Annotated in this window: 67 protein-coding genes, 1 pseudogene and 1 riboswitch (2 of these 69 running past the window's edge); of the genes and pseudogenes, 22 read left to right on the forward strand and 46 right to left on the reverse strand. The window is 40.4% G+C overall.

The window, feature by feature from the left end; translation table 11 throughout:
• The 3 genes in view from LC036_RS06085 to LC036_RS06095 are tightly spaced (at most 23 nt apart) and all read right to left on the reverse strand, a layout consistent with a single transcriptional unit that may run on beyond the window.
• Positions 1-157, reverse strand: the 5' portion of a protein-coding gene (locus LC036_RS06085) for a MetQ/NlpA family ABC transporter substrate-binding protein (RefSeq protein ID WP_226579600.1). Its footprint begins 677 nt before the window's first position; the window shows 157 of its 834 coding nt (coding positions 1-157); its start codon is at positions 155-157; its stop codon lies beyond the left edge, outside the window.
• Between the two features lie 23 nt (positions 158-180).
• Positions 181-843, reverse strand: a complete 663-nt coding sequence (locus LC036_RS06090) for a methionine ABC transporter permease (RefSeq protein ID WP_226579603.1) — start codon at positions 841-843, stop codon at positions 181-183.
• A complete protein-coding gene (locus LC036_RS06095) occupies positions 803-1,846 on the reverse strand; it encodes a methionine ABC transporter ATP-binding protein (RefSeq protein WP_226579606.1) in 1,044 nt (347 codons plus the stop codon). Before LC036_RS06095 ends, LC036_RS06090 begins: the two co-directional genes overlap by 41 nt.
• A 183-nt stretch (positions 1,847-2,029) precedes the next feature.
• A riboswitch (SAM riboswitch) is annotated at positions 2,030-2,133 on the reverse strand.
• A 175-nt stretch (positions 2,134-2,308) separates the two neighbouring features.
• Here LC036_RS06095 and LC036_RS06100 point away from each other — a divergent pair.
• Positions 2,309-2,656: a carboxymuconolactone decarboxylase family protein gene (locus LC036_RS06100; RefSeq protein WP_226579609.1), complete on the forward strand. Its 348-nt coding sequence runs from the start codon at positions 2,309-2,311 to the stop codon at positions 2,654-2,656.
• 344 nt (positions 2,657-3,000) lie between these two features.
• Here the strand turns inward: LC036_RS06100 and LC036_RS06105 are convergent, their stop codons facing one another.
• A complete protein-coding gene (locus LC036_RS06105) occupies positions 3,001-4,374 on the reverse strand; it encodes an NAD(FAD)-utilizing dehydrogenase (protein WP_226579612.1) in 1,374 nt (457 codons plus the stop codon).
• Between the two features lie 14 nt (positions 4,375-4,388).
• A complete protein-coding gene (locus LC036_RS06110; protein WP_226580040.1) occupies positions 4,389-4,952 on the reverse strand; it encodes a GNAT family N-acetyltransferase in 564 nt (187 codons plus the stop codon).
• A 495-nt stretch (positions 4,953-5,447) separates the two neighbouring features.
• Between LC036_RS06110 and LC036_RS06115 the strand changes: the two genes are divergently transcribed.
• Entirely contained in the window at positions 5,448-5,759 is a 312-nt protein-coding gene (locus tag LC036_RS06115) for a hypothetical protein (protein ID WP_226579615.1), read from the forward strand.
• 375 nt (positions 5,760-6,134) lie between these two features.
• Here the strand turns inward: LC036_RS06115 and LC036_RS06120 are convergent, their stop codons facing one another.
• From LC036_RS06120 to LC036_RS06145, 6 genes are all read right to left on the reverse strand, one after another.
• Entirely contained in the window at positions 6,135-6,584 is a 450-nt protein-coding gene (locus LC036_RS06120) for a hypothetical protein (protein ID WP_226579618.1), read from the reverse strand.
• Between the two features lie 279 nt (positions 6,585-6,863).
• On the reverse strand, positions 6,864-7,250 hold the full coding sequence (locus LC036_RS06125; RefSeq protein ID WP_226579621.1) for an ectoine synthase: 387 nt from the start codon (positions 7,248-7,250) through the stop codon (positions 6,864-6,866).
• Between the two features lie 289 nt (positions 7,251-7,539).
• On the reverse strand, positions 7,540-8,364 hold the full coding sequence (locus LC036_RS06130) for a GGDEF domain-containing protein (RefSeq protein ID WP_226579624.1): 825 nt from the start codon (positions 8,362-8,364) through the stop codon (positions 7,540-7,542).
• Between the two features lie 304 nt (positions 8,365-8,668).
• Positions 8,669-8,893, reverse strand: coding sequence for a GNAT family N-acetyltransferase (locus LC036_RS06135; protein WP_226579628.1), 225 nt, complete (start codon positions 8,891-8,893; stop codon positions 8,669-8,671).
• Positions 8,866-9,150, reverse strand: coding sequence for a hypothetical protein (locus LC036_RS06140; protein WP_226579631.1), 285 nt, complete (start codon positions 9,148-9,150; stop codon positions 8,866-8,868). Before LC036_RS06140 ends, LC036_RS06135 begins: the two co-directional genes overlap by 28 nt.
• Before the next feature lie 149 nt (positions 9,151-9,299).
• Entirely contained in the window at positions 9,300-10,514 is a 1,215-nt protein-coding gene (locus LC036_RS06145) for an EAL domain-containing protein (protein ID WP_226579634.1), read from the reverse strand.
• 192 nt (positions 10,515-10,706) lie between these two features.
• Between LC036_RS06145 and LC036_RS06150 the strand changes: the two genes are divergently transcribed.
• On the forward strand, positions 10,707-12,341 hold the full coding sequence (locus tag LC036_RS06150; protein WP_226579636.1) for an N-acetylmuramoyl-L-alanine amidase: 1,635 nt from the start codon (positions 10,707-10,709) through the stop codon (positions 12,339-12,341).
• A 160-nt stretch (positions 12,342-12,501) separates the two neighbouring features.
• On the opposite strand, the gene LC036_RS06155 is transcribed toward LC036_RS06150, so the two are convergent.
• Positions 12,502-12,825, reverse strand: a complete 324-nt coding sequence (locus tag LC036_RS06155; RefSeq protein WP_226579638.1) for a nucleoside triphosphate pyrophosphohydrolase — start codon at positions 12,823-12,825, stop codon at positions 12,502-12,504.
• A 271-nt stretch (positions 12,826-13,096) separates the two neighbouring features.
• Here LC036_RS06155 and LC036_RS06160 point away from each other — a divergent pair, with 271 nt between their 5' ends.
• Complete coding sequence (locus tag LC036_RS06160) at positions 13,097-13,399, forward strand: hypothetical protein (protein ID WP_226579640.1); 303 nt, start codon at positions 13,097-13,099, stop codon at positions 13,397-13,399.
• A gap of 8 nt (positions 13,400-13,407) precedes the next feature.
• Here LC036_RS06160 and LC036_RS06165 read toward each other — a convergent pair whose 3' ends face one another.
• Positions 13,408-13,887: an RDD family protein gene (locus tag LC036_RS06165; RefSeq protein WP_226579642.1), complete on the reverse strand. Its 480-nt coding sequence runs from the start codon at positions 13,885-13,887 to the stop codon at positions 13,408-13,410.
• A gap of 330 nt (positions 13,888-14,217) precedes the next feature.
• Between LC036_RS06165 and LC036_RS06170 the strand changes: the two genes are divergently transcribed.
• Together LC036_RS06170 and LC036_RS06175 are read left to right on the forward strand one after the other, a co-directional pair.
• Positions 14,218-14,742: a DUF420 domain-containing protein gene (locus tag LC036_RS06170; protein ID WP_226579644.1), complete on the forward strand. Its 525-nt coding sequence runs from the start codon at positions 14,218-14,220 to the stop codon at positions 14,740-14,742.
• Positions 14,743-14,978: 236 nt separating this feature from the next.
• Complete coding sequence (locus tag LC036_RS06175; RefSeq protein ID WP_226579645.1) at positions 14,979-15,209, forward strand: hypothetical protein; 231 nt, start codon at positions 14,979-14,981, stop codon at positions 15,207-15,209.
• 311 nt (positions 15,210-15,520) lie between these two features.
• Here LC036_RS06175 and LC036_RS06180 read toward each other — a convergent pair whose 3' ends face one another.
• The 6 genes and pseudogenes from LC036_RS06180 to LC036_RS18620 form a co-directional block, all read right to left on the reverse strand.
• Positions 15,521-15,979: a hypothetical protein gene (locus LC036_RS06180; RefSeq protein ID WP_226579648.1), complete on the reverse strand. Its 459-nt coding sequence runs from the start codon at positions 15,977-15,979 to the stop codon at positions 15,521-15,523.
• Between the two features lie 229 nt (positions 15,980-16,208).
• Positions 16,209-17,144 (reverse strand): hypothetical protein, encoded by a 936-nt coding sequence (locus tag LC036_RS06185; RefSeq protein ID WP_226579651.1) that lies wholly within the window; start codon positions 17,142-17,144, stop codon positions 16,209-16,211.
• A gap of 248 nt (positions 17,145-17,392) precedes the next feature.
• A complete protein-coding gene (locus tag LC036_RS06190; RefSeq protein WP_226579655.1) occupies positions 17,393-17,653 on the reverse strand; it encodes a hypothetical protein in 261 nt (86 codons plus the stop codon).
• 94 nt (positions 17,654-17,747) lie between these two features.
• Complete coding sequence (locus tag LC036_RS06195) at positions 17,748-18,119, reverse strand: hypothetical protein (RefSeq protein ID WP_226579658.1); 372 nt, start codon at positions 18,117-18,119, stop codon at positions 17,748-17,750.
• Positions 18,120-18,289: 170 nt separating this feature from the next.
• Positions 18,290-18,532, reverse strand: coding sequence for a YrhK family protein (locus LC036_RS06200; protein ID WP_226580043.1), 243 nt, complete (start codon positions 18,530-18,532; stop codon positions 18,290-18,292).
• 141 nt (positions 18,533-18,673) lie between these two features.
• Positions 18,674-19,131: pseudogene (locus tag LC036_RS18620) on the reverse strand (cytidine deaminase).
• A 176-nt stretch (positions 19,132-19,307) separates the two neighbouring features.
• Between LC036_RS18620 and LC036_RS06210 the strand changes: the two are divergent.
• The 4 genes from LC036_RS06210 to LC036_RS06225 all read left to right on the forward strand — a co-directional run bounded on the left by LC036_RS06210 (position 19,308) and on the right by LC036_RS06225 (position 22,518).
• Entirely contained in the window at positions 19,308-19,808 is a 501-nt protein-coding gene (locus LC036_RS06210) for a peroxiredoxin family protein (protein ID WP_226579659.1), read from the forward strand.
• Positions 19,809-19,939: 131 nt separating this feature from the next.
• Positions 19,940-21,403 (forward strand): SulP family inorganic anion transporter, encoded by a 1,464-nt coding sequence (locus tag LC036_RS06215; protein ID WP_226579662.1) that lies wholly within the window; start codon positions 19,940-19,942, stop codon positions 21,401-21,403.
• Between the two features lie 20 nt (positions 21,404-21,423).
• Entirely contained in the window at positions 21,424-21,846 is a 423-nt protein-coding gene (locus LC036_RS06220; protein ID WP_226579664.1) for a universal stress protein, read from the forward strand.
• Between the two features lie 60 nt (positions 21,847-21,906).
• On the forward strand, positions 21,907-22,518 hold the full coding sequence (locus LC036_RS06225; RefSeq protein WP_226579666.1) for a class I SAM-dependent methyltransferase: 612 nt from the start codon (positions 21,907-21,909) through the stop codon (positions 22,516-22,518).
• 366 nt (positions 22,519-22,884) lie between these two features.
• On the opposite strand, the gene LC036_RS06230 is transcribed toward LC036_RS06225, so the two are convergent.
• The 5 genes from LC036_RS06230 to LC036_RS06250 form a co-directional block, all read right to left on the reverse strand.
• Positions 22,885-23,118 carry a hypothetical protein gene (locus LC036_RS06230; RefSeq protein ID WP_226579668.1) on the reverse strand — a complete coding sequence of 78 codons (234 nt, stop codon included), beginning with the start codon at positions 23,116-23,118 and terminating at the stop codon, positions 22,885-22,887.
• A 21-nt stretch (positions 23,119-23,139) separates the two neighbouring features.
• Positions 23,140-23,382: a hypothetical protein gene (locus LC036_RS06235; RefSeq protein ID WP_226579670.1), complete on the reverse strand. Its 243-nt coding sequence runs from the start codon at positions 23,380-23,382 to the stop codon at positions 23,140-23,142.
• Positions 23,383-23,748 carry a hypothetical protein gene (locus tag LC036_RS06240; RefSeq protein ID WP_226579671.1) on the reverse strand — a complete coding sequence of 122 codons (366 nt, stop codon included), beginning with the start codon at positions 23,746-23,748 and terminating at the stop codon, positions 23,383-23,385.
• A 260-nt stretch (positions 23,749-24,008) separates the two neighbouring features.
• Positions 24,009-24,569, reverse strand: a complete 561-nt coding sequence (locus LC036_RS06245) for a GNAT family N-acetyltransferase (protein WP_226579674.1) — start codon at positions 24,567-24,569, stop codon at positions 24,009-24,011.
• 15 nt (positions 24,570-24,584) lie between these two features.
• Positions 24,585-25,211 carry a pyridoxamine 5'-phosphate oxidase family protein gene (locus tag LC036_RS06250; protein ID WP_226579677.1) on the reverse strand — a complete coding sequence of 209 codons (627 nt, stop codon included), beginning with the start codon at positions 25,209-25,211 and terminating at the stop codon, positions 24,585-24,587.
• A 258-nt stretch (positions 25,212-25,469) separates the two neighbouring features.
• Here LC036_RS06250 and LC036_RS06255 point away from each other — a divergent pair, with 258 nt between their 5' ends.
• On the forward strand, positions 25,470-26,087 hold the full coding sequence (locus LC036_RS06255; protein WP_226579680.1) for an acetate uptake transporter: 618 nt from the start codon (positions 25,470-25,472) through the stop codon (positions 26,085-26,087).
• Positions 26,088-26,204: 117 nt separating this feature from the next.
• Here the strand turns inward: LC036_RS06255 and LC036_RS06260 are convergent, their stop codons facing one another.
• Positions 26,205-26,474, reverse strand: coding sequence for a hypothetical protein (locus LC036_RS06260; RefSeq protein ID WP_226579683.1), 270 nt, complete (start codon positions 26,472-26,474; stop codon positions 26,205-26,207).
• Between the two features lie 418 nt (positions 26,475-26,892).
• Here LC036_RS06260 and LC036_RS06265 point away from each other — a divergent pair, with 418 nt between their 5' ends.
• The gene (locus LC036_RS06265) at positions 26,893-27,261 is read left to right on the forward strand and encodes a sporulation protein (protein WP_226579686.1); all 369 of its coding nucleotides are present in this window, start codon (positions 26,893-26,895) and stop codon (positions 27,259-27,261) included.
• Positions 27,262-27,285: 24 nt separating this feature from the next.
• Positions 27,286-28,074: a TerC family protein gene (locus tag LC036_RS06270; RefSeq protein WP_226579689.1), complete on the forward strand. Its 789-nt coding sequence runs from the start codon at positions 27,286-27,288 to the stop codon at positions 28,072-28,074.
• Between the two features lie 285 nt (positions 28,075-28,359).
• Here LC036_RS06270 and LC036_RS06275 read toward each other — a convergent pair whose 3' ends face one another.
• Positions 28,360-29,499: an FtsW/RodA/SpoVE family cell cycle protein gene (locus tag LC036_RS06275; RefSeq protein ID WP_226579692.1), complete on the reverse strand. Its 1,140-nt coding sequence runs from the start codon at positions 29,497-29,499 to the stop codon at positions 28,360-28,362.
• A gap of 127 nt (positions 29,500-29,626) precedes the next feature.
• Here LC036_RS06275 and LC036_RS06280 point away from each other — a divergent pair, with 127 nt between their 5' ends.
• Together LC036_RS06280 and crcB are read left to right on the forward strand one after the other, a co-directional pair.
• The gene (locus LC036_RS06280; RefSeq protein WP_226579694.1) at positions 29,627-30,004 is read left to right on the forward strand and encodes a fluoride efflux transporter FluC; all 378 of its coding nucleotides are present in this window, start codon (positions 29,627-29,629) and stop codon (positions 30,002-30,004) included.
• A 2-nt stretch (positions 30,005-30,006) separates the two neighbouring features.
• A complete protein-coding gene (gene crcB / locus LC036_RS06285) occupies positions 30,007-30,372 on the forward strand; it encodes a fluoride efflux transporter CrcB (RefSeq protein ID WP_226580047.1) in 366 nt (121 codons plus the stop codon).
• Between the two features lie 97 nt (positions 30,373-30,469).
• Here crcB and ablB read toward each other — a convergent pair whose 3' ends face one another.
• From ablB to LC036_RS06320, 7 genes are all read right to left on the reverse strand, one after another.
• Entirely contained in the window at positions 30,470-31,309 is an 840-nt protein-coding gene (gene ablB / locus LC036_RS06290) for a putative beta-lysine N-acetyltransferase (protein WP_226579696.1), read from the reverse strand.
• Positions 31,310-31,409: 100 nt separating this feature from the next.
• Positions 31,410-32,300 carry a TIGR01777 family oxidoreductase gene (locus tag LC036_RS06295; protein WP_226579698.1) on the reverse strand — a complete coding sequence of 297 codons (891 nt, stop codon included), beginning with the start codon at positions 32,298-32,300 and terminating at the stop codon, positions 31,410-31,412.
• A gap of 232 nt (positions 32,301-32,532) precedes the next feature.
• The gene (locus LC036_RS06300; RefSeq protein WP_226579700.1) at positions 32,533-32,823 is read right to left on the reverse strand and encodes a hypothetical protein; all 291 of its coding nucleotides are present in this window, start codon (positions 32,821-32,823) and stop codon (positions 32,533-32,535) included.
• A 316-nt stretch (positions 32,824-33,139) separates the two neighbouring features.
• Positions 33,140-34,297: a saccharopine dehydrogenase family protein gene (locus LC036_RS06305; RefSeq protein ID WP_319004435.1), complete on the reverse strand. Its 1,158-nt coding sequence runs from the start codon at positions 34,295-34,297 to the stop codon at positions 33,140-33,142.
• Positions 34,298-34,320: 23 nt separating this feature from the next.
• Positions 34,321-35,817 carry an aldehyde dehydrogenase family protein gene (locus LC036_RS06310; protein ID WP_226579704.1) on the reverse strand — a complete coding sequence of 499 codons (1,497 nt, stop codon included), beginning with the start codon at positions 35,815-35,817 and terminating at the stop codon, positions 34,321-34,323.
• A gap of 17 nt (positions 35,818-35,834) precedes the next feature.
• The gene (locus LC036_RS06315) at positions 35,835-37,478 is read right to left on the reverse strand and encodes a thiamine pyrophosphate-dependent enzyme (RefSeq protein ID WP_226579706.1); all 1,644 of its coding nucleotides are present in this window, start codon (positions 37,476-37,478) and stop codon (positions 35,835-35,837) included.
• On the reverse strand, positions 37,478-38,653 hold the full coding sequence (locus LC036_RS06320) for an aminotransferase class I/II-fold pyridoxal phosphate-dependent enzyme (protein ID WP_226579708.1): 1,176 nt from the start codon (positions 38,651-38,653) through the stop codon (positions 37,478-37,480). The genes LC036_RS06315 and LC036_RS06320 overlap by 1 nt, the downstream gene beginning before the upstream one ends.
• A gap of 267 nt (positions 38,654-38,920) precedes the next feature.
• Between LC036_RS06320 and LC036_RS06325 the strand changes: the two genes are divergently transcribed.
• Both LC036_RS06325 and LC036_RS06330 read left to right on the forward strand, forming a co-directional pair.
• Positions 38,921-40,108 (forward strand): CaiB/BaiF CoA transferase family protein, encoded by a 1,188-nt coding sequence (locus LC036_RS06325; RefSeq protein ID WP_226580050.1) that lies wholly within the window; start codon positions 38,921-38,923, stop codon positions 40,106-40,108.
• Between the two features lie 11 nt (positions 40,109-40,119).
• On the forward strand, positions 40,120-41,307 hold the full coding sequence (locus tag LC036_RS06330) for an acyl-CoA dehydrogenase family protein (protein ID WP_226579710.1): 1,188 nt from the start codon (positions 40,120-40,122) through the stop codon (positions 41,305-41,307).
• A gap of 27 nt (positions 41,308-41,334) precedes the next feature.
• Here LC036_RS06330 and uvsE read toward each other — a convergent pair whose 3' ends face one another.
• Entirely contained in the window at positions 41,335-42,303 is a 969-nt protein-coding gene (gene uvsE, locus LC036_RS06335) for a UV DNA damage repair endonuclease UvsE (RefSeq protein ID WP_226579712.1), read from the reverse strand.
• Between the two features lie 122 nt (positions 42,304-42,425).
• On the opposite strand from uvsE, the gene LC036_RS06340 reads away from it, so the two are divergent.
• Together LC036_RS06340 and LC036_RS06345 are read left to right on the forward strand one after the other, a co-directional pair.
• The gene (locus LC036_RS06340) at positions 42,426-42,518 is read left to right on the forward strand and encodes a DUF3243 family protein (protein ID WP_226579714.1); all 93 of its coding nucleotides are present in this window, start codon (positions 42,426-42,428) and stop codon (positions 42,516-42,518) included.
• Positions 42,519-42,672: 154 nt separating this feature from the next.
• Entirely contained in the window at positions 42,673-44,457 is a 1,785-nt protein-coding gene (locus LC036_RS06345) for a sulfatase-like hydrolase/transferase (protein ID WP_226579716.1), read from the forward strand.
• 232 nt (positions 44,458-44,689) lie between these two features.
• On the opposite strand, the gene LC036_RS06350 is transcribed toward LC036_RS06345, so the two are convergent.
• The 9 genes from LC036_RS06350 to LC036_RS18555 form a co-directional block, all read right to left on the reverse strand.
• Positions 44,690-45,217 (reverse strand): hypothetical protein, encoded by a 528-nt coding sequence (locus LC036_RS06350; protein WP_226579718.1) that lies wholly within the window; start codon positions 45,215-45,217, stop codon positions 44,690-44,692.
• Between the two features lie 86 nt (positions 45,218-45,303).
• Positions 45,304-45,954: a class D sortase gene (locus LC036_RS06355; protein ID WP_226579721.1), complete on the reverse strand. Its 651-nt coding sequence runs from the start codon at positions 45,952-45,954 to the stop codon at positions 45,304-45,306.
• A gap of 188 nt (positions 45,955-46,142) precedes the next feature.
• Positions 46,143-47,048: a DUF6612 family protein gene (locus LC036_RS06360; RefSeq protein WP_226579724.1), complete on the reverse strand. Its 906-nt coding sequence runs from the start codon at positions 47,046-47,048 to the stop codon at positions 46,143-46,145.
• Positions 47,049-47,302: 254 nt separating this feature from the next.
• Entirely contained in the window at positions 47,303-47,980 is a 678-nt protein-coding gene (locus LC036_RS06365) for a YetF domain-containing protein (RefSeq protein WP_226579726.1), read from the reverse strand.
• A 245-nt stretch (positions 47,981-48,225) separates the two neighbouring features.
• Positions 48,226-48,495: a hypothetical protein gene (locus tag LC036_RS06370; RefSeq protein ID WP_226579729.1), complete on the reverse strand. Its 270-nt coding sequence runs from the start codon at positions 48,493-48,495 to the stop codon at positions 48,226-48,228.
• Positions 48,496-48,551: 56 nt separating this feature from the next.
• A complete protein-coding gene (locus LC036_RS06375; RefSeq protein WP_226579732.1) occupies positions 48,552-48,956 on the reverse strand; it encodes a hypothetical protein in 405 nt (134 codons plus the stop codon).
• A 24-nt stretch (positions 48,957-48,980) separates the two neighbouring features.
• Positions 48,981-49,271: a hypothetical protein gene (locus LC036_RS06380; RefSeq protein ID WP_226579735.1), complete on the reverse strand. Its 291-nt coding sequence runs from the start codon at positions 49,269-49,271 to the stop codon at positions 48,981-48,983.
• A 63-nt stretch (positions 49,272-49,334) separates the two neighbouring features.
• Positions 49,335-49,892 (reverse strand): alpha/beta hydrolase, encoded by a 558-nt coding sequence (locus LC036_RS06385; protein WP_319004436.1) that lies wholly within the window; start codon positions 49,890-49,892, stop codon positions 49,335-49,337.
• Positions 49,893-49,906: 14 nt separating this feature from the next.
• Positions 49,907-50,170 carry a hypothetical protein gene (locus LC036_RS18555; RefSeq protein WP_319004437.1) on the reverse strand — a complete coding sequence of 88 codons (264 nt, stop codon included), beginning with the start codon at positions 50,168-50,170 and terminating at the stop codon, positions 49,907-49,909.
• Between the two features lie 268 nt (positions 50,171-50,438).
• On the opposite strand from LC036_RS18555, the gene LC036_RS06390 reads away from it, so the two are divergent.
• Complete coding sequence (locus LC036_RS06390) at positions 50,439-51,077, forward strand: FusB/FusC family EF-G-binding protein (RefSeq protein WP_226579738.1); 639 nt, start codon at positions 50,439-50,441, stop codon at positions 51,075-51,077.
• A 53-nt stretch (positions 51,078-51,130) separates the two neighbouring features.
• On the opposite strand, the gene LC036_RS06395 is transcribed toward LC036_RS06390, so the two are convergent.
• Both LC036_RS06395 and LC036_RS06400 read right to left on the reverse strand, forming a co-directional pair.
• Complete coding sequence (locus LC036_RS06395) at positions 51,131-52,570, reverse strand: MDR family MFS transporter (protein WP_226579741.1); 1,440 nt, start codon at positions 52,568-52,570, stop codon at positions 51,131-51,133.
• 166 nt (positions 52,571-52,736) lie between these two features.
• Positions 52,737-52,919 (reverse strand): hypothetical protein, encoded by a 183-nt coding sequence (locus tag LC036_RS06400; protein WP_226579744.1) that lies wholly within the window; start codon positions 52,917-52,919, stop codon positions 52,737-52,739.
• Between the two features lie 316 nt (positions 52,920-53,235).
• Between LC036_RS06400 and guaC the strand changes: the two genes are divergently transcribed.
• Complete coding sequence (gene guaC, locus LC036_RS06405; RefSeq protein WP_226579747.1) at positions 53,236-54,219, forward strand: GMP reductase; 984 nt, start codon at positions 53,236-53,238, stop codon at positions 54,217-54,219.
• 227 nt (positions 54,220-54,446) lie between these two features.
• A complete protein-coding gene (locus tag LC036_RS06410) occupies positions 54,447-55,613 on the forward strand; it encodes an iron-containing alcohol dehydrogenase (protein WP_226579750.1) in 1,167 nt (388 codons plus the stop codon).
• A gap of 70 nt (positions 55,614-55,683) precedes the next feature.
• Here the strand turns inward: LC036_RS06410 and LC036_RS06415 are convergent, their stop codons facing one another.
• Positions 55,684-56,688, reverse strand: partial view of a diguanylate cyclase gene (locus LC036_RS06415; protein WP_226579753.1) — the 3' portion only. It continues 72 nt past the right edge of the window; 1,005 of the gene's 1,077 nt are visible here — the last part of the coding sequence; its start codon lies off the right edge, out of view; its stop codon occupies positions 55,684-55,686.

The following is a 56,688-nucleotide window of genomic DNA, read 5'->3' on the forward strand; positions in this document are numbered from 1 at the left end:
CTTTATTGACCATATCACTGTATGGACCAGAAGTAGCTCCAAAGCGGATTTTTTCTTTTCCTGATGCATCCGCATTTTCATCACCACTGCCACAGGCAGCTAAAAAGGTTAAAGTTAAGGTTAAGATTGCTATAGCAAGTGTAAATCGTTTCTTCATATGTATTTCCTCCTCTAATATAGTTAACCCTTTTTCACAGATTTGGCTGCTAAGTCACCAATATACTGGACGACCTGAACCATTACAATCAAAAGGATGACTGTTGTGAACATTACAAAATTATCATAGCGGTAATATCCATATCTTATTGCTAAATCACCAATACCTCCGCCCCCGATTGCCCCAGCCATTGCTGAGTAGCCGATCAGGCTGATTGCTGTAATTGTCAAACCGCTGATTAAGCCTGATTTAATTTCAGGAAAGATAATATCTTTGATAATTAACCACGGAGAAGCACCACATGCGATGGCAGCTTCAATCACCCCACGGTCAATGTCTCTTGCTGAAGACTCAACAATTCTTGCATAAAAAGGGATGGCAGCAACAGATAAAGATACCGAAGCGGCTACAGGGCCAGTTGTCGTTCCCAGTAAAAGGTTGGTAAAAGGAAATAAGAAGACCAATAAAATGATGAAGGGTACGGACCGGACTAAATTAACAATGACACCTGTCACACTCTTAATCCATTTATTCTCTAAGAATAAATCCTTCTCTGTAACAAAAAGCAGCAAACCAAGTGGTAATCCTGCAATTAAGGCAACTACTAGTCCAATGCTTACCATAATTAGTGTTTCAATAAAAGATTTATTCAGCTCTGGCCATAGATTGATCAATTGATCGAGCATTTTTTAGCACCTCCACATCTCCCAGAGTACTTCTTAGACTATTTAGTGCACCTCTTACTTCTTTCGCTTCTCCAGTTAGTTCCATAACAAACGTTCCCAGTGCCTGATTCTGTATGTAGTCAACTTTCCCATGGAGTATATTTCCACGCACTTTGTGATGCTGCAGTAAATCTGACACAATCGCTTCCCCGGCTGTTTCCCCGGTGAATTTAAGATGGACGATCGTCCCCTCACTTTTATCGAAGAGAACTTCAGGAATCGTAAAGTCAATAACTGTTTGAATAAAGCGCTTTGTTAAATCATTTTTCGGTGCAGCAAAGATATCGTAAGTATTTCCTTCCTCAACCACTCTGCCTTCTTCCATAACGGCACAACGATCACAAATTTCCTTCACGACTTCCATCTCATGAGTAATTAAGACGATTGTCAAACCCAGTTCACTATTAATTTTTTTCAGAAGTTTAAGGATTGACTGCGTTGTATGAGGATCCAATGCAGATGTGGCTTCATCACACAATAAAACTTTCGGATTATTGGCAAGTGCCCTTGCGATGCTCACCCGTTGTTTTTGTCCTCCGCTCAGCTGAGCAGGAAACTGATTTGCTTTATCTGATAATCCTACAAGATCCAGCAGTTTTTCTGCTCGCTTCTTTCGTTCCACCCGACCGACGCCTGCGGCTTTTAAAGCAAAGCTGACATTTTCCACGACAGTCTTAGACATAGCAAGGTGAAAACCTTGGAAAATCATACCAATTGACTGTCTTGCCTTTCGAAGTTCTTTAGATGACAATGACATGAGATCGATTCCATCCATCATCACCTTTCCACTTGTCGGCCGTTCAAGGATATTCATACAGCGAATGAGCGTACTTTTCCCTGCTCCACTATAGCCCACGACACCAAAAATTTCCCCCTGCTTAATGTCTAAAGAAACATCGTTTACACCAATAACCGTTCCTTCTTTAGAAGTATAGATTTTACTGAGCTTTTCAATTGAAATCATTTCCCTGCCTCCTTTTCCAGTGCTGACTTAATTCTGCTTACTTTGACACCCTCATCATGCCACTTACTACTTCAAGTTGTAGGAAAGCATTGAATAGTAATTTCTCCTCACTCCTAAATTAGACCAAAAGAAAAACCCTTTCCATTTTGGAAGAGAGTCTCGCAATCATCAGGACCTGCAAAACTCTTATCTTCCAGAATGTTTTCCATTCTGTTGGAATTAGCACCACTCCACGGAAGGTTGCTGTGACATCAAAGGGCCTATCCCTCAGTCACTCTCGATAAGAATTATCATCGGGTAATTCAGTTATGATTTAACACTTTAACGCAGATTATTAGATTTGTAAACAATATTCGGAACTTTTCCACATTAAGAGATTGAATATGTTGGAAAACACGTCCATTTGTTTAATGGATAGGAAAGATAAGGAATAAAAAAGTAAATTTGAAAGGAGATTGATGGATGAATAAAAATGCTGTACAAGTACTAGAGGACTATCGTCAAGGAATTGAAGAGTTAACCAATTATCTGCCTGAAGCAACAAAAGATTATAACCGCTTCACTGGGGCATTTTTTGAGAGTGGTGAAATTGATAAATCTATAAAACATTTAATGGCCCTTGCTATCAGTTTAAAAGATGGAGATCAAGCAAGCATGACTTATCACCTGGATCAATGTGTAGAGCTTGGCTGCAGTGATCAGCAAATTTATGAAACGATGGGTGTTGGAGCAGCTTACGGCGGGGGTTCCGCAATGAGTCAGGCGGTCACTTCGGGAATGAACATCTTAAAAGAACTTCGTGAACGCTGAAACACCTGATTTTAACCAGGCTTTCAGCTTGTAGAGAAACCGTATTTTTCTACAAGTTTTTTGCTGTCAGAACAGGAGACCGTTCCCTTTTCACGGACGACACCCTTGTTCAAGCACAGTATGTCTGGACCAGGACCTGCTCTCCTTTTGTTGTGATGAAAAACAAAAAAGCTTCCCCTTCACTTAGACACCAGGACCAAGTGAAGGGAAAGCTTTTTCAAATATTATAAGGCTGCCGACATCAAAGTCTGTCAACGGACTATTCTTTTCCACGTTTCATCCAATTCTCTATATTTTTCGTTCACTATTAAATGTGGTCGGATCTTTCAAAATTGGAATGAAAATCAAATCATGTCAGCGCTTTGATAATTGACGGCCTGCGACGATACCATATGCTGACCCAAGTATAAACCGCTGGCGGCTGCTTGAGCCAGAGAATGGGTGACCCCAGAACAGTCCCCTACTAAGTAAAGCCCTGAAAGTGACGTCTGAAAATATGGATCTGTAAAAATATGGGCCTCATAAAACTTAGCGTCTAAACCATATAAGAGCGTATCAGAATCAATAGATTCACCTAGTAACCCTTCTAATCTTGTAAAAAATTCCAAGAGAGATTCTATATAAAGATCAGGGACCTCTTCACGCAGATCTCCAGCTTCAGCTTGCAGAGATGGGCAGATACTCCCCTCGCAGCTTCCCTTTGATCGTTTACCCGCTCTTAAATCTTCATATCGCTGGACAACGATCCGGTTCGACCCTCTATTTATTCCACCGATAACACGCTCAGCAGCACTCATAGCTTCTTTGTGGTTGTCGTAGTAACGGGGCACAAATAAAGAAAAGTTTAAGTTAGACCCGGGCGTCTTTTTTTCACGTTTATTCTGCCCATCCGGCATTACGAGGCCATGTTGATACTTCCGAATAATTCTCCCGTTTGGATTCATGCAGTACGTTGTAGCTGAAAAGGTGTCTGTTTTAATATTCAATTTCGTTTCAAATGTATCCTGCAGAATTGAATCAAGCTGGTTACCGCGCATTTCTACCCGAATCCCAAGGTCAAGCCTTGTTTTTTGTGGTTTCAACCCTAGTTTATCAGCCATTGAATGCAGCCACTCACTCCCACTGTTCCCTGTTGCCAGTACAACCTTTGAACTAAAAAAATCACCACTATTTGTTTGGATTCGAAAACCCTTCCTAATCCTTTCAAGTTTCTGAACAGACGTACAAAATGTGAAGGAAACTTGTTGGATCAGTTGATCATACATTTTCTGAAAGATTGATTGTGCAAGTCCAGTCCCTAAATGACGAACATCGGTTGAGAACACGTTTAGTGCGTATCGAGCCGATCTTTGTGATAAATGCTCGTTTTTTGTACTGTACTTTTCAACAGCATCTCCGCCGAAGGAACAAAGGATTTGATCCACCTTCCTCATGTATCTTAAACTTTCAGTTTCACCGATCTTCTGTGCAAGCTCTCCGCCAAAGTCATTAGTATAGTTGAATTTTCCTTCCGACTTACCAAGACCCGCAAATCCTATGTATTTTTCGCACCCATCTTCACACGTACAAGCTCTTCCTTCATCAAGACCACAAGAACGTTCCGCCAATGGTTTTCCTTTGTCGATGACATGAATACGGCAGTCCGGACTTTTTTCTATCAGTGAAAGGGCAAGAAATATGCTGCTTACACCTGCTCCAATAATCGTAACATCATGCATGAGACCCCTCCCTTTCATACCCGTATTTTCGCATAAATACATGTATCCGTAAGCCTTTTTTTATCAACAGAGCGATCTTCATTCCGAAGAATTCCCTCAAGATTGTAGTCAAGAGCTTCAGGAATGGCCCGGCTTTTTATATTTTCAGCTTCACAGCGAATTTCCACTCTAGATCCTCCTAAATCCTCTAAAGCAAATGATGTTAAGGCTCCGACTGCCTCTCTCATATATCCTCTGCCACTGTGCTTTGTATGCATCCAGTAACCAATTTCAAACTTAGGTACATCCCAGTCAATATTGTGAAAACCTGTAGACCCCAGAAATGTTCCATCTTCTTTCAGATAAATTAAGTATCGTAATTTTTCTCTTGTTAGAAAATGCGCATGAGCTTCTCTGGCATTAATCTCTGTATCCTCAACACTTGGAGTAGTTTGAACAAAACCAAGCCACGGCTTTAACTCGTTTATAGAATCCTGGATGGCTTTATTTACAGCCGGTCCATCTCCTGGCATTGGCATTCTTAATTGTAATCGCTCTGTTTCAATGGTTGTTTTTACATCAATCATTATGGGGTTCAACGTTTCATCCACTCCTTATAAAGGTTACTCAGCATTTTTTGATGTCTTTGCTGAAATCTCTTAGAAAATATGGATCTATTAACCATAGCGTAGATCACGCTCCACTTATCCTGAACGTGTAAAAGAACGAAGAGGTGTTCATTCCTATGACCGGCATCCATTTTTTCTGAGCCACCCTTCTTATTTAATGAAACAACGAATAATGGAGCTGAATTCATTTGAAAATTCTTACTATCTATCAAAACCCAATTCTCATATCTTTGCAATAGCTCTACAAATATCTTTTATATATGTCTATAGGAAATGGTACGAAGGGCAGCCATTATGTGATCCAGGTGACATTTCATGCATAAAGACCTTGTTCCATTGAATAGCTTATTAAGGTCAACGCTTTCTGTAGACATTTATAATGGAAAGGATGGTCATTTTTTGTAGGGAAGGAGTCTACGATGAGTCTTCGTTATTTACTCTCAAATTGAGTAAGGGAGGAGTCTTATGTCAGCAGCACGTATCCTCATGTGGGTAACGGGAGGTCTTGAGGCATTTTTAGGGATTCCAGTTTTCGGCGGGACGTTTATCCTGTCTTTATTATGGACGCCGCTTGCAGTAATGTTGATTCTTCACATCCTGACCCTTGTACTTGCACAGAAACAAGGCAGAGAAACACGTGGGAGTGTCCTTGGTATCCTTACATCCTGTATTGCCTGGATTCCATTTTTAGGTATGGTTATGCATATTTTAACGGCCATTTTCCTCCTCATTGATGCAGCTGAAAAGGATCCGGAACGAGAGAAACAAATGGCTTAAAGAGTAAATAAGTGACCTCCTAAGGGATCACTTTTGTATGTTATACCGAAGCTGATATTAAATAGAACCATAACTATTTCATAAAAGGGTTGTATGAACGACCGAGCCATTCTGCTTTCCTTTTAAGATACCTTCTAGTATTGAGTTTTACATGCCAACTACTGCTGTTAGTGGAGAGACTGTGATCCGCTCTAATAAAAGGGAGACTAATCGCAGACTTTCCATTTTAAGACTGGCATCCAACACAAAACCTCTGACCTATGTACAAGGGCTTCTCTGTGGCTTACACGTGTATCCGGTTTATATAAGGGTATTCTTATCAGGTTATACTTCCACTGCTAAACATCCTCAGTTTTTTATCATATACACAGTCTATTATCCAGTTAACTCTATGTATTCCTTATAATAATATTCTTTGGCCTTCCATTTATTTTGACCATTCCGGAAACCTGTAAAGAGCGCTAGGGCAGTAAATATTCCTGATATTACCCATGAAAAATCCGCACTTAAAATGGCTGGAATGATGACATTTATACTTTCAATAAAAGATGACTGCACATTGAAAAGAACACGATGGTCCCTCCAGCGGTCCTCCCATATCTTCCACAATTCCTGATTTGTTTTCCGACTCATATAGGTTTGATACAAAAACAGGCTGTAAAATAGAAGAGCCCCTAAATAGAAATAACCGGTCACTTCTTTTAAAAACAGCTGACCCAATCCGATGCATGCGACCATAATTAAAAACATATGCCACATTGAACGTCGTGCTTTATTATGAATGATTCTCTGATTGATACTTTCTTTTTCCAGTGCTTCTTCCATCCTAACCCCCTTCTCTTTCTATTTAATAAAAATAAAGGTGGATCTTTTTCTTAAAGCCGATAAAAATACCTTAGAAATCAATCACGTTAAAGAAATGTGTTCATTACCACTGTCCCCTTGTAACATTTATCCATTTTTATGTTTTAAATGGATAATTCTCAATAATAGTGTAACAGATTTTTCTGATAGTGCGAATTTTCCTACGATAGATTTATGATTCAGCTGTGAAGGGGTAAGCACTTTTTCATTCAAAAAAAAGTCTCTCCTAAACAGGAAAGACTACTCTTCATCAAGAGGATAAACACCCTCTTCATTATGAACCTCATGACCATTGATGGGTGGATTAAAAACACAAATCATTCTCATATCTGTTTTTGCACATAATATATGTTCATCATGCTGATCTAGTGCGTAAAGTACATTTTTTCTAATCGGCCATACCTTTTGATCCTTTAATGTATGGACCTCCCCTTCGCCTTCAATACAATAGACAGATTCCAGATGGTGCTTGTACCAGATATGGGTTTCTGTTCCTGCTTTAATATGAGTATCATGAATGGAGTACCCCATCTGATCATCTTTCACTAGTAACCGTCGGCTGACCCAGTTTCCTCCATCCACTTCCTGATTTGATCCAATAATTTCTTCCAGTGAAATGACTTTCATCCTCACTCCTCCTTTTTTCACTCTATTCCCCACATTTAAATGTAGAACACCTTCTTGTATACTGAAATATAATTATGTAAACTACATGAAGGCTAATTAATATAATTAATACAATGTATAGATAGATGGAAATGGAAAGAAGGTATGAATGGAGAAATTACTTTTTATCAGTCCTCCTACTCTTTAAAAGATAAACATAAAAAGCTGCATGTTATCATTCGTGTTTATTTATATATTAGTTCAAAATAGCAGGATGTTATTCTAAGATTCAATAAAAAGAACGCTTTTATCAAAGCGTCCTTTGACGGATGTCATGGCCGCCAGCCCTTTTAACCTTATACATCGCTTGATCGGCTTGATCCAGAATTGCAACGAAATCTTTCTCTCCAAAACAAAACTCGCATATCCCGATGCTTACAGTAATTTTTATGGTATGTCCTTCAATAAGAAAGGAGTCGCGAAATTGCTGGTGGATAAGAGAACATAGCTTTTCGGTTTTATACTGCTCAGTTGAATGAACAATTACAAACTCATCACCGCTCAGACGGTACACTTTATCTTCTAATCCTACCGACTTGGTTAGAACTAAAGCAATGAATCTTAAAACTTCATCTCCTATAACATGACCATAAGTATCATTGATCTGCTTAAATTCATTTACATCAAGAAAGAGAAGTGCATAATCCTTTCCCTGATTCTGCTTATCTAAAAAAAACTGCTGCAGAGCCTGACGATTAGGCAGATCTGTCAAATCATCATGTAGAATGCAGTTCTGCGTCTCCTCAAGAGCGGCTACGGTTTTATTAATATTCGTATTTAACTCCCCGACAACTCCGCCGACATTAAGTGTAGAGCGTGCAGACAAATCCCCGTTCCTGACAGACTGCAGTACACTGCTGAAATGATGGGTAAACTTCTTTGTGAATAGGTAAAAGACAAGGTGATTTACGACGCCAAGTAACAAACCTGCTATGATAGAAGCAAATAGAAACAGCGTAACAAGTTCTTTTGGGATAACGATAAATTGGGATAGGACAGTCGAAAAACATAGGCCGATGACAATACCCAATCCGACATAAACGGCAAGCATCCAAAGTAAGTAATGATTCTTCATCTTAAACGACCTTTCTATATACGAGAACCTCCGGATGGTGTGGAATGGTTATATTGTCTAAAGCTTATCCGTTCTCTATGTAATACTCCGCGCTTTCTATCAGCCATATCCCCAGTGCTAAAGGAATTAATGATTAAGAAGTATTTGTTCCTTCATTACCCTTTTCAAAAGCACCATACACCTCGAAAGACCTATTAATTCCTGGATCTTATTATACGTATTGAGGTACTCAAACAGCAACTGATTAGTTTTTATGGAATAGAACAAAGAAACAGAGGATGTCTAAAGGCTCACGTTTCAACCATTACTTTTTAATCATCGTCATAAATTGATGAGTATCCGTGTAAAAAAACTCATCCTGTACAAAACCTAAACTCCTATAAAGACGGATGGCTCTCCTATTAAAGGTGGCCACTGAAAGGCGGATAGGAATACCCGGATCTTTCTCTTCAATAAAGTCCAGAACAGCGCCGCAAAACACCTTTCCTTTTCCTTTACCAGTTAAAGCGGGGGCAAGACCCAGCCCCATGTCGATGCTGTCCTCTTTATAAACACCTGCTTCTTCTCCAGCCGGTACTCTTGATGGCTGCCGGTACAAAAGAAACCAATATAGATATTGTTTTCAAACACAGCTTGGAAGTTCCCATCAAGTCTTTCCTTTAAACTCTCTTCGTCCGCTTTTACATCATAAAAGTCATAAGGCGCTTCATAGCGCCATAATAATGACTCCCATGCTAGTTCTTTTGTCATTTCTCTAATAGAAACTTCGATAAATTCTTCCCCCATTCAAAATAAAGTCTGTCAGATACCTGCTCTATTTTTCATGATTTTCTAACTAAAAAATCAACACGGAGGTATAAAAGAGACTAAAACTCAGTAACCCCCTTCCTTGTAGTGCATAACCACATCTTCACCTATTTCCATAGACGTTAAGCTCAAGCCAACAAACACTCGTGATCATAGAGGTAGGCGTAGCGTAAATCAATAAAAAGGAAGTGTTGATCCGTTAGTGGGAAGCTGAATGTACGTACCATTTCTTTCGTTTCAATATCTGAATATAAACCAGATAGAAGCCCTGTGTTCAAGGCTTTCATCTGCATTACATTTTCAAGGAAATAGGGTCGAAATGCCCAGTTAGAGCCGCGTTTATGTGGCTCCAGTTCCCACGTGTCCGTTTTTTTTCTAAAGTTTGAGGAAACCTGTTGACCGTCAATATGACAAACAAACATTCGAAAGCTCTCCTCATGAAATTGCTCTGTTATTGATTGGATAAAGATATCCGCTTTTTTTGGTCCCTCCCATTTAGAAAGAACAGACCTTACTTTCTGCTCCCACTTCTTCACAAAATTATGGCGCTGCTCTAATAAATTTTTCTCTCTTTGAATATATCCACTGATTTTCTCACTAATTTTCATAGAGAGAGAGGTATGATCGACCGGTTGGAAAGAAGGATGGGCAAGGTAGAATCCTTGGTAGTATCTACTTCCGTGTTTCCAGGCAAAATAAAGTTGAAAATCATCTTCGATATTCTCAAATAGAAGGGCTGCTCCAATTCGATGGGCAAGCATGGATAAAGAGTACATAATATCCTGAAAAACATCACCATTTTGTGTGCGGATAATACTAGTATCAATTTTCAAGATATGGGGTTCAAGTTGGCGTATTCGGTCAATATTAGAACTTTTCGCCCCTACATGATCCACAGCAATCTGAATCCCGAAGGTTTTATAATACAAAAGCAGATGACTCAAAGATTCAAAGTCCTCATCAAAATCATGCTCTGTTACTTCTATAACAATACGATTCAAATGAAAGCCCTTTTCTTCATATTGAAGAAGTAACTGCATAAGATCTTCCCCATTATTAACCATTAACTGTTTAGCATTACGGTTAATGAACAGCATACCATCACTATTATTTGCAAGCATTTCTTCTATGGCAAGCTGCAGGACCTGCTGATCAACTTCTACTTTAAATTCTTCTGGTACGTCGGGATCATGAAAGAAAGAACCCAGGCTGAGCCATGTATCATCTTGTTTATAGCGTGCTAATACCTCATGACCTATAACCCCATGATTAATAGCACTCAATATAGGTTGAAAAACCGGCTTTATCTTATGTAAATTCCCTACAATATCTAACGGATCCATGTGTTCCCTCCTCTACAGGTTACATGACCTATTATACAATAAGAAGAAGAATTCTCTAAACCTTCAAAATAAGAGTTCAAAAGAAAGATAAGAAAAATAGGCCACACGCAAACCAACCTCCATATATAACCATACACCCGGTCTATTCCACTCATATAATAGAGGGATATTTAGAAAGGAGATCTAACGATTATGAAAATTGTTGTCATTGACGCCGGCCATGGAGGAACGGACCCTGGTGCCATCTATCAAGGGAATCAGGAAAAGACGTTCAACTTAGCCATAGCCTTGAATGTAGAGCGGATCCTTTCACAAAATTATGAAGTAGAAACAATTATGACAAGAACAAGAGATGTGACATTAAGTTTGGACAGCCGTACCTCGCTTGCCAACCGTCTAAACGCCGATTTCTTTTTATCCATTCATAACAATGCTGCGGGCGGAAGGGGGTTTGAAAGCTACGTTTTCAACGGCCCCCTCTCACCGAATACTCAGCAGTATCAAAGAACTATTCATAATACAACATACAAAGCAATGAGTTCTTACGGTGTCAGAGATCGCGGTCAAAAACGCGCCAATTATTATGTGCTCCGTGAAACAAACATGAGCGCTTTACTATTAGAAGTGTTATTTGTGGATAACCCTCAAGATCTTGCTTTATTAAAAAACTCCGCTTTTATTAATGATATAAGCAGAGCGATCGCAAATGGAGTGGCGGATGCTTTGAATCTTCCAGCAAAAGAACCAACTGCACCAACCCCTCCTTCCGATACATTATTCCGAGTTATTGCAGGCTCATTCAGCAGCAGGGAGAACGCTGAAGAAAGAATCGAGTACCTTGCCAGCAATGGTTTTGCAGGATTTGTTGTTCCAACGACAATTTCCGGTAAAACCTATTATCGAGTACAGACGGGAGCGTTCTCTAACGAAGAAAATGCGAGAGAACAGGTCGATCAGCTGAAAAGTGTTGGTATTAATGACGCGTTTATAGTTAAAGGTGAGGATTCATCAGAACCAGAAAATCCAGACTCAGAACTCTATCTAGTGATAGCCGGTTCATTCAGAGAACGCGGTAATGCACAAAAACGTGTGAACGCACTTAAAGAGAACGGAATTGATTCGCTCATTACTACAACCTCTATCTCGGGAATCACATATTATCGAGTACAGGCCGGGGCTTTCTCTAGTGAAGAAAATGCCTTGGCACAAATAAATCGTTTGAAGAGTGTTGGAATTACAGATGCATTTATTTTAAAAGCTCCCGCTCAACCTCCAGCTCCTATAGAAGGGTACACAATTTCTGGTGAGATGTATTTAAATGCCTGTCAACTTACGGAATATGCACGGACTGTCAATTCCGAGGCACCGGAGCTGGGAGCATACTACCTCAAATATGGTGAAATCTATGGTATTAGAGGCGATGTTGCCTACGCACAAGCCATTAATGAAACAGACTTTTTTCGTTTTACTGGTTTGGTTAGTAAGGAGCAGAACAACTATGCAGGAATTGGTGCTACCGGTCCCGGAAATCCAGGTGCATCTTTTTCTACACCCGAAGAGGGTGTGCATGCTCACATTCAACACCTGTTTGCCTATGCATCTACTAACCCCATTCCGACTGGATTGAAAAAAGTCGACCCACGTTTTGATCTTGTAACAAGAGGAAGTGCAGTGACATGGAATGGGCTCAACGGAAAATGGGCAGTTCCAGGCACTACTTACGGTCAAAACATTCTGTCAATTTATGAACGAAGTATCAATGCTGCACTCAAAAAAATGAATCAACAAATGGAAACTTTAGATCGTGTATTAGAAGATTTAAAATAACCAAAATCCGGACCCTGTTTAGACAGGGTCCGGATTTTTTCTCTAGGAAAAGTCTACAGTGCTGGTTCTCCTAAGAGAAGTCTAAACTCTTAGTTTTGACATAGAATGATTTTTGATGACCACTTGAAAACTCTGCATTTATGACAAGAAAACGTTGGCTTTATTCCTCTACCTGTACAAGAAAGACCCGCTCATTAAAAGCTCCTCTTGTATCAGATTTCTCTTTTTTGACCTGTTCCAGTTGTTCCATAGAAACCCCATGTTTTCCAGCGAGAGCAGTTATCACCTCTAACGCATCGGCCTGCTCCTCTACTGCATCAGCATCATTCCCAGCTTCTAAGTACTCTGAAATTTCTTCCTGCAATTTATTTCTCAATTCTTTATGATACTCTTCTTTATTTAATATCTTTGTCTTTGGTTCCTTTCCCCGCTCCTCTATTATTCTTGGAATAAAGTCACGTACCAGCTTGTTGTAAACAGGCATATAAACCCTCCTTCTTTTCCTCACAATTATTTCACCAAAGCTCAGCATGTCGATTAGGTCTATTGATTATCCATGTTTTGGAACTTATTTAAAGTAGATTCGTATCTATAACATGCTCTCTTTCCAAGCTTATGTGATAAGTTCTCTATGACACCACCATCTTCCGGTCATATGGAAGGAGAGTTCCCTTAAGCAACCCATCTATGACTCTCACATTAAGATCGACATTCATGTTAAATGATTCCTTATATTATCAAAAGGAGGTGAATCCTTGTTTATCACGGGTGTGCTGCTAGTACCGTTGTTTTTATTTTTCACATTCGTCCTTTTCACATTTGCCTGGGGGAAAGCGGGTAAAACAGAAAAAGGCAGAAGAGTTTTAAACCAATCCCTTGCTAATGCTGCTCCAATTCTGCCTATTGGATGGCTGATTATAGAATCCTATCATGGATTTATCCACAAACTTTCTTATTCTGAGTATAGAGATTCCATGTGGGTACTAGTTATGATTTCATTTATTTACATCGGTATATCTATTCTTAGTAAAAAAAGAAAAGATCCAGCCGGAGTTTAAGTTGTATTTCATTCCAGTGATTTGCGCTTAATCTCTGTACATGAAACGATTTCCGACCATCCTCGTCCTTTTTTATCTGTAAGAGCAATAAAGAGAGTAATAAAATACCATAGTCCATTAGACAGTATTACCGGTACAAATCCAAGAACCGCTCTTGCTATAATCTGAAGTATGTTTGGCTTATTACCATTTATAGATAAGACCGTTATATTCGTCAAAAGCATTCCAAGTGTACGCCCTTTAAAGAATAACGGGACACCAATCAAGAAGGTTACGTGGGTTAGGATAAAAGCCTTCCAGAAGACGGGGTTGGGATTGTATCCACGTCCTGAATCCAGCATTTCTGTAATGAATGCAGCCAGTACTCCAGCGATAATAAGTTCAAGGGCCCCGCCAATAAAACGTTGAAACAGATTTTTTTCTTCTATGGGAAGTTCCTCCTTCCTGTGTATTATCTTATGGAAAGGAGGGAAAGATGGTTTGCCCAAATCGGTTCCATAATGAGATGGAGCTTCAACTCCATCTCATTATGGAAAATTTAACACAATCAATCTAAAAATTAATCTTTTAACTATAGAGAGCAGCTCCCATGTACGAGGTATGTTGGTTCCGGTACGAGAAAACCAATCTTCATGTTTCCTGTAGTCGACTTTATTAATTACTTTTAAATTTCCTCTGGATTTATATTCCACGCTTTTTCCACCGAATCCATCGTAAATCCTTAATAATGGATAATTCACTACTCTGTCATGGAATTCTGAGTGGTTTTTCTATATACTTGTCTAGGATTCTATAAAGAAAAAGAAAGGATCGATCCTATGAAAAAAGAATTCAACTATGTTCCATGGGTTGTCGGTCTATCGATCGCCATCAACTTAATTGTTGTTGCCCTTCTCTTTTTGCCGAAAGTAGACGGTGAAACGAGCTTCGATATTAAACTGCTGCCATTACTAAACGCTGTTCTGAACTCATTTACATTTGTGTTCTTATTAGCAGCCCTTTTTATGATTATCAGAAAAAATATAGTTTGGCATAAGCGGTTTATTTTTGCAGCTTTTACGAGTACAGCATTTTTCCTTATTTCTTATCTGACCTATCATTCAATGGCAGAATCCACTTCTTATGGTGGGGAAGGCCTTGTGGCGGGAATTTATTATTTCATTCTAATTACCCACATTGTTCTGGCTGCTCTTATTGTTCCGCTTGCTTTGCTTACATTGTTCCGGGGGCTGGCGATGAAAGTGGATAAACATCGGAAAATCGCTCGTTTGACAATGCCGCTATGGCTTTATGTCAGCCTGACCGGGGTTATCGTTTATTTAATGATTTCACCATATTATTAAAAAATAAGGCCTACGCACGATTGCGCAGGCCTTATTTTTATATAAAATTATTCTATAATAACAAACAAAAAATTCGAATGTGCTTTTTCAACCTTATTTAGTAGCTAATATTGCTTCCTTTTGTTATTGTAGAATAACAGATAACTGACAACAAAGAATATGTTGTTTACTCAGCTGTTATTTCGGGAAAGTAAATGCTTAGACGTCACTTATTAAATCTCTTGAAGGAGAATGACATGGACATACTTCAATTTATTAAAGATGAAGGGTATACCTCAGCGAAATTTCATTCACTGAGCGGTGAAGACGTTCATATTCAGTTGAGTGATGTGGCTTCTTCTGATGACTTGTTTAAACTGTTGGAAGTAACACCAACATCAATTAATTATTTTCCCTTTGAAAGAGCACCCTATTTAGATTGTATTCAGGATCACTCTTATCTCAAGTTAAAATTGATCAAACCATAGCATGAAAATAAGGGAAACCGGATCACAGTTGTGATCCGGTTTTTTTATCCGCTTGTTTTATATTTGGTTCTGTTAAAGATTTATATTGCTTTTTTACACGAGTTTTAAGGAACTCCTTCCCTCCCAACCTCTCATCAAGATAACGGACCAAGTCCGCTATTCCAGACAAGGAAGATTGTTTAAAAGAGTTCTAATGATCAACACTCGACTTTAACAGAACTTTTTATTTAAAAGACATGTAATCCCCTTCTAAAGCGAACCTGAAGCTTCATTCATCACCAGACAGGGGGATTTCATTCGTGTTTAACTAATTACTGTGGGGTAGTGGGTTCTGTTTTAAGTGCGTTCAGAATGATCTGCTTTATTTGAGGCGTCATGTTTCTCAATTGTTCCACATCATAGCACCCAGTATAGTATTGAATGACAAGACCATCCACAAAGGAAATCATGACGGAGGCTCCATACGGTTGATGAATCAGTGGATACTCTTTTTCTTGATCCAATGAAGTAAGCTTATCTTGTACATAGTCAACCATTTCGTTAAAAGCACCGCTAAAGGTATGCTTATAGATATCTCCTTTGGAATAGCGGCTCATAACGGCTTTTATATTCTCTATATTTCTATCGTTGTACTCCCATGAATCCATCAGGAATTCATGAACAAACTCCTCCACTGTTGTGCTTTCATTACCCGTAACTGCTTCCACATAGTCATCCTCAAGCTTCTTCAACAATTCGTCCATATCTTTATGGGAAATTCGATGTTCCATTATATCACCTTCATTTCTAGAGTTGGTTGCTATTTTCCCAAGATAATAGAATTTAACACTACTTTTTACGATAGAATAAGAATATTTTAAATTATTTATTCTTCCTAAACATCAGTTCCCCGAGGCAGATCGAATGTTTTTTTATCAAAAAAACGCACCGCTGTTTCTTACAGCAGTACGCCCATTCAATACCTTTTCAAAGATGTTTTCAAAAACTTCCTCAAAATGACTATAACCAGCCCATAACCTTCATTTTTTTATAGCGGTTTACAGCCACAACCCCCTGCCATTGCCGCTTAGCTAATACATAGGACTCCGAATGATCTCCCCAATCCCAGGTAATATCCCAGACCCCTTCATCTAAAAGTGTATTCATATAGAATTTCGCATTTTCACGAACAAGATCAGGAAACTTTTCATAAAACGGGTGCTGGGGGCCGTCGATCATATCAAGAGGAAGAGCAGAGTAGCTTCTCCCCCATTTTGAAGGTTCCATCTCTACACAGGCTTCTGTAAGATCATAAATATGACTTTCAATTAGTGAAAAGGTATATAAACTCTCCGTTTGCAGGCGGCTTTTGTAACGAGAGAGGATAGAAAGAAGCTGCTGATAGCAAAGAACTTCATGAAAATCCATGTCATCTGCAGCCATTAAACGTTCAACTGCTCTGACAATACTATGCCAGCCTAACTCGGAGGCCTCGCTTCCAATGGCGGACCAGTCAACAAGAAATCCTGCAAGTTCAGCGGATGGATTAAACATCCATTGACTTTGAATACCTTCCTTATAATGCCACCACGGAGCATGAGGGAAATCATTGACCTCCGGAATTACGGATGGCCACATTCCTGTCTCCGGGTCATATGTATTCATTAAATAGGAAATCACCCGAGTAATGACAGGCTCTTTAGAAGCAACTCTCATTTCTAAAAGCTGCTGTCCAGCCGCCCAAGTGGCCATAGGGGAAGAACCAGGCAGCCAAAAGTCCGGCTCAATTCCATGGCCGAACCCTCCATCTTCATTTTGAAAAGCGGTCAAATATCGAAGGACTTCTCTCTTGGATCCTTTTTCAAAAAGTGCTCTCCACCGTGCCTCCTCCAATGGTCTTGCATACCTCTTCATCCATATACTTGTCTTCGTGAAATTCTTTGTGAGCTTTTCCATTCTTCTGCCACCCTTCTAAAGGTTTTCGGGCATTCACAATGATGTAGACCTGTGATGAAAGAAGCCTTTTCCTTGGAAATAAACGAACAGCGTGACAATATCACTTTAATTTCGATTCAATTAAGCATTAGAACCGTTTTGTTAACACGTAAGTAAAATCAACATAGGATTGATTGTTTCCACACCTAGATTACGTGACAGCACCGGACTTGGCTTAAACCTCTGAGGGTGATATATATGAATCGCCTCTATTCACCCGATGCAAATAAATAACGTTTTGTTTTGTTCCCATACTCTGCAATAATAATCACCGGGGTTTCTTTTGAACGGTAAAGGACAGCACCTTGAGGCAGGTGACTGGCCATCCCTTCCTCTACAATACCGAGGCGTTCACCCTTTGACCATTCCTTCTCTTCTATCCAACCGACTCCATGGGTATAAACCTCTCCATGTTCAAGCTGCACGTAATCAGCTTCTGAGTTGTTCTTTAGAACTTGACTTTTGCTCAATGATCCCCCTTCACCTCGACCGGGGTAACAGCCAAATAGAAAAAGCAGCGAAATGACCAATAAGATGACTTTTTTAACACCTCCCACCACCTTTTCATTCGAGAAGTGTAATCTCCGCAGCCTTAAGTTTTCTGCTGTCCGGGTCTTCACTTATTTCCCTGCTCTCTGATAACGTAACCTTAACTTGTAACAAATCATGTTCTCTCGCTTGCTCACGAAAAGCATGAATATCGATCTGTTTCCCTTTCTTTGTATGTACAGGCGTATCCTGCGGCACAAGAACTAAACAAGACCACCGTTGATCGGTCGAGGTATCCGCAGCGTTTTTGTTTACAGCTGAGGAACACCCTACTTCAATCCCCCCGATTTTAACCGAAGTAATAGGTCCCTTAAATGCAATCACTTTATCATTAGAAAGGGTACAACCAACCACAAACAACAGCAAAAGCACGATAATTTTCTTCAAGCTATTTCACCCTTTATACTTATGAGCTAAAAGATTTGTTGTATTTTCACTTTGAGCTTCTATGAAAAGAGTACCATGGATGGAATTATTTGAAAATACAGACGGGGGTTTTAGAAAAATCCTAGGAAGAGATTCAAAAACAATGACGGATGGCTGAAAGCAGCCACCCGTCATTGTTTTTTCTCGTACTCTTTTTTATAATGCTTTCGTAGATGAAAACGATGGACAAGCCTGATAGTTGGACGTATAAGAAGCTGAAAACTTCCGATTACAAATAACGTAACACCCCAGGTTTTTAGTGATTCAAAATAGAAAAAAATACTTCCTATAAAAAACCAGAGTCCTAATAAAATATCATTCAGGGTATACAAAATATTATAGTTTTTTTTGAAGAAAAGATCATGCTTTCCCATCTGGACATCTACATATTGCTGTTTATCCGATTTTCCGGACACTTCCCCACCTCCTATCTCTATACGGTACCCGCTTTAGGGTATGTATATAACTACTTCCCCATGATTTATTGATTCAGAGGAAAGGAGGAATAAGAAATTTCAAAGAGTTATCCGCTTAATTTCTCGTAACACATAGTGTGAAGCGTAAAATTGTTCCAACGTGTAAGCTCTGGACCAATGAAAGGGCTGTACTTCTGCCAATGTCTTATAAGTGATAGGATCGCAATTTTTGTTGTCACAGCAACAAGAACCTGATCCCCCCTGTAAAATAATCTCTCCTGACAAACACCGCAAGGAGTGAGCACTTGATAGGAGGAGTATTCATCCTACCTTACGATACAGTGCGAATGGGTAACTTTTTGTTTTCTTTCATGAGCTTCAATTATAGATACCGTTTCCATACAAAGATTTGCAGCATCATTGATTATATCCGGTGCAATACTTGTAACAATCGAACCATCTTCCATCCGCATAGCAGCTGCTCCTCCCCAGCCTTTCGGATAACGATCTTCAATTAATTGTGCAGCGGAAATATAGAGTTGTCTTTCAATACTCATGTTCCCCCACCTCTTTCTTTTTTGTAATTCCCCCCTCATTTGGTCTATCCTGGATAAGGGACGTTTATATAAACATTTACTCATCTTTATAATTCCTGCACAACTCATACACTTCCTGCTTATACTCTGTCATATGATGAATTTCACCTTTCCAGCTAATACAAGGAGGTGCAGCTATGCAAGCCCTGCAAATCGGCGGTCAATCACCAAATTTTATTCTTCCTTCTGTTAAGGGTGGAACATTTTCATTTGAGAACTTTCGTATCCATTCTGAAAACAATTGGCATGTCATTGTCTTCTTCCGAGGATCGTGGTGTCCGTTTTGTTTAAAGACATTAAAAGAATTAGAAAAAAATCGTAAGCAGTTTAAAGAACATAGAGTTGAGATTATTGCTATTTCCAGTGATGATTTAGGATCGTTAAAGAAAATGGTCTCAGAGGAGGAACTATCTTTCCCCGTTTTGTCTGACGCCTATTTCTCAATTATTGATGCTTTTGGAGTATTCACAAATCGGTATTCCTACCAACATGAAAACCCTCAAGTCCACGGTGAACCTGCTTACTTCCTTACCAATGAAGGTGGAGAAGTCATGTATCAACAAAAGCAGACTGGACCTTTCGGCCGCCCTGTTTCAAGTGATTTAATACGAACGGTTCAGTACATCCGTCAAAAGTAAGAGGTACAGCTAATGGATGTGAAAGATCAAGGCTTTCAGTGAACCTGGCCCTCCCCTATACTTCCTATGTATGTCTGGGTTTCATATGTTCAGACTATAAAAAAACAAGTGTTGGAAGAGAGAGGGTTCTTATGTATCGTGCGATGTTTCAAGAACAATGGCTGAGCAATATTAAAGGTGATGTCCTTGCCGGAATCGTAGTAGCTTTAGCACTTATACCAGAGTCGATCGCCTTTTCAATCATCGCAGGCGTAGATCCCATGGTTGGGTTATATGCTTCTTTTTGTATTTGTATAGTTATTGCCCTAACAGGAGGAAGACCTGGAATGATTTCCGGGGCTACAGGAGCAATGGCCTTGTTAATGACTACACTCGTTGCCCAGTATGGGCTTTCCTATTTGCTTGCCACAACCATACTTACAGGGATTCTTCAAATATTATTTGGTCTTTTTCAATTGGCAAGATTCATGAAATTCATCCCCAAATCGGTGATGGTCGGTTTTGTTAACGCTCTGGCCATTTTAATCTTCACTTCTCAATTTCAACACTTCCAGGACGAATCACCTATCATTTTTGTTTTAACAGGGTTAACTCTAGCAATTATCTACCTTTTCCCTTATTTCAACAAATCAATACCCTCAACTTTAGTAGCGATTATAGTTATTTCTATTCTTGTTATTACAATGAACATCGAAGTACGGACAGTCGGTGATATGGGTGAATTAACACGTACGCTCCCAGTGCTTGCTCTTCCGGAAATTCCTCTTACTATTGAAACACTTCGAATTATTTTACCATACGCTCTTGCTTTAACCATTGTCGGCTTATTAGAATCCTTATTGACCGCTTCCATTGTGGATGACATGACTGAAACCGAAAGCAACAAAAATCAAGAAAGCCGTGGACAGGGGCTGGCCAATATTGCAGCTGGTCTTTTTGGAGGCATGGCTGGCTGTGGGATGATCGGCCAGTCTGTCATTAACGTGAAGTCAGGAGGATGCACCAGACTTGCTTCTCTTATCGCTGGTCTTTTTCTTATGTTCTTAATCATTGTGCTTGGTGCAATCGTTGTTCAAATTCCCATGGCCGCGCTCGCAGGTATTATGATTATGGTATCCATCGGCACCTTTAACTGGTATTCACTGACGAACATTCATAAAGTCCCCCTTACAGACGCTGTAATCATGGGAGTTACTGTCCTTACCGTTATCTTTACGCACAACCTGGCTTATGGTGTATTGGCCGGGGTGTTGTTGAGTATGATTGTATTTGCAGTTAAAATTTCAAAGATCAGGGTGCTCGGTCTTTATATGGATGAAGGGACGCGTAAAATTTATTATGTGCAGGGTCAGCTTTTCTTTGCTTCCGTGACAGAATTCCTGGATAACATCGACTTCAATGATGAACTGGAAGAAGTGGTCATTGATCTTACTGAATCTCACCTTTGGGATGATTCCGCAATTGGAGCTCTTGATCGTTTGGAGACGAAGTTTAAAGGGAAGGGTACTTCCGTCCGTTTTATTGGCTTGAATGGAGAAAGCAACAGGCTCCTTGAACGGTTAAGCAGCGTTAGAAGAAACGCAGAACACTCATAATAATAAAGGAGACAAGCGCTATGTATACAAATATTCTATTAGCAACAGATGGTTCTGCACATTCCAAGAGAGCCATTGAAGAAACTCTAAAAATGGTGGATCCATACAAAAATCATGTCCGTATTGATTTAATTTATGTAGTCGATGGAGAAACATCCAAAGAGGACGTCTTAAAATATGGAGACTCTCATACGGCATCCATGAAACGAAAAGAGAAATTTTTCGATACCCTTTCATTTATTGAGGAGAGAGGAATGAAAGCTGACGTTATTATTCAACACGGCGAACCTGCAGAGACAATTATTGAATATGCCAATGCTCATGAATACGATTGCGTAGTAGCAGGAAGCCGAGGAAAAAACAAACTTCAAACATGGATGCTTGGCAGCGTCAGTCATAAGCTTGTCAAATACATCCAGGCACCTGTAATCGTTGTTAAATAAACAAGCCCCTATTACTGTGCTATAATCGTAGACAAACGAAAAAAAGCGGTGACTATTTACATGTTAGAAGATACTGGAGAGAGAGTCATACCGAAAGAGATGGACCCGATGAATAACATGCTTCTTGAACACATAGCAAGATACACTTTTTCCACCCCGTATGTGAGAGGACGTGTACTTGATTTAGCGTGTGGTTCCGGTTATGGCAGTTTAAAGATTGCAAAAGACTGCAAAAACAACATTGATGAAATTGTCGGCATAGATATCTGTGAAGATACAATTAAATATGCAAAGCATCATTACTATCATCCATTACTGACTTTTAGAAAAGGCAATGCATTGGATAAAGAACTCCCGCAGCAGATTGGCACGTTCAACACCATCCTCAGTTTTGAGACAATTGAACATGTTAAAGATGATCGATTATTTATAAAACGAATGTATGATTTACTCAAACCGGGAGGAACACTCGTCCTATCAACCCCTTTCGGCAAAGGAAGAGAGTACCCGAGCGGTCAAGAGTTTCATTATTTCCAATTGACCCCGGAAGAGTTTCAGGACCTCTTCTCAGACTTTTCCGAGAAAGAAATTTTCTTTCAACGCGGGGTCACGATCGAACCTCCACGAAAAGATGTGTATTACCCTTTAGGAGTTGCGGTGTGTAAGAAGTAGGGCGGCTGCTAATCGCTCTGCTTTTTATGCTGAAATTATTTGCACTTAATATTTAAATGAAATTTATGAACATTGCATGTTATTCAGCAGGAAAAATGAACGTCCTTTTATGGATGTTCATTTTTCCTGTTTTATTAACAAGAGTAATCACAAGCTTAAATTGAATGTTTCATAATTACTCATTCAGATCAACAGCTTTTTCTTAAGACATTGAATTCCCCAATTTTTTGTGGTTCCTGATAGTACATCCAAACTTCCCAAATCGCAATCATAATAAGTTTTACCATCTTCTTCATATTCTAAAGTTATTGCATGTGAAATTTCAGGTACAAACAAAATCCTTCGTGGTTAATCATTCATTAAGAATTATCTCTTATTCCTGCCTGTTCGAAACCGCCATAACATATGGATGATTAATGCACTGATAAAGGCATACCCGATAAAGTAGAATAGGAGAAAGAAGAAAAATGCCAGGTAATCTTCCCATTCTGAGAAATCGTTGTTAGTAATGAACGGCTCGTTGATAACAGCAACAATATAAATAGGAATTAAAAGAAACCAAAACCTTTTCCAGAAATAAGATTTGAACGGCTCTTCCATACGCTCTCCTCTCAGCATCATTTAATAAGACCTGCTTGGTCCTGATGGCGTGCTTTCCATTCCATCATCCTCTATATAGCTAACATTTAATTCCTTAACTTGCTGATTCAATATTTGAAGCTCCTGCTTGATGTCCTGCATTTCCTGGTGATAATCCTCGTCATTCGCTGGTAAGCTATCCCTGTCTCCCGCAACTGTACAGCCGGCAAAAAGAACACAAAAACCAAGAAAGTAGACCGGCCCTTTCAGCTTCTCTACATCCATTTACTCTTCCTCTCTTTCGTTTATAAGTGATCTCAGATAATCTTCGCTGCTATTTGTTATACTAAAAAACTGCACATGCCTCCATGTTTCCCCTATCCGCTCTCCAAGAACTGCTCCTTGATCAGTAAACCAGACTCTGCTTTCAATCAGATCGATTGAACGACCAGGGCTTGTAAAGAGAATAGATAAATCAGGGTTCCCCACATCTACCGAAGCAGCTCCTTCAATCGGATCTTTATGTAAATAAAGATCCAAAAATGTATCCACTTTTTCCTGATCATTCTCATCTGTAAAGACGACCCCTTCAGAGACATTCCCCTGAATATAAAGTTGATAAGAGGGTCGATCTACATACTTTACGCCCACTATCATGCCTCCAAAAAAAATCAACCCCACAACACACATCCCTATAATAATACGCAAAAAACCACCTGATCCTTTCCAACAACCCAGCTTTCATTAATAGATTTATATTTGATCAGCCTGAACAACTATAAATTGAAATCCTAAAACCCAACAGCTGCTTCAATTAACTGATCTATAAACAATTCAGCAGTCCTTATGTAACGTAATACATACGTTCTTCCAAAGATTCCTAGTATTCCTGCAAAACAGAGGAAAACTGGTTAACCTTCATTCCTTCCCACTTTCTGATACTCGGGCAGAAGAATAGAGAAAAGAAGGGCGTCATGATTTTGATTTTTTTGATATAAATATCCTCTTAATATCCCTTCCTGTTTGAATCCAATTTTCCTGAGAAGTTTAGACGACCCTTCATTTTCCGGAAAGGTGACAGCCCCTACCCGAAACAATTCCAAGTGTTGAAAGGCATAATCCAATACAGCATTCACAGCTTCTGTCGCAAGCCCTCTCTGCCAAAATTCAGGATGAAGTTCATATCCGACTTCTGCTCTTCCTGCACCGATACTCAAATTGTTCAAACCGACTGTTCCAATAAACCGGTCGGACTGAAGATCTATAATCCCCCAGCGGATACCTTTTTCTCTATGAAATGTATCTTTCATAGATTCCAGGATTTTCACCGCCTGACTTCGACTAGTCATAGGTTCCATTCCATAATATTTCATAACCTTTTCCCGTGACATAATGTCATAATAGCTGTCTATATAAGCTTCTGTAATTTGGACTAAATGTAACCGTTCTGTTTGTAATGGTTGAAAATTCAATGTATATCCTCCTGACTAATATAAACGGTCCTTGTAACTTTTCTGCAGACGCTTTTCCACCTGCTCTTCATTAAGGTTTGGAAGTCCTGCATGTTCAGCTATCATTTTTGCTGCAGAGGGAAGCTCTTCTTTCCTCTTCCAACTGGATGGTTCCCATAATTTTGAACGTTTTAGAGCTTTTGCGCAGTGAATAAAACATTCCTTCACCTCTACAACAATCCCTACAAGCGGCATATTCCCCCGGAAAGACATAGGTTCAAGTAACTCTTCATCTGTAACAATGGAAGCATTTCCGTTTATGCGGAGGGTTTCTCCCATTCCTGGTATGAAGAATATAATCCCGACACCAGAGTTTGTCAGAATATTGGTTAGTGAATCAAGGCGCTTATTCCCTGGCCGTTCAGGAATAATGATATGGTTTTGATCAAGTACATGAACAAATCCAGGATAGTCTCCTCTTGGAGAGACGTCGGTACAACCGTTCTGATCAGAAGTAGCTAATGTTAGAAACGGCGATTGCTGAATAAATGTGACACAGTTTTGATCTAGGTCATTTATGACTTTATTGTTTACCAACTCACTTGGATGACCGATGATTTTCCGGAGTTCCTCCTCATCTTTAACGATGTTTCTTACGTTCATTTCTTTCTCTCCCTCTCACTTACTATTTTTTTATAATTGGTAGTGACCTGTTGGGGAACCCTTTGCAAATTCTCTTGTTTCCAGGGATTATACCTTCAAATCACTGCCATAAGAATATACATTTTTTAACATTTTCATCTCGATTTTTTAACAGAGCTGAATTAATTACGGGAATAATACGCTTACATAAAAATAATCATTGCGCTCCTCCGTATTTTTATGTAAATTGAGAAAGTATGTTTTTTAGGAGGTATCATCATGAATCAAACAACAACGACACAACACATTCAAGTCAAAACCGCTGATCCATCAGCAATTGGATTATTCGGTCTTGCAATGGTTACACTTGTCGCTTCATCAGCCAAGCTTGGCTGGACAGAAGGCGTATCTTTCATTCTGCCTTGGGCTATATTCCTTGGTGGTCTTGCCCAGTTGTTCGCAGCCGTACAGGACGCAAAGCACAACAATACATTTGGGACCACAGCTTTTGCCGCCTTTGGATTATTCTGGTTTGGTGTCGGAACATCATGGCTGATTGATTTTGGGCTTTTCGGTGAAGCTGCGGCTCAAGCCGTAGATCCAAAACAACTAGGAATTGCCTATGTCGGTTACTTTATTTTCTCCTTTTTTATGACAATAGGAGCTATGGAAACGAATAAAGTACTATTTATCATTTTCGTACTCATCGACTTTTTATTTATTGGTCTATCCCTGTCTACGCTTGGTATTGCTCCTCATGCCATGCACACAGTAGCCGCTGTTGCTGAATTTCTAATTGCCATTATGAGTTTTTACGGTTCAGCAGCGAATGTTTTGAATACGCATTTTGGAAAGGTAACTCTTCCGATTGGAAAGCCTTTCGGTATCTTCAAATAAAAGAGTGGGCATTTGCTCCCACTCTTTTTTTGTTTTCCAATACATATTCATACCACTCAGATTGCCGGAAGTTTAATGGAGAATATACCATTGTTTCATAAAGTTAAACACAACTACCTATCCTTTATCACTCTTATAAATGGCTCTTTCTGCATTATATGCATCCCGTTTTCTCACATAAAACTTATATTCTGTGTTAAACTCCCTTGAAGAACCAAAAGCACTCCAGGTCGATGAGGTATTGTTTACTGTGGCTACTCGATATTTTACACCTGCCGCTATCAACTTCGACGTAATTCGATAATATTCCTTCTCTATGTGCGTCATATACACACATTTCTTTTTCCGGGAAATCAGGTAATGCAGTAAATTTATCAAACCATCCATTCATTTACCCCCTTTTCCGCTCTCTTATAACGATAGCACACCTTTTTTTCCAATATTAACCTCATAAACAGGTGGTCCAGGCTGCGGTTTAATTTTCAAAAAATATTGACAATTGCTATCAATTCGAATAAGATGAATTTATAAGCAGATCATCTGCTGTACTTATGAAATGAATGACTCCAAAGGGGAGTAGCTTACAGTCATGTCGCCAATACGTGGTCCATTGATCACCGGCATCACTGGCAACGAAAGTTGTTTGCGAGACCTTTGCCTATGAAGCGGTGAAGGTATAAATATTTCCATTAAAACCTTCACTGATTTAACGGTGAAGGTTTTTTATATGGCTTTTTTTATAGTTACATGAAAACGAATTTTAATAGAAAGGAGCACGAACATGTTTTTTAAAAGGTTAAGCTGGATGCGTACTGTATTTCCAAAAATTGACCTCGTTCTATCTAAAAATGAATACATCCCTGGAGAGACCGTAAAAGGTTCTTTTCAAGTAAAAGGTGGAATAACTCACCTAACCATCCATAGACTTGAGTGTGATCTAATGAAACAAATCCCTGGAGAAAAAGCAAAGCTGATTCAACCCGTTACCACTGTATTAATGAACAGAAAACTTGATTCTAAAGAAGAAACTGTATATCCTTTCCACTTTTCACTTCCACAGAACATTAAAGAATGGGGACCAGAAGCTACATTTCACCTTCAAACTAAGCTTGTATTGAGTAACGATATTAAAACAACAGATATGGATATAATTCATATCCAGATGAATGTTTAATTTAATAGTGAAGGAGAAGAAAACTTGGAAAGTATCATTTTTGAATATGCCTGGGTACTGATCATCTTAATTGGGCTTGAGGGGATTTTGGCAGCGGATAATGCACTGGTTATTGCAACAATGGTTAAACATCTTCCTGTAGAGAAGCGAAAAAAAGCATTGTTCTATGGGCTGGCTGGTGCATTCATTTTCCGCTTTGGATCCTTGTTTATCATTTCGTACTTAATTCACATCTGGCAGGTGCAGGCGGTTGGTGCCGTTTACCTTCTTGGGATCGCTCTCTACCATTTGATGAAAAAATATCTATGGAAGATGAGTAAAAAGAAAGAAAAGGACAGCAAAAAAGAACCCAGCTTCTGGATTACCGTTTTAAAAGTAGAACTTGCCGATATCGCTTTTGCCGTCGATGCTATTTTAGCTGCTGTTGCGTTAGCTGTAACTCTTCCCCTGACAAGTCTGCCGGAGGTCGGAGGAATGGATGGCGGCCATTTCGCTGTTATTTTAACAGGCGGTTTTATAGGCCTGGTACTAATGCGTTTCGCCGCCAGTTATTTTGTCACTCTCCTTGATAAACGTCCCGGTTTAGAAACAACCGCGTACCTGATTGTTGGATGGGTAGGCGTAAAACTCGCCGTCTACACCCTGTCCCACCCTCAGCTTAGTGTGATTGAGGAAGGTTTTGCGAAAAGTCTGCTGTGGAAAGGCATCTTCTGGTCCGTTCTCCTTGCTATCGCCATTGGGGGATGGTTTTTATCGAAGAACAAACAAAAGGATGAAAATAAGAGTTCTCACTCCCGCTCATCTTCCATGTAATAGAAGTAATCAAACCGCTCCTTACAAATCGTTTTGTTTTCTTTTTAGTACTTTTCTACACTCAAAATAGAGGGACGATTTCGGAAACATTCACACCGAAGCTCTTGAGATAGTTTTGGTGTATATAAAATAACATTATCCCCAGAAGTCTTTTATTTGTCTATTAGAAAATTGCCTATTCCTCAGCAGCATTCTCTTTTCCAATTTTGTAATTAACACCTTCACGGATGTGGAAATATGCAGCCAAATAAAAAACGTCATCCATATTGAATGACGTTTTTTGGCTTATGCGGCGATTTGATCCTGCTGTTCTCTTTTTATTTTTGAAATGGCATGAATATTGATTAACACACCACCAGAAAACATCATCATAAGCAGAGATGTTCCCCCAAAACTAACAAATGGAAGCGGGACCCCGGTTAACGGAATAAGCCCGGTTAAGCCTCCTAGATTAATTACTGCCTGAATACCAATTAATCCAGAAACACCAATTGCAAGCAGACGACCGAAGGTATCATGGCTGTTCATACTTACATAAAACCCTCGAAGTACGATTAAAGCAAGCAGTCCAATCACAATACTGACACCTATTATCCCTAGTTCTTCAGCAATTACTGCCATAATAAAGTCGGTGTGTGCTTCAGGAAGATAGCCGAGTTTTTGAACCCCGGCCCCCAGCCCAGTACCTATCAATCCTCCATTATGTATCGCCAGGTAGGAATTGATCAATTGATAACCTGCATCATCTGCATATTCAAATGGCTGGTAGGCTCCATCGAAACGTGATAGCTGCTCTTCACTAAGACCGAATTGATACATTGTTACAGCAGCTACTAAAACAATGCTCATCATTAACAAGAGATGCGACCTTTTCAATCCACTCGACATGATAATTAACCCAGATACAGCGAGAGCAATAACAGCTGTACCGAGGTCCGGCTGTCTTAAAATCATCACAACTACAAGCATCATAATAATAATCGGAGGAAGCAGACCACGATAAAAATCATCAATATAAGATTTCTTTTTTGTGTAAATAGCAGCCAAGTAAATAATGAGAGACATTTTCGCCATTTCTGCAGGCTGAAACTGACCAATCAACGGAAGGGAAATCCATGACTGTGCATTGTTGGACGTATGCCCCAAAAAGAACACGAGTGTTAACAGAATGACAGTTGCTAGTAAAATGAGTTTAAATAATCGTCGATAATTCTTGTAAGGGAAAATGATACCAAAAAATAAAGCAGCAATTCCCAACCCCCAGGAGAACATTTGTTTTTTGAAGAAGTAATCAGGGGTTACATCATACACCATGACGCCGCTGACCATGCTTGCACTGTACACCATAACGGTACCGAAGGCCGATAGAGCCAAAACAGCGAACAGGATGGTAAAATCAATGTTCTTTAGTATTCTTCCTATCATTTGTAACCCTCTTTCATTCGGTTGCTTATGTAAATTATAAGGCTTCTGAGCATTTTAAAAAAGCATTCCTTTCAAATTACTTCGAAAGTCTTTATAATAGCGGGGAGACAAGTAGGAGGTTTGTAGAATGAATTATCTTTATGTCGGAATTGGTGGGTTGTTCGGGGCATCCCTAAGATATTTAATCGGGGTCCTTTTCAGCAGTCCAGACAACACATTTCCCTACTCTACTCTTTTCGTTAACCTTACCGGCAGTTTCCTTCTAGCCTTATTAAGCATTGGCATTATTGAGAGATTTTCACTCTCATCCAGGTGGAAAGCAGCTTTAGGTACAGGCTTTGTCGGTTCCTATACAACTTTTTCCACCTTGACAATGGATGCAGTTCTTTTGTATGAAAGAGGCAGCGTTTTACTCAGTCTCCTATACATAACGCTGAGTATTGCGGGAGGGCTGGCTTTCTCTCTTCTTGGCTTTACAATTGGGAAAAGGAGGGCTGAAAGATGAACATTTCTCATCTCCTTCTTGTAGGTATCGGAGGGTTTGTTGGTGCCATTTTTCGTTATTCGCTCGCAGGCTGGGTGAACAAACAAAAAAACACGTCTTTTCCCATGGGAACAATGGTCGTCAACCTATTCGGATCCTTCCTTTTAGGAATACTGATAGGAATCGGACCTGGATCGCTATGGATTTCTCTAGCAGGTACAGGAATTTTAGGTGCTTTTACAACGTTCTCTACATTTAAATTAGAAGCTATACAATTGCACTTAAAAAGAAAGTGGAAAATGTTTCTTTATTACTTGATCATTTCTTACACAATAGGACTCTTGTTTGCTTTTACAGGCTACAACATCGGTCAGTGGATACAGTTTTAACAGTAGGCTGAAGGGACATGCGTATTACAAAGTTTACTCTAAGAAGTACTTTTATTAGAAAAAGGGAATCTTCTTTTAAAGAAGATTCCCTTTTCTTTTAAATTGATTTATACCATATATTCATATCTTCTAACCCATTTCCAATGGTGCTGTTTTGAACAAGACACCCTCCGTATGTGAAGCCTTGTTGAGCTGTTATGATGTTCATCCCCATGGATACAGCCCTGGTATAGGAAAACATAGTCTGTATGCCCTCTTCTTTCATCTTCTCTTCCAGAATGGGATATTGATATGAGAGTAAGCCTTTCCCTCTATGAGAAGGATGTGTGGCACAGTCTGTAAATTCAGCAGCCTGATAGGTCGAAAAAACATCTGCAGAACAGGCACTTACCAGCTCCCCTTCAAAATGGATAAGACTAAAGTAAACTTGGTCATCCATCATTTCTTTAATGTATTCCGGTTTGTTAATAGGAGTTGGATATTTTGGAAAAACCTTCTTGTACAGTTCCGCCATTTCCTCCGCATCTTCTTCTTTGGCCCAACGGGCTGTATACCCGTCCGGTAAATCTTTATTAGCATTAAAACGAAATTCCATTTTTAGAATAGCGGAAATTACATTTTCCGGGTTGGCCGTGTTTCTCTCACGGTTTAAATATTTAGCATAGATAAAAGCATCTTCTCCACGATAAAATCCTTGAATTTCACCTTCATACTGAAAAGAAAGCTTTTCGACTCTTAGAACCTTGTCCTGATCGGCTTCGACATAAAAAATGATCTTGTCACAGCCTTCTTTTACCGCTACCTTTTCCAATTCCTGTAACTGTCTTTCGTTCATGCCCTCCGGCAGCTCATAGACTTTGATTCTACGATTCTGAGGCTCCAGATGAAAAAAATCTTTTTCCATAAGAACTTGCGAAGAAAAAAACGGGTTTGACATCGTCAGCTACTCTCCTTTTTAATCCTTCATCTATTCAACACTTTTTACGTTCACTTACATTTTACATATAAACCTATATTTGTAAAACAATAAAAATAGATTAAGAGGTTGATAAAATATGATCGAGGGCATCTTCTAAGGCTGGATAGCTGAACGAAAAACCTTCCTTTTCCAATCGTTCCGGAATGACCCAGCGGCTTTTGAGTACTAACTCTGTTTCTGTCCGAATGACAGCAGAACCGATTTCGAGCATCCATTTAGGCGCAGACAACCCTCGGGAGACATCCATTTTTTTCCTTAACGTTTCCATAAGTTCTTCATTTGTCACCGGGTAAGGGGAAGAGCAATTAAAGACACCCGTTAAATCTTTACGATCCTGCAGGAATCGGACGATATGAAACAAGTCCTTCACGTGTACCCAGCTGAATTTCTGCCTGCCGGAACCCTGTACACCCCCAAGACCAATCTTTACAAGGTTTTTGTACGGGTTCATAACTCCTCCCTCTCTGCCTAGAACGATAGCAGTTCGAAGAGCGACTTTTCTTGTTTTTGGTAACTGGAAAGCAAAGAAGTTACTCTCCCAAGTTGTCGCTACATCGACAGAAAAACCAGATCCAATTTCTCCATCTTTTTCTGTCATTGGACGATCCTCTGCATGCCGATAAATGGTTGCTGTACTGGAGTTGATCCAGACTTCTGGAGGGTATTGGCATTTGGAAACAGCTTCTCCAAGGATGTTGGTTGTCATAACTCTTGAAACCATAATCTCATTTTTATTTTCTTTATTGTATCTGCAGTTCACAGATTTACCTGCCAGATTAATAAGCACTTCGGCTCCTTCAAGAGCTTGAATGACAGCCTCAGTATCCTCCCATGAAATAAATTCAGGTCGTCTGGAAATAATGTGGACATCATAACCAAGTTCTTGATAACGCTGCACAAAATATTCTCCTATGAAGCCTGTCCCTCCTGCTAAAACAACTTTCTTCATAAAACCACACTCTCTGTTTTAATAATATCAATCATGGCTTTGGAATTTCCATTAATTGTAAACCAAACTTCTTTCATAAATTAAGCAACTAACCATTTATATGTACATTCAGCTGTTCTCCCAAATAACAGGCGGATGAACAGCTTACTGTTATGGACGAGCAGATCATTAGACCTGTCATCATATCAGTGAATCAGCGCTAAGTTAAGGGTGTAATTCCTTTTTGAAGGAATTAAAATTGTTTTGCGTGCGTCTTTGCAAAATGGATGATCTTATTATACGTTTCCGGCTCAATTTCTTTTTTTGAAGGGATGTGAAGGCGGGCACTGTCTTCATCAATAATTTTAATTCTGTCCCCTCCTCTTACATATAAAGTCACATAAAGAAAAGGTTCACTCATTCCTATCTCTATTAAGTATCGCTGAGGAAAGTCGGCGGTAATAAGCAACCTGTCTTCTACCTGTTTTAAAGAAAGCTGACTATGAAACCTCAAATTACTAATTTCATTTAAATACAAAAGCACGCACTCCCCGTTTTTATTTTACATACCTATCCTTACACATCATTAAACCTGTTGTACCATGTTTTGTTATTTTTTTATATAAAGTTAACAAATCTCTCAGAATCAAGTGTTCTAAAATCTTTTATTTCCATTCCCTATAAAAAATAATAATTCATTGTAAGTATAGAAGTGAAAGACTCTCACCATGAATGAACCCTTTATTTAAGATTAACAGCACCATAGAATCAAAATAAAAAAAGAAGAGTGTCCCCACCCTTCTTCACTAAATTCTAAAATCCTCATCTGCGCCGTTCAAGAGTTCTCCGGTAATTAAAGATCATTTTTCTATTTCTGAAATCACTACCCCTCTCTTCGCCATTTCATCCATATATAAAACTCCGGGTACAATGGTTTCAGGTGGACAAACTCCCCGCTTGGTTACCTGCCCGTTCCCAAGCATTTGAGCTACTACAGAAATGGTATTCGCTGTTGCACGTGCCATCGCTGTGACATTGGTTACCCTGTCTTTATAGGTAATCATCTCATATTGATAACACTTGTCTCTGCCTTCTTTATAACCTCCGACAACAACGCGGAGCAGAACTGCATCCTCCTTGTCTTTCAAATCTACGATGGGGTCAATACTCTTTAGAAGCACATCACGGGTTTTTACTTTCACACCGCCAATTTCAACTTCATGCCGGGCTCCGGTCAAATTAAGGTCGACAAGCAGTTTCATTTTGTCTGCATGTCCTGGATAACGAATTGTTTTATACTCCAGGTTTTCGATGGAGGAAAAGGACTTCAGAAGCGTCGAAGTTCCACCAGATGTATGAAAAGCTTCAAGAGGACCGAAGCGGTCAAAATAGATAGGCTCAAGTTCCGTCAGGGATTCCACTTCCTGTAATTTACCGTCACGAATAATCATAGAAGGATCTGAATAATGATCAAGCAAACCTTCCATCGAAAATACATGATTATATTCAAGCGGCGGCTCCGGTCTTACCGGAATCCCCCCAACATAAAGTTTAATCGACCGGATTACTTCAAGCTTACTTGCCCCGAATCCAGATAGAATGTTAATCATACCCGGTGCAACACCGAGATCAGGAATGACAGTAACACCAGCAGCTTTAGCTTTTTCATCAAGCTCAAGCACCTTATCTGTAATGTGACCGATATGTCCGCCTAAATCAACCGAATGAACGCCCACCTTAATAGCTGTCTTTGCTACAATCTCATTAAAGGAATAAAATAATGCATTAATGACAACATCGTATTGTTTGATGAAATCAGCCAGGTTCGACTCGTTTCCGGCATCTACCTTAAATGCTTTAATTTTCGATGAGTGAAGTGAGCTGCAAACAGCCTCAGCTCTTGACTGATCTATATCTGCAAGCCCCACCTCCTGGACACCTGAGCTGTGAACTAAGTCGCGTGCTGCTTCCTTTCCCATTAAACCCGAACCTAATACAGCAACTTTCATCGTCCGCACCCCTTTATCTCTAAATTCAACGGCTACTCGACATCAATTTGAGCCCGTTGCAGCTTGCCGCTGAAGTCGACATAAACGGCCTTCCATTCTGTAAACACATCAAGGGCTGCCACTCCAGAGTCCCGGTGGCCGTTACCTGTTCCTTTCGTCCCTCCAAAAGGCAGGTGAATTTCTGCCCCGGTCGTACCTGCATTTACATAGACGATCCCGGTGTCTAAGTCACGCTGGGCAGCGAATACCCGATTTACATCACGGGTGAAAATCGAACTCGATAACCCAAATTCCACACTATTGTTAATCTCAACAGCTTCCTCAAAACTTTTCACAGGAATCAATGAAACAACCGGTCCAAATATCTCTTCCTGAGCAATCCGCATTTCCGGGGAGACATCAGTAAATAGTGTTGGTGCAAAGTAATTTCCTTTTTTGTGATTTCCATTTTCCATAATATAACCGCCGGTTAGAAGCTTAGCTCCTTCTTCTTTCCCGATGCGGATGTAATTTTGTATTTTTTCCAGGCCTGACCGATTAATGATCGGCCCCACTTTAATGGTCTCATCCAGTCCATTTCCAATTGAGAGTTTGGCAATTTCTCTTTGTAAACGTTCTTCCAATTCATCTTTCACTTTTTCATGAACCATGACCCTGCTGCATGCTGTACAGCGCTGGCCGCTTGTTCCATAAGCGCTCCACAAGATCCCTTCCACCGCCAGATCTAAGTCAGCATCGTCCATAACAATGACACCATTTTTCCCGCCCATTTCAAGGGATACTTTCTTGAGGCGCTGCCCGCATTTTGCGGCTATTCCACGCCCGACTTCATTGGAACCTGTAAAAGAGATCACACGAATGTCATTCTGGTCAATCATAGATTCGCCTACCTCGGAACCAGAACCAAAGACGACGTTTAAAACGCCTTTAGGCAGTCCTGCCTCTTCAAAAATACCCGCCAGTTCATAGGCCATAATCGGGGTTTCTGTTGCTGGTTTCCAAACTACAGCATTTCCTGCAACAATTGCCGGGAAAGACTTCCACGTAGCAATGGCGATAGGAAAGTTCCACGGAGTAATGATTCCCACTACACCAACTGGAGCCCGGACACTCATTGCAAATTTGTCCTTGAGCTCTGATGGAGTTGTCTGTCCGAATAACCTTCGTCCTTCTCCTGCCATGTAGAAAGCCATATCAATGCCTTCCTGAACCTCTCCACGCGCTTCTTCAATTACTTTCCCATTTTCCATCGTAAGCAGTTGAGAAAGTTTTTCTTTTCTCTCTTTCATAATTAATCCAACTTTATATAACACTTCCGCCCGCTGAGGAGCTGGTACAAGAGCCCATTGTTTCTGAGCTTTCTTTGCTGCTTCTGTGGCTGATTTAACATCACTTTCACTAGAGAGGGGTACATGGACAAGAGTTTCCAACGTAGCCGGGTTCGTTACAGCTGCCGTATCTCCCGTTGATGCCTCCACCCAGCTTCCATTAATAAAATTTTTCAATTGTTTCACCTGAAGTAAGTTCACAACGTGTTCCTCCTTTATCATGAGCGTTCTCTTAAATCGTTTATAGTAGCAGATAATGAGATCTGTTCCTGATCATTTTCCACTTCAATGAGCACAGGTCCACTCACAGTCTCAGCTAAAGCAGTCGTCAAAGCACTATCAAACTGCTCTGCTGTTTTGACATAGTGTCCTTTGGCTCCAAGTTGTTGGGCTATATCTGAAAAACGGACGTCACCAAGATCGGTGCCGATCACTTGAGCAGGGTAATGAATTTCCTGATGCATCCGGATCGTTCCATACATACGGTTGTTAAAAACGATGCTGATGATTGGGATTTTATAACGAACAGCTGTTTCAAATTCCTGCATAGTCATCATAAATCCGCCATCCCCGGATAAAGAAACAACGGTTCTTCCTGGATGAGCAAGCTTTGCTCCTAAAGCTGCAGGCATCCCGTACCCCATTGCTCCTGATGTGGGACCAATATACGTCCCCTTCTTCTTAAATAAATAATACGTATGCAGCCAACCTGCAAAATTGCCTGCGTCATTCGTCAGAATACTATCCGCTGGCAGTCTTTTCTGCAGCAAGTGGATAATTTGTCCATTAAGAGTGTGTCTGCCGGCACTTTGTAAGCTCTCTTCAAACGCTGTTCTGGCACGATGGGCCCAGCCAGCCCAGGACCGCTGTACTTCTATCCTATAAAAAGACTGTAAAGCTTCCCTCGCATCCGCCACAATGCCTAGGTCCGGGGCATACACTTTCCCGAGAGTTTCGTCATTTATATCCACATGCATGAGCCTATGCTCTGAACCCAGCAAACGATAATCCTGTGTTGTTACTTCCGACAGCCTTGTCCCAACTGCAAGAATGGTATCAGCATCCTCAACCGTTTTCAGGATTTTCTTATTCGTACCAAGACCAAGGTGACCACTGTATAAAGCATGGTCATTTGGAAAGACATCATGGCGCCGGAATGCGGCCATGACCGGAATACCCAATTTATTTACAAAACGGAACAGCGCTTCTTCCGCGCCTGCCCGTTTAATTCCTCCACCGACAATCATTAAAGGCCGGGAGGACCGGTTCAATCGGTTTCTCACTTCTGATACTTCCAGTAAAGAAGGTTTTGGAGCCGGCTTTTTTACTGAGGGACCAAAAGTCATTTTGGCCTGTTTTTTTAATAAATCTTCTGGCAGCGACAGAACCACAGGACCAGGCCTGCCGGTTTGAGCGAGTCTGAGAGCACGCTGAATCAACTCCGGAACCCTCGGTGGTTCTCGGATTTCCGCGACCCATTTAGCAATAGGTCGAAAGAACGCCTCTAAATCAACTTCCTGAAATCCCTCTCTTCCGCTAAAACTTGAGTGGACTTGTCCAAGTAAAACAACGAGGGGCGTAGAATCCTGAAAAGCGGTGTGAACTCCTATCGTCAGATTGCTCGCTCCCACTCCTCTAGTGGCCATAACAACTCCAGGCTTTCCACTTGCCTTAGCATAGCCTTCAGCCATAAACGCCGCTCCACCCTCATGCCTTGCGGAAACCAGGTTGATCCGGGGTTCCTTTCTTATCGCATCCATCACTGGCAAATAGCTTTCACCGGGTACACAAAAAACCTGAGGCACCCCTTCCCTGCATAAACATTCAACGATGGCTTCAGCACTTGACATTACGGCAGCCATCAAGGATTCCCCCCTTTCATTGCTTTCTTCATACGTAAGACCGCTTCGTGAAGACGTTCGATTGGTACAGAGACACTACTTCTAAAATACCCCTCCCCCATTTTCCCAAAGGCGTTCCCAGGGGTCACAATAACACCGGCTTCTCCAAGCATTTTTTCTGCAAACCCTTGTGAAGTAAATCCTTCCGGGACCTTCGCCCAGAGAAAGAAAGTTCCCGCGGGTCTTGAAACCTCAATATTCATCTCTTTATACGCTCTCACCAAAAGATCAAGACGCATTTGATACGTTCGATTGTTTGCCTGTACTGTAGTAAGATCGCTGGATAAAGCCGTTGCCGCTGCTTTCTGAATAGGAACAAACTGGCTTGTATCCACATTGCTTTTCACAACCGACAACGCTTTTATTAATTCTTTATTGCCTACCACATAACCAATCCGCCAGCCGCTCATATTGAAGCTTTTTGAAAGTGAGCCAAATTCAACAGCTACATCCTTAGCTCCAGGCACCTGCAATAGACTGGGAGATTGATAGTCTCCAAATGTAACAAGGTCATAGGCAGAATCATGAAAAAGGCTGAGATCATTTTTCCGTGCAAAGTCAACCGCATCGATAAACGTGTCTAGATGCACGGTTGCTCCTGTTGGGTTGTTCGGGTAGTTTAGCAGCATCAATCTAGAACGCTCCCGATCCCTTATGGAGATATCATCAAAATCTGGAGCATAATCTTTCTCCTCATCTAAAGGAAAGGGTACAGTTACTCCATGTGCTAAATGAATGGCTGATTGATAAACAGGATAGCCTGGATCAGGCGTAAGAACCCCGTCTCCCGGATTTAAGACAGCACCGATCATATGAGCAATTCCTTCTTTTGACCCAATCAAGGCCAGCACTTCTGTCTCAGCATCCAGTTCGACCCCATAATGGTTTAGATAGAAATCGACCACCGCAAGCTTAAATTCTGCGCATCCTCCATAAGGAGAGTACTTGTGATTGACTGGTTTTCTCACCTCTTCAATTAGGCGATCAATAACAAAAGGCGGTGTCGGCAGATCCGGTGCTCCGATACCTAAATCAATAACATCGATTCCCTGAGCCTCTAATGCGACTTTCTTTTTATGAAAAATCGAAAACAGATAAGCTGGTAGACTCTGTACCTGTTTCGAGCTTTGTATCATCCTTGATCCCTCCAACCTTATCAAAATGAGCAGCATTCAAAGGGATTGTCCCATTACTCTATCCTATTGTTTGAAAAAGAATTGTATGATTATAGATTTCATCCAGTATACTTCCACCCTTCTCTGCATAACATGTGATGTAGACCTCAAGGACAACTATCCATGCCACGACATGCCTGCCAAATGATTGTTGTTCCCAAGCCAGTCGGATTCATACCAAGTATGGGTTCTTCTGGCTTTTTATATAGAGAAGGGGTGAAATGTACATTGACCACTGCCTTGAAAGGTATTCGTATTCTTGATTTGACCCGTGTCCTTGCCGGACCTTATTGTTCTATGATTCTTGGAGATCTCGGAGCTGATGTAATTAAAGTTGAGGCACCTGGTGGAAGTGATGAAACAAGAGCATGGGGACCTCCCTTCCATGAGGGGATCAGTGCCTATTATTTATGTGCCAATCGGAATAAAAAAAGCCTCACCGTCAACTTAAAAACAGTAGAGGGCAAGGAAATAATAAAGAAACTTGTAATGACAAGTGATGTCGTTGTGCATAATTTCAAAACGGGTACCATGAAAAAAATGGGCCTTGATTATGAAGATTTAAAACAGATCAACCCAAAAATTGTCTTCTGCTCCATTACCGGTTTTGGTGAAACAGGTCCTTATAGTCACCTTCCCGGATATGATTTTATCATTCAAGCGATGAGCGGATTAATGAGCATTACGGGAGATGAGCAGTCAGAACCACAGAAAGTCGGCGTCGCAATCACTGATATCCTGACAGGTCTGTATGCATGCATCGGCATTCAGGCCGCTTTACTGGAACGCACTCAATCCGGTACCGGACAGAGAATCGATCTATCTCTTTATGATTCTGCAGTAAGCGCACTGATTAATATAGGAAGCAGCTTCCTTATGACTGGAAAGACTCCACAAAGACTTGGCAATCATCACGCCAACATCGTTCCTTACCAAACCTTCCATTCAAAAGATGGACAGATCGTAATTGCTGTAGGGAATGACCGCCAGTTTGCTAATTTATGTAAAATGATTGGACAACCTGAGCTGATAAATGACCCTTTATTCTCTACCAATTCTTCGCGGGTAATTCATCGCAGAGAATTATCCGCGATACTGCAGACTTTTTTTTCAGAACAGACAACTTCGTATTGGAAGAATAAATGCTTCGATTTAAACATCCCATTCGGTCCCATACAGTCTATTGATCAAGTACGAAAAGACCCTCAGCTTCTCGCCCGTCGCATGTTTATATCTGCCAAACATCCAAGAGCCGGGGATATAGAAATGATCGGAAGTCCCTTAAAGCTCTCGAAAACGCCGGTAGCCTACAGGGAACATCCTCCCGAACCAAGTGAACATACAGACATTATTCTCCGTGATTTAGGATATGACGACAAAAAGATAAAAGAGTTAAAAAGTTTAAATATCATATGAGGAGAGGAACTATGAACTTTGATTTTACTGAGGAGCAGGAATTGCTCAGAAAAACTGCCCGAGACTTCGTTGATCGTGAAATCATGCCCTATATAGGAGAGTGGGATGCAAAAGGTTACTTTAATAAACACTTAATAAAACGATTGGCCGAGGTTGGGTTTATGGGCGTATGTATTCCTGAGAGGTATGGCGGCAGCGGGATGGATTACAATTCACTTGCAATCGTCTGTGAAGAATTAGAGCGTGGTGACACCGCTTTTCGGACTGCCGTTTCCGTGCATACAGGCTTAAATAGTATGACGCTGCTGCAATGGGGATCTAACCTTCAGAAACAAAAATACTTAACACCTCAGGCAAAAGGAGAAAAAATTGGTGCCTTTGGTTTAACAGAACCAGGTGCAGGTTCTGATGTTGCTGCTCTTCAGACTACAGCAAAACTTGATGGGGATCATTATGTACTAAATGGCCAGAAAACATGGATTTCCCTCTGTGATACAGCTGATCATTTCCTCATCTTCGCCTACACAGATAAAAGTAAAAAGCATAATGGTATTTCCGCTTTCATCGTAGAACGGACTTACGAAGGATTTTCTTCAAAAGCGACGAAAGGAAAACTCGGTATTCGGGCCGGAAACACGGGTGAAATATTTTTTGATGAGATGAAAGTGCCAAAAGAAAACCTCCTTGGAAAAGAAGGCGACGGATTTAAAATTGCTATGGCAGCCCTTGATAACGGCCGTTTCACCGTAGCTGCCGGTGCCTGCGGTCAAATCATGGCCTGCCTCGAGGCAAGTGTGGAGTATTGTCATGAGCGGAAAACATTTGGAAAAGAGATCGGAAAGCACCAGCTTGTTCAACAGATGATTGCTAAGATGGAAGCAGGATTACAGATGAGTCGTCTTCTCGTTTACCGTGCTGGTGAAATGAAAAATAAAGGCGCACGGAACACCAGGGAAACTTCTCTCGCCAAGTGGCAGGCGTGTGATTTTGCTAATAAAGCAGCCGATGATGCTGTCCAAATTCATGGCGCTTATGGTTACTCCAATGAGTATCCAGTTGAGCGTTACCTACGTAATTCCAAAGCACCTGTCATCTATGAGGGTACAAGAGAAATTCATACGATTATGCAGGCAGAATATGTACTCGGCTACCGGAAAGACAAACCACTAACCCACAGCCTTCCTCCTTGGAAGAAATAAAAAAGGTGCGTGTGAATCACGCACCTTTCAGCCTTTCCAAAGAAAAGAACTCTCATCCTGCATCTCTACATGAGGATGCTCCTTCAATTCTTCCACCAATTTGAATAACGCTTCGTCTTTCTGCTTTGCCTCAATCATACAATCCACTTGCTCTACAGACCCTTCCACTTTTTTCACAAAATCCAAAAACATATCTACGTTTACAAAATCAGCATGACTCTTAAACTCCTGTTCATTTTTCGGGCTTGAAATATGCATCTTTAACGGAAGCGGTGAATGCGCCCAGGTCTTCACGACACGCTCCCACTCCTCTTCCCATTTCTCTCCTTCTTGATTTGCTAAATGATGATGCAGGTCGAAAACGAGTGGAATATTTAACTTCTCGCATACATATAGACAGTCAGAGAGTGTATAGGAAGTATCATCATTTTCAATCATCACCATTTTTTGAATTCCAGATGGGACAAGCGCCCAGTTTTCAATAAAACGCTCCAGCGATTTCTCTTTATTTTGATAACGCCCCCCCAGATGAAAGACACATCGGTGCATGGGATCCAAACCCATATGGTGCAGGAGAAGATAATGATACTTCAGCACCTTCATTGAGGTCTTAAATATCTCTTTGTCCGGAGCATTAATGACGACAAAATGATCCGGGTGGAAGTCCATTCTAATTTTATTTTCTTTTGCAAACTCTCCCAGTTCAGTCAGGTCGTCTTTAATCGCACCGATATAATCCCAACCTTCTAGTTCTTCATGTGTAGCCAATGGTACAAGCCTTGAACTTAAACGAAAAAAGTGGATATCATGTGCTTTGTTATGTTTCAGAAGCCTTATGCAGTTTTGGATATTAGAAACAGCAATACGCTCAAGTTTTCTGGTTGCTGCTTCTACATCACGAATCTGGGAAAACCGTTTATAAGTCATAGTCTGTGAGGGCGATGCATTTTGTAAATGAACGCTCATCGCCACGTAACCAAGTCGGAATAAAGTCATGCCTACCACACCCGTTCTACTTTTTCATAGTGTAAACGGAGAGTTGATATCCTATGTATGCCCCATAACCATAATTCTGTTACGCCTTAGCCGCAGGATCATTACGCAATTGAGAAGAAAATGTGTTAAACGAACTGTGGTACGCAGCAAATGAAGAAGACCGTCATCATATCGCTAACGTTCTTGTAAAATTGACAGACGAAACAAACCAGTAAAAAAGTGAAAGCCCGGATTTTGTCCGTTTTTTTATTTGAGTGTACCTATTATCCTTTGATGACCTGTCATAATTTCATTCTGCCTCCATATACCTTGTAAGTGACGTCGTTTGTACATGAACGATAGTAAGTGATATTAGAAGGAGTGAAACATATGGCTCTAGAAAATGAAAAGAAACGCCCTAACATTCTCATTTTAATGGTGGATCAACAACGTTTTCCCTCTATATATGAGACCAAAGAGCTGAAAGTATGGCAGGAAGAGAATTTAAAAACACAGCAGCTTTTAAAAGAAAACGGGATAGAGTTCTTAAATCATTACGCAGGAAGCACCGCATGCTCTCCAAGCCGCGCAACCTTATATACAGGACAGTATCCCTCTCTTCATGGAGTTACTCAAACAACTGGAGTTGCTAAAGAAGCTTTTGATCCTGATGTCTTTTGGCTCGACCCTAATACTGTACCAACAATGGGAGACTACTTCCGCACTGCTGGATACCAAACGTTTTGGAGAGGAAAATGGCACGCATCAGATGAAGACATATTAATCCCGGGTACTCATAACGCGTTCCCCAGCTATAATCCGTCTACGGGAGTTCCAAGTATAGAAAAAGAAAACTTATATAAAAATGCAGATCGATTGAACCCTTTTGGTTTTTCAGGTTGGATCGGGCCTGAGCCCCATGGTTCAAACCCACGCAATTCGGGCTCCTCTGCTGCTATCGGCACAAGTGGACGTGATCAGGTTTATGCAAAAGAAACCGTGGAACTTATTCAATCTCTGGACCAGTCCGAAGATACCAACCCGTGGTTAATCATGTGTTCATTTGTAAACCCGCATGATATTGCCTTGTATGGAGTACTCAGCGAGCTATCACCAGAATTCCATTTTCAAGTAGACTCTTCCCTTCCTTTTATTCCTCCCGCACCGACTATTCATGAATCCCTTCTGACAAAGCCGGATGCTCAAGATAGTTACCGTAAGACTTACCCTAAAGCTCTGCAGCCGATTATTGACAATAACTTTTACCGCCAGCTTTACTACAGCTTACAGAAAGAAGCTGATAAGGAAATGCAAAAAGTGTATCAGGCCCTTGCTGAATCCAGCTTTCATGACCAAACGATTGTCCTGTTTACTTCTGATCATGGAGAATTACTAGGGGCACATGGGGGACTTTATCAAAAATGGTACAACATGTATGAAGAATCAATCCATGTTCCGCTTATCATACACAGTCCAGCCTTATTCTCAAAAAGAGAACAAACCACCATGCTGACAAGTCACGTTGATGTTCTCCCTACACTCCTTGGTCTTGCCGGAGTGGATGCAAAAAAAATCCAGCAGGAGCTTTCTGAAAGTCATACGGAAGCACAAACGCTTAGTGGCAGAAACTTAAAACCGTTGTTAGAAGGGAAAACAGACTTTTTTCGGTCAGATGAACCTCTGTATTTTATGACCGATGATGATATTACAAAAGGTCTAAACCAAGTTTCCGTTTCTGGGGAACCATATGAATCCGTGATTCAGCCCAACCATATTGAAGCTGTAATTGCCACACTTGAGACTGGAAAAGATAAAGAAAAAGAGATTTGGAAATATGCGCGTTATTTCGACAACCCACAATTTTGGAGCGATCCAGGATGTATGGACACGGTAACGACAGAAAGCAGCCATGCGGATGGGGAAGAAAGTTATTGCTCTTTATGCAGGACTTCCACAAAAACCATCCCCGTTTCTGACCAGTACGAACTTTATAATTTAACAAAGGATCCGTATGAAGAAAATAATTTAGCCGATCCTTCCTGCTCCACACCTGAATCTTCACTCATACAGGAATTACTTTCCAATACACTCAAGCAGCAATGTGAACAGAAAAGGCTTACCCCGCAAAGCGGAAATGTACCTGGGCAGCCTTCCTGCCAATGCAGCACCCAATAAACAAGGACTCTTCTTTCCAAATTAGCCGTTAATTAAGCTGGCGGGAATGTCTGTATTTAAAACCAAAATACAACTGTTCTCTTATCAAGTCTGCTTGGAAAAATAAAGGCTTTTGACACGATTTTTTGTTGCAGAAACCTTCTCTGCTCCAATTTTTATCTTATGTAGAAGATTAATGGCCCTATCCATCATCAAATATCATTGATCCTGGCTGATACCGCTAAAGCTTAGTTTATCCTTCAATAGACTTTAGTAAAGAAATCAATTCCTCTGTTTCCTGAATAAGGTTCTGGTACTCAAGCACAGCAAAGATTAAAGAAGTAAGATACACACCAATAACAAAATACGGAACTATTCCTGACCACGATCTAAACGTCGGATGAGCACTATTCAGCTTCCACCTTGAAGACCCAATCTTAATATATAAAAGTACAATAGCTGATATAATAATAGTAATTATAGTAGCAAATGCCCGTTTAAAGTCTACAGGAAGTAGAATAAGAGAGCGTTGAACGGATTGACTCAGCTGCTCTTTATCTCCTTCATATCTATAACTTCCGTCAATCTGACCGTTCCAGCTATATCGTTTTACAACAATTTGTTCTTTCAGCTGATCCACAGAGACTCCAAAAGGGACATGGTAAGATCCCAGAGATAAAAAATTGTATAAGGCAAACAGAATAAGACATATCAAAGCTATAGAAACTTTAAACAATAAATTATGTCCGCGATCACTCTTCAAATAAGAAACAAATGACATATGTGTGGTCCTCATACCTTCCTCCCTTCCTTTTCATAAATGGTAACATAAGAAACTCACAATTTTTTAATAAGAAAGAGTCAGCCTTAAGCGGCTGACTCTATTTCTCTTACACTTATTAAGGCAGCCTGAAGGATATACCTTTCAGGTGCATCGCCTACAAAATCAAAAGGATAGCAGGTTGTCAGGGTAAGGGTGGGATCCTGCTTGTCTACTATTACCGTCCGGTCCTCTTCACTTGTGACCCATGTCTTTACCACTTTATATTCATAGCGTTTCCCTTCAAATTCATAGAAGATGGACTCTCCTTTTTGTACATCTCCCAACTTCGTAAAAACGGTTTCCCGATGACCGCTGAGTACTGTATGACCTTTTTCATCAGGAGTTGTTGTCCACTGGCTCACATACATTCCTACGCCTTGTTTAAGACTGCTTTCATCTGCTCCCCAGTATGTTTTATACCCTTTTTCAAATTGTGGAATGACGAGCCTTCCTGTTTCCTGCCCTTCTTCATATGTATCGTTATCGATCGTATAGTGGGTACGATCCCGGGCCTTTTCCTTTTGTGGCCCATCAACAATCTTCATTTCATCTTTTAATACAGGAGACTTGGTCCACGTTTCCATCTCTTTTTCAGATACCTTTTCTACTGCCTGAGTGGAATTCCACCATTGGAATCCGTAAAAGAAAGTGATGGATAATCCGATAACAACCAGCCCCGCCAGTACCTTATTCATAGTTAAACCCCCTCCAAAACAAAGGCTCTACCAAAGCATTCCCCTTCTGCACACCTCTTTTTACCATCCCACATAGGAAGGCTGTCTGTCTTAGTTCCACGAATGGATTTCAAGCTTTACACTTTGCCAATTATTTCACTGTACATAAAAGAAGGATAGAGAAGCCGAGGTTTCGGCTTCTCTAAAAGTTATGCTGAGACTTTTCTCCTGTAGACAAGGACCCCGCCTGCAACTAAAGCAAGAGCTGCACCTGCTAAAGCATAAGAAGGATTAGAAGTAGCCGTATCCGGCATTTCACCGCCTACCGTTTCCTCCAGAGACTGCGCATTATCCAGCACTTCCTGTGGAATTTCAATAGATCCCACTCCATTAAAATTGTCGATTGTGATGTCTGTAGATGTTTGAATTGTCATCGTTTGACCTTCATTATCCACCTTCATTTCCAGGTCCATCATCATCCCTGTCATATAATGTGTTTCCTTATTAATCATAACCTCATAGGATACATTTTCAAATTGAACATTCTTCATCAATTGCTCCATCATAGACTGCATTTCCTTACCCTGATCTGATCCGCCGGAAGACTGCATCGCCTGCATAGACATTTTCATAAGTTTTTCCCCATCACCTTCATACGTTAACACATACGTTCCGCCATCTTCCGTTACAGTCATTTCTTCAGCCAGAGGCATGGCCTGACTTAACTGACCTTCTGCCATCATTGTATTTTGCAGCTCTTCGCCCAGATCGCCAGACAACTTCACCCATCCTTCACCTGGTACTTCTGTGAAATAACCTTCTTTTGTCAGGTAGGACTCCGTTTTATTCCCCGCTATTTCAGAGGTCATATGCATCGCCAGCGGATTCAGCGTAACATCTGCAACAGATTTAGTCGTCAACGGCTGATCATTTCCACCGTTCGTCATCGGCATCGTCTGCTTTGAAGTTGTCTTAATCGTATAACTTTCCAATTCTTTCATCGCGTCGTTTGACTTCTTCAATATTTCCTCTGAACTCATTTCTGCAGCACTAACCTGAAACGGAAGGACAAACAACACGACAAGAGCCAGCGAGAGACGGATCATCTTTTTCATAACAACACTCCTAATAATAGTTTGGTAAAAATCACAGGCATACATTTATGTATAAAGCAAAGCTGGCTGAACCTATCCTTTCCACCTACCTCCTAATATCCTTATTTTTACATTTATAAACATTTATCCCTATTTTTTTCTGGTCCATAATATAGGAGGAAATCATCACAGCCCTTGTTTTTTGATTCAGTAATCAAGGAAACTTTGAAATAAAACGTAAAAAAGCAGCTGACCATTTATGTCACCTGCTTTTTTCATTCCTTTGAAGCTAAGTAGATCTTTCCATTGGGATTCAATTGGACAACAAGGAGTTCTTGAAATTCGTCATATCCATGTTTTTTTATTTGAGCCTGTAACCACTCTTGACTATACCCACATTCAGCCAGCTTCTTTTCATCCACCTGTCCCTGAACTACAACCAGCTGTGGGAAATAAACTGGCTTTGCTTCTATTTTCAGATCACTCGCTGTTAGTGGTAAACTTTCAGATTTACGCAGCACGCTGACAGATCCATCTGTTTCCAAAACAGCTGTTTGTACTTCATGGAAGTAAAATACACCCTTTTTTCGAAGTTCTGCAATCAGTTCATCAACGTTGTAGCGTACCTTCTTCATTTCATTCTGCAGGATCCGGCCATTATCCATTAAAAGGGTGGGTTTACTATTAAACACTTTTCTTATTGCCACGCTTTTTAATGACCACATATCAATGAGGAGTACAAGCAATGAGAATAAAACTAATGCTAAAATTCCCCGTCCTAAAGATACATCGGGCGACAGAAACGTGGTTGAGGTCATACTTCCAAGAGTAATACCAGCAATAAAATCAAACAAAGTCAGCTGGGAAATCAGCTTTTTAGTTAATATTCTCGCTAAAATATATAAAACGAAGAAGATGATTAATCCGTTTCCAATAAAATCTATAGTATTCATCAAGCACCCCCTTACATCCATTAGTTTTCCTAATATGAGTGGAAATATGTGGGGTGAAAAATCCTTAGGAGATCAATAGCTGGTCATTATCATAGGAAGATACTATTCATACTTTTTTGACATAAACACTTTTTAATTTTGGTCTTTGTTAATTAAAAAAAGTAACTTCTCACAAGGAGAGAGTTACCCTCTTCTATTCCTTTTTAAATACCAGGGTGGTTTAAGCACACAAGTAGAACAACAGCTTATGTATGATTTCCTTTTGGTTTAGGAAGATATTTCGTGTAGTAGGCTCCTATGAAAAAGCAGGCAGAGAGTACGAACCATGACACCATCCCGCCAAGTTCGAATAAATAGGAGACCAGAGCAAATACAGGCGCAAAAATAAATACAATCGGTGTTACATACCCTTTCCAGCCGTACAAATTCCTCATATCTTTTCTCTTCTTTGAAAGCACAAACACATACCCCGGAACGAGAATGACAGTTACCGCTATCATAAAGATCTCAAGCATAAATTCCCTCCTCCTCTTCAACAAATAGGTTTAATAGAACTTTAATAATACTTGATTTATCTAACTTCTTTCTTTCCTTCACGGATGTAAAGAAAGAAGCTGTATCCCAGAATCATCAGACCACCTGTAAATAAACCTATCATCAGTCCGATCAGCCCCTGAATACCTACCCAGCCAGTCGTAAAGGTTAAAAAAATGCCTGCATAGATAAAACCACAGACAATGATGACCAGCGGAATGTTGAATGGAAAGAACTTTTTCCAGCGCGTAATAATAATGGATAATGCCACTAGTAATAGAATGCTGGTTAGTGTATGTACCGCTCCCCAACTAAAATGAAAGCGTGACTCTGCTTCAACGGTATCTTGAGGCAGAGTCTTAAAAGTCGATGTCATGGACCCTAAAGCTGCAGTTATAAACAAAATAAAACAAGTCCAGTTAACAGCTTTAATTTTCTTCATGCCTATTCTCCTTCACTACTCCCTTTATGGAATCATGATAAATCCGAGTACGGCGATTCCCGCGATATAGATTCCAAGAAGAGAAACCAATGATAATGGTCTTCTAAAAATCGCAAAAGATAAACGCAGCCAGCGAAAAACAGCGTAAGTGATTAGAAACAGTAATCCGTAACCAATAATATTCCAGTCTTCCTCCAACCAAAAACTCATCCAATTATGAACAGCTGTAAAAAAAAGCATAAAAAGGAGAAACCACAACTCCTTAAATTTTGCCAGGTCTCTTCGTGGTTTCTGTTGTTGTTTTTCCTGCTGCATAAAAAAGCCCCTTTCCCTATCCACATAGACAATTCACCGTTACTTTATCACTTCCATGTTCTGTTAGTCAAAACGGTTGACAACTTTGGCTGAAAACTTTTCCTGTTCTTCAAGATGAGGATAATGATTACTCTCTTCGAATATTAAAAGGGTGGAATTTGGGATCCCCTCATTCATTTCGACAGAATAGGAGAGCGGACACTGCACATCAAAACGGCCACATGCAATTACAGTCGGGCTCTCAATAAGAGAAAGCTTTTTCGTTACGTCAAACGTATGCAGTTCCCTTGAGAAGAAGTTCAGCCGGACAGGTGATATTTTCTTATGTATATGATTGTTAAAGTAATCGTCGTATAAATCTGGACGATATAAGGAAAGTTTCGCTTTCTCCTTCACAAGCTCTTCTTTCTCTTCCTTTACTAAATCCTTCCCTTTTAATAATTCCAGCAAATGCTGCATGTGATGAAATTCGGGGTGGGATTCGTTATAGATGCACTCGCTTGAAAAGGTCATATAGTCCCTGGCAGCCGCACTGATGAGGAATAATCTTTCCAGACTTTTTGCGAAATATATCCCGTAGACGACACCGAGCATACCACCCGTTGAGTGGCCGGCAAACACCCATTTGGATAAACCTAAAGCCTCCTGACTGCCTCCAGGTCAATAGCAGAGTCGAGCATCGAATACTCATGAGGGGCCCAGGCTTCATCTGTTCCACCGCACGATTTTAAGTTAATTAAAAAAACTGTATAACTAGATGTAAAGGCTTCAGCAAGATAATCCCCTGTCCTATTAAATTCTGAATAAAGGTGGGTGACTGCCATCGGTGGTCCTTCTCCTTTTTGAAAGACTTCAAATCTTCCTCGACTTGTCTTTATTATTTTCTGCATCCAAACCACAATTGCCCCTCCTCCTTATTATTTATTCAATGAATCATAAAGCGCATAAAGGCTCCTGTCATTCTCTACGTCCAATCTCCTCAAACGGTTTCATTTAACTAATTAGGAAAGGATTTTATATGTCGGTGATGTCGTATAGACATGATTTACTTCTTTTCCAAAAGACTTTGGAAAATTAAAGAAATGAAGGGCCGGTACATAAAAGTTGATTGCACGACTGCGCTTTGAAATAATAAGGGAATATCCTAATACAAACGGAGGTATAAACATGGATGCATTTATCCGCTCCGATCAATATCATTATATAAAAAATCAAGCCCATATTCTTTTGAATGGACATATGACATCAAACGATTCTTCAGTGAAACAGGCACTGAAATCAATGACCTGCGAAAAAGTACTCGAACAATTTTCTAAACTTACTGATGATGAAGCACAGTTGGTTGCTCAAGTACAGGAAGTTCAGGATGAGACCGATGCCATTCTTTATTTCTCACGATTAAAACAATACGTTACTCCTTTTCCAACCTTATATGAGGATCAAATCAAAGCTCTTTTCCCTAAAGCAAAAAAACTGAAAGTGCCTTCAATTGGAGAAGGTGATTGGAAAGAGATGTCTTACATTGGCTGGAACGAACCTGGTACAAACCGTAAATATATCGTAACTTATGTCGATAATGAGCTCATTGGTATAGAAGGGCATTACACTACCTCCCGACACAAAAATATTTGTACCATCTGCCATGAACAAGAGAAAGTCGGCCTTTTCACCTCCACGATAAAAGGAAAAACAAGCGATGAAACCATCAGCAGAGGAAACTATATTTGTCATGACAGTAAGAAGTGCAATGAAAACATCCAATCCCGTGATAACCTGGAAGCTTTCATCAAACGTATGAAAGGTTAATAAAAGCCCAGCCATTTATATTTGGCTGGGCTTTTTCAATACTTTTGTAAGCTTTAATTTTGACTTTCTTTCTGTTCATAGTCCGGAGACACGGCTTTTCTAATAAAAAGAGCGATCCCAAATGTAAGGACTGCTAAACCAAGAGCAAACCAGTACGCATGATGAACACCAGCAGTCATTGCTTTTTCCATTACACTGTTGGTAATTCCGCCTGACTGTTCATTCAGATAATTCTGCTGCCCCTGGGTCATAATGCTGACAAATATTGAAACACCGAGTGCTCCTCCAATCGGTTGAAGTGTGTTGGCAATCGCTGTTCCATGAGGGTATAAATGCTTTGGAAGTTCATTCAAGGCATTCGTTTGGGATGGCATCATGATTGCCGATATAGCAAGCATAAGCAAAATGTAGGCTAAGATAAACGACCAGGTTGGAATAGCAGGATTAATAAAGCTGAAATACAACATTACACCCACTAATACAAGCGTGCCTGGTATAATCAACTTCCGTGGTCCAAACTTATCAAATAACGTCCCCATAACAGGTGACATCAAACCATTTAAGAGTGCCCCCGGTAAAAGGAGCAGACCTGCTATTTTGGCAGAGTAGCCAAGAGGACCCTGCAGATACATCGGCATGACGATTTCTGATGCGAACATGGCCATAATCACAATCACAAAGATCGCGATTCCTCTTGCATAACTCTTATATTGAAAGACACGTACATCCAGAAGCGGCTCTTCCAATTTCAACTGACGTAGGACAAACACTAGTATACTAAGCACCCCTACAGTTATTATAAGAAGAGTTCGAATAGAGGAAAACCCTTCGCCGCTCTCTCCTGCACTGCTGAATCCATAGACAAGTCCTCCGATACCTATAGAAGAAAGTAAAATGGATAGAACATCTGCTTTGGGACGAGTGACTTCTCCAACATTCTGTAAGAATTTCCACGCAAAAATAACCGAAAACGCCGCAAATGGAAGGACAGAAATAAAGAGCCAGCGCCATCCAAGATAATCGACGATAACACCAGATAACGTTGGTCCAATTGCAGGAGCAAACATAATAACAAGGCCGAAGGTTCCCATAATCCGTCCCCGTACTTCTGGTTCGTAAAGAAGGAGCAGAGCATTCATAATCACGGGTATGAGAAGCCCTGTACCAACAGCCTGAATCATCCTTCCTGTTAAGAGCATCGGAAAGTTAAGAGCGGCCGCTGCAATCGCTGTACCAGCAAGAAAAATGGTCATCACACCAATAAACATCTGCCTGGTCGTGAACCATTGGATTAATAAAGCAGAAATCGGCATTAAAATCCCCATAACCAACATGAACCCGGTCGCCATCCACTGAACGGTAGGAGCATCAAGATTGAAAACTTCCATCAATTCCGTCAGAGCAATATTGAGCAGGGTTTCGTTTAGAATGGCAAAAAAAGCACCAATCATAAATGTAGCTAAAATTATTTTTCTATTGTAAGTTGTTTCCATTCATTTCCTCCAGAATCAGTTTCAAAATATAGTCCATCCCTATCCTGCCCTACATCATAAGCGGATTGCAACTTTTTTGTTTCATAGAATGATGATCCAGGAGTCGAACGTTAATCTTTTTACAATTTACAATCAGACACGGCCTCTCAGGCAGCGCTCGACTTTTTCATTTTCTGCTGCACAAATTACCAATCGATTCATCCATTATTCTTCCATTGCATAGATAATGAGCGACTTCACTGTTCGCGCCATAATTCTTTTGGTTTTGAAAACTACGGCCAAACCAGTATCCAATTACCACTGGTTTAATTTGTATGATCCAGTCTACTAAAGCCAGGTGCACCTTCAACCATCACCCTGATATAAGTTTATTGATGTCAGGCTTTTGGTTACAGAAACTCTTTTACCTAATTAAATAATAGCATTGGTATCTTCTAAAGTTTTGTCTCCAGGCTTGTCAGATTAAACAAATGCAGAGCGTCTTCCTCCCCTCCAGTATTCAAGGAAATCTCATCATCTACCTGATGTTTGAACATATATATCCCCTTTTTCTACTTATTTCCCCATAATCCTTTGACACCTGAAGGAATCTATTGTAAATTACTAATGTACGAACAATTACAATTATAATTAAAATAAATATTCGTATTTCAGGAGTGAAACTAATGGAAAATGTATTTGATTATGAAGATATTCAGTTAATTCCCGCGAAATGTGTCGTTAACAGTCGAACTGAATGTGATCCTTCTGTTACGCTTGGTAATTATAAATTTAAACTTCCAGTTGTTCCTGCTAACATGCAGACGATTATTGATGAAAGAATTGCTGCGAAACTCGCTGAAGATGGTTACTTTTATGTTATGCACCGTTTTGAACCTGAAACACGTTTAACTTTTATTGAAAAGATGAAATCTAAAGGTCTGATTTCCTCCATAAGTGTAGGAGTAAAGCCTGAAGAATATCAATTTGTAAAACAGTTAGCTGTGAAACAAGTGATACCTGAATTTATTACTATTGATATCGCTCATGGACATTCAAAAGCCGTCATTGATATGATTCAGCATATTAAAGAACACATTCCATCCACATTTGTTATCGCTGGAAACGTGGGGACACCAGAAGCCGTACGTGAACTGGAAAACGCTGGTGCTGATGCAACCAAAGTAGGGATTGGCCCGGGAAAAGTCTGTATTACAAAGGTTAAAACTGGATTTGGTACTGGTGGATGGCAGCTGGCGGCCCTTCGCTGGTGTGCGAAAGCTGCGACAAAACCTATTATCGCAGACGGGGGTATTCGTACTCATGGAGACATAGCTAAGTCTGTTCGTTTTGGTGCTACAATGGTAATGATTGGATCTCTTTTCGCAGGACATGAAGAGTCCCCAGGAGACACAGTCGAGAAAGAAGGAAAGCTCTATAAAGAGTATTTCGGATCCGCTTCCGAGTTTCAAAAAGGGGAAAAGAAAAACGTGGAAGGTAAGAAAATGTTCGTGGAACATAAAGGAGCGTTGAATGATACGTTGACAGAAATGGAACAGGACCTTCAATCAGCGATCAGCTATGCAGGTGGAACCGATCTTGAAGCCATTCGTCATGTTGATTATGTTGTTGTTAAAAATTCCATCTTCAATGGTGACAAAGTATATTAAACATAAAAAAGGAGCAGGCCAAAAGGCTTGCTCCTTTTCTTAAGATCTGGTTTATACTCCCTTCTTTCAATGCTTTATCTAAATCAATAAATAAACGTTGAGAAAAACATACCAAACCAGTGACTAATGAACCAAATTGTCCCTTGCTGGCTCTCATGAAGTTTAACTGAATGGAGGAACGGCTAATCTCTCCTTGTGCAAGCAATTCTATAACTGGAGGCTTTAAAATGAATCGTTTTACAATTCCACGTGACATTTACTTTGGGGAGAATGCTTTAGATATATTAAAGGATATTGAAGGAAAGAAAGCCTTATTAGTCATTGGAGGCGGATCCGTTAAAGAAAACGGAAACCTTGATATCATTGAAAAGAATTTATCTGAGGCAAATATTGAAACAAAGATTATTGAAGGGATAACAGAGGAACCATCTACGAATCTCGTAAAAAGCCACTTGGAAGAAGTAAAAAGCTTTGGTCCGGATTGGATTATTGGAATCGGCGGGGGATCTCCAATGGACGCCGCAAAAGCGTTATGGATTTTCTATGAGCATCCAAATCTAAGCTTTCAAGATGCGATGGAACCGTTTAACCTTCCTAAGCTTCGAAAAAAAGCAAAATTTGTCGGTATCCCGACCACCAGTGGCACCGCCTCTGAAATTTCAAATCTATCGGTAATCACAGAGTCGGAAACAGGCGTTAAATATCCTCTCGCTGACTTTGAACTGACACCGGACTTAGCTGTTATTGACCCGGTTATGGTTGAATCTATGCCAAAGCACGTCACAGCTTACAGCGGCATGGATGCTGTTACACACAGCATTGAAGCCTATGTTGCTAAGCCGCGCACTACATTTACTAACTCATTATCTATTGAAGCATTGGACATCTTAAAAAATAATCTTCTCCCTTCTTATAACGAAGATAAGGACGCACGTGAGGAGGTCCATTACGCTCAGGCGATGGCTGGTATGGCGTTTGCTAATGCTGTTCTTGGGAACGTTCACAGCCTGGCTCATAAGAGTGGACCGACGTTTGGCGTTCCCCATGGATGCGCCAATGGGATTTACCTTCCATACGTCATCCAATTTAACCGTAAAGAAGTAGAGGATCGTTATGCTGCTCTAGCCAAGCGCATTGGCCTTAAAGGTGGTTCTGACAAGGAGCTTGTGGATGCCTTAATCGAATGGGTTCGTCAGCTTAATAAGGACATGGGAGTTCCTAATACACTAAAAGATTTTGGTGTGGACGAAGAAACGTTCAAGGAAAATGTAAGTCAAATGGCAAAAAATGCAGTTGAAGATCCATGTACAGGAACCAATCCTAGAGAAACATCTGTAGAAGAGATGAAGATGTTATTCGTTGCTGCTTATTATGGACAGGAAGTCACCTTTTAAAAAACGATCATAAAAAAGCAGTCCCTTTTTGAGGGACTGCTTTTTTCGTTAATTACTCTCAGACCCCCTGTTAGATACACACCTTATTCCTACCTGTTTCCTTTGCATAATAAAGAGCTTCATCCGCTTTCTTATACAACTCTTCAGGAAGAAAGGCACCGTCTCCATAATGACTGATTCCAATAGAGATCGTCAGGTGAATGAATCGTCCATCAGGAAGTTTGAATTTATAATTTTCTACAGCTTTGCGTATTCTTTCAGCAACTTCCCGGGCAGTCCCTGCGCTGCATTGAGGCAGAAGAATAGAGAACTCCTCTCCCCCGTTCCTGGAGACTTCGTCTGTATAACGTGCACTGGACTGAAGCAGTTCACTCAACTGCATTAAGATTTGATCGCCGGCATCATGACCATATGTATCGTTGACCTTTTTAAAATGGTCGATATCCAGAAGCAGCAAAGCGAAGGCTTTCTCCTTTTTTTGTGCTCCTCGAATGTATTCATTCAATCTTCGATAAAAAAACCGAACATTTCCTACGCCAGTCAGATAATCCGTTTGAGAATCGTTGGCCAGTTGAAGAACAAGCCGTTTGGACTTTTGAATATCCTTAAAAAAGAGCAGCGCGAAAAGCCCTGCAGGTATAGCTACAATCCAAAAGTAAACAACCACTTCGAAGTTAGAGACTGACTCCGGAAGCACCACCCCTAAATGAATCGAGATGATTGCCATACTTACAATATTAAGGAGAATATTCGTCCTAAACCCTTCCCCCCTAAAATATTTACCGACAAGACCAACACTAACACCAACGATGATGGTTGTGGCAAAAGCAAGAATGGATGAATCGCTTACCCCAAAGAAGAAGCGTGAAAAAGCAAGAATTCCTGCACAAACGATTGCTGGACCGATACCAGCAAAATAAGCGACAAGAATTAGAGGAATATGACGAAGGTCAATCATGACTTCATCTGTAACTTGAATGGAGAAAAACATTAAAAGCAGACCAATAGCCGCCCCCAAATAACCCATTCGATATTTTTCTCTGTACTTAGAGTAGATAGTGACCGGTTCTTTAAT

This window comes from Halobacillus litoralis, from assembly GCF_020524025.1.
Taxonomy (GTDB): Bacteria; Bacillota; Bacilli; order Bacillales; family Halobacillaceae; genus Halobacillus; species Halobacillus litoralis_D.

Excerpts from the sequence above, each read along its gene's own strand:
- LC036_RS06130 (WP_226579624.1), bottom strand. The coding sequence starts at position 8,364 with ATGAAGAATCATTACTTACTTTGGATGCTTGCCGTTTATGTCGGATTG.
- LC036_RS06135 (WP_226579628.1), bottom strand. The coding sequence starts at position 8,893 with ATGGGGCTGGGTCTTGCCCCCGCTTTAACTGGTAAAGGAAAAGGAAAG.
- LC036_RS06105 (WP_226579612.1), bottom strand. The coding sequence starts at position 4,374 with ATGCATGATGTTACGATTATTGGAGCAGGTGTAAGCAGCATATTTCTT.
- LC036_RS06215 (WP_226579662.1), top strand. The coding sequence starts at position 19,940 with ATGTATCGTGCGATGTTTCAAGAACAATGGCTGAGCAATATTAAAGGT.
- LC036_RS06365 (WP_226579726.1), bottom strand. The coding sequence starts at position 47,980 with ATGAATACTATAGATTTTATTGGAAACGGATTAATCATCTTCTTCGTT.
- LC036_RS06255 (WP_226579680.1), top strand. The coding sequence starts at position 25,470 with ATGAATCAAACAACAACGACACAACACATTCAAGTCAAAACCGCTGAT.
- LC036_RS06230 (WP_226579668.1), bottom strand. The coding sequence starts at position 23,118 with ATGGAAGAGCCGTTCAAATCTTATTTCTGGAAAAGGTTTTGGTTTCTT.
- LC036_RS06265 (WP_226579686.1), top strand. The coding sequence starts at position 26,893 with ATGCGTACTGTATTTCCAAAAATTGACCTCGTTCTATCTAAAAATGAA.
- LC036_RS06355 (WP_226579721.1), bottom strand. The coding sequence starts at position 45,954 with ATGAATAAGGTACTGGCGGGGCTGGTTGTTATCGGATTATCCATCACT.
- LC036_RS06345 (WP_226579716.1), top strand. The coding sequence starts at position 42,673 with ATGGCTCTAGAAAATGAAAAGAAACGCCCTAACATTCTCATTTTAATG.
- LC036_RS06175 (WP_226579645.1), top strand. The coding sequence starts at position 14,979 with ATGGACATACTTCAATTTATTAAAGATGAAGGGTATACCTCAGCGAAA.
- LC036_RS06150 (WP_226579636.1), top strand. The coding sequence starts at position 10,707 with ATGAAAATTGTTGTCATTGACGCCGGCCATGGAGGAACGGACCCTGGT.
- LC036_RS06275 (WP_226579692.1), bottom strand. The coding sequence starts at position 29,499 with ATGATAGGAAGAATACTAAAGAACATTGATTTTACCATCCTGTTCGCT.
- LC036_RS06390 (WP_226579738.1), top strand. The coding sequence starts at position 50,439 with ATGGATGCATTTATCCGCTCCGATCAATATCATTATATAAAAAATCAA.
- LC036_RS06320 (WP_226579708.1), bottom strand. The coding sequence starts at position 38,653 with ATGATACAAAGCTCGAAACAGGTACAGAGTCTACCAGCTTATCTGTTT.
- LC036_RS06200 (WP_226580043.1), bottom strand. The coding sequence starts at position 18,532 with ATGGGAAAGCATGATCTTTTCTTCAAAAAAAACTATAATATTTTGTAT.
- LC036_RS06210 (WP_226579659.1), top strand. The coding sequence starts at position 19,308 with ATGCAAGCCCTGCAAATCGGCGGTCAATCACCAAATTTTATTCTTCCT.
- LC036_RS06375 (WP_226579732.1), bottom strand. The coding sequence starts at position 48,956 with ATGAAGAAAATTAAAGCTGTTAACTGGACTTGTTTTATTTTGTTTATA.
- LC036_RS06235 (WP_226579670.1), bottom strand. The coding sequence starts at position 23,382 with ATGGATGTAGAGAAGCTGAAAGGGCCGGTCTACTTTCTTGGTTTTTGT.
- LC036_RS06250 (WP_226579677.1), bottom strand. The coding sequence starts at position 25,211 with ATGAACGTAAGAAACATCGTTAAAGATGAGGAGGAACTCCGGAAAATC.
- LC036_RS06225 (WP_226579666.1), top strand. The coding sequence starts at position 21,907 with ATGTTAGAAGATACTGGAGAGAGAGTCATACCGAAAGAGATGGACCCG.
- uvsE (WP_226579712.1), bottom strand. The coding sequence starts at position 42,303 with ATGACTTTATTCCGACTTGGTTACGTGGCGATGAGCGTTCATTTACAA.
- LC036_RS06395 (WP_226579741.1), bottom strand. The coding sequence starts at position 52,570 with ATGGAAACAACTTACAATAGAAAAATAATTTTAGCTACATTTATGATT.
- LC036_RS06410 (WP_226579750.1), top strand. The coding sequence starts at position 54,447 with ATGAATCGTTTTACAATTCCACGTGACATTTACTTTGGGGAGAATGCT.
- LC036_RS06295 (WP_226579698.1), bottom strand. The coding sequence starts at position 32,300 with ATGAAGAAAGTTGTTTTAGCAGGAGGGACAGGCTTCATAGGAGAATAT.
- LC036_RS06100 (WP_226579609.1), top strand. The coding sequence starts at position 2,309 with ATGAATAAAAATGCTGTACAAGTACTAGAGGACTATCGTCAAGGAATT.
- LC036_RS06090 (WP_226579603.1), bottom strand. The coding sequence starts at position 843 with ATGCTCGATCAATTGATCAATCTATGGCCAGAGCTGAATAAATCTTTT.
- LC036_RS06315 (WP_226579706.1), bottom strand. The coding sequence starts at position 37,478 with ATGGCTGCCGTAATGTCAAGTGCTGAAGCCATCGTTGAATGTTTATGC.
- LC036_RS06360 (WP_226579724.1), bottom strand. The coding sequence starts at position 47,048 with ATGAAAAAGATGATCCGTCTCTCGCTGGCTCTTGTCGTGTTGTTTGTC.
- LC036_RS06125 (WP_226579621.1), bottom strand. The coding sequence starts at position 7,250 with ATGAAAGTCATTTCACTGGAAGAAATTATTGGATCAAATCAGGAAGTG.
- LC036_RS06220 (WP_226579664.1), top strand. The coding sequence starts at position 21,424 with ATGTATACAAATATTCTATTAGCAACAGATGGTTCTGCACATTCCAAG.
- LC036_RS06185 (WP_226579651.1), bottom strand. The coding sequence starts at position 17,144 with ATGGAAAAGCTCACAAAGAATTTCACGAAGACAAGTATATGGATGAAG.
- ablB (WP_226579696.1), bottom strand. The coding sequence starts at position 31,309 with ATGTCAAACCCGTTTTTTTCTTCGCAAGTTCTTATGGAAAAAGATTTT.
- LC036_RS06330 (WP_226579710.1), top strand. The coding sequence starts at position 40,120 with ATGAACTTTGATTTTACTGAGGAGCAGGAATTGCTCAGAAAAACTGCC.
- LC036_RS06180 (WP_226579648.1), bottom strand. The coding sequence starts at position 15,979 with ATGGAACATCGAATTTCCCATAAAGATATGGACGAATTGTTGAAGAAG.
- LC036_RS06120 (WP_226579618.1), bottom strand. The coding sequence starts at position 6,584 with ATGGAAGAAGCACTGGAAAAAGAAAGTATCAATCAGAGAATCATTCAT.
- LC036_RS06280 (WP_226579694.1), top strand. The coding sequence starts at position 29,627 with ATGAATTATCTTTATGTCGGAATTGGTGGGTTGTTCGGGGCATCCCTA.
- LC036_RS06350 (WP_226579718.1), bottom strand. The coding sequence starts at position 45,217 with ATGTCATTTGTTTCTTATTTGAAGAGTGATCGCGGACATAATTTATTG.
- LC036_RS06380 (WP_226579735.1), bottom strand. The coding sequence starts at position 49,271 with ATGCAGCAGGAAAAACAACAACAGAAACCACGAAGAGACCTGGCAAAA.
- guaC (WP_226579747.1), top strand. The coding sequence starts at position 53,236 with ATGGAAAATGTATTTGATTATGAAGATATTCAGTTAATTCCCGCGAAA.
- LC036_RS06140 (WP_226579631.1), bottom strand. The coding sequence starts at position 9,150 with ATGGGGGAAGAATTTATCGAAGTTTCTATTAGAGAAATGACAAAAGAA.
- LC036_RS06095 (WP_226579606.1), bottom strand. The coding sequence starts at position 1,846 with ATGATTTCAATTGAAAAGCTCAGTAAAATCTATACTTCTAAAGAAGGA.
- LC036_RS06155 (WP_226579638.1), bottom strand. The coding sequence starts at position 12,825 with ATGCCTGTTTACAACAAGCTGGTACGTGACTTTATTCCAAGAATAATA.
- LC036_RS06370 (WP_226579729.1), bottom strand. The coding sequence starts at position 48,495 with ATGCTTGAGATCTTTATGATAGCGGTAACTGTCATTCTCGTTCCGGGG.
- LC036_RS06115 (WP_226579615.1), top strand. The coding sequence starts at position 5,448 with ATGTCAGCAGCACGTATCCTCATGTGGGTAACGGGAGGTCTTGAGGCA.
- LC036_RS06260 (WP_226579683.1), bottom strand. The coding sequence starts at position 26,474 with ATGGATGGTTTGATAAATTTACTGCATTACCTGATTTCCCGGAAAAAG.
- LC036_RS06170 (WP_226579644.1), top strand. The coding sequence starts at position 14,218 with ATGAAAAAAGAATTCAACTATGTTCCATGGGTTGTCGGTCTATCGATC.
- LC036_RS06145 (WP_226579634.1), bottom strand. The coding sequence starts at position 10,514 with ATGGATCCGTTAGATATTGTAGGGAATTTACATAAGATAAAGCCGGTT.